Source organism: Frigoribacterium sp. CFBP 8751, assembly GCF_014841545.1.
In the GTDB taxonomy this organism is placed as follows: domain Bacteria; phylum Actinomycetota; class Actinomycetes; order Actinomycetales; family Microbacteriaceae; genus Frigoribacterium.
In genome coordinates this window covers 1-54,762 of the sequence record NZ_JACYUB010000001.1, presented here as the reverse complement: position 1 = coordinate 54,762, position 54,762 = coordinate 1, and the positions used below count along the sequence as shown (strand labels likewise).

The 54,762-nt window shown below is 73.2% G+C and carries 60 protein-coding genes and 1 tRNA gene (1 of these 61 only partly in view); 30 read left to right on the top strand and 31 right to left on the bottom strand.

Annotation, left to right across the window (positions count from 1 at the left end):
- Positions 1-331, bottom strand: the start of a protein-coding gene (locus tag IFT88_RS00305; RefSeq protein WP_192118255.1) for an SDR family NAD(P)-dependent oxidoreductase. 347 nt of this gene lie to the left of the window's left edge; only the first 331 of its 678 coding nucleotides appear in the window; its start codon is at positions 329-331; its stop codon lies beyond the left edge, outside the window.
- A 179-nt stretch (positions 332-510) separates the two neighbouring features.
- On the opposite strand from IFT88_RS00305, the gene IFT88_RS00300 reads away from it, so the two are divergent.
- Positions 511-972, top strand: a complete 462-nt coding sequence (locus IFT88_RS00300; RefSeq protein WP_056227834.1) for a DUF3817 domain-containing protein — start codon at positions 511-513, stop codon at positions 970-972.
- Between the two features lie 81 nt (positions 973-1,053).
- Entirely contained in the window at positions 1,054-1,899 is an 846-nt protein-coding gene (locus IFT88_RS00295) for a tryptophan-rich sensory protein (protein ID WP_192118254.1), read from the top strand.
- 163 nt (positions 1,900-2,062) lie between these two features.
- Here the strand turns inward: IFT88_RS00295 and IFT88_RS00290 are convergent, their stop codons facing one another.
- Positions 2,063-3,100 (bottom strand): aldo/keto reductase, encoded by a 1,038-nt coding sequence (locus IFT88_RS00290; protein WP_192118252.1) that lies wholly within the window; start codon positions 3,098-3,100, stop codon positions 2,063-2,065.
- 176 nt (positions 3,101-3,276) lie between these two features.
- Between IFT88_RS00290 and IFT88_RS17510 the strand changes: the two genes are divergently transcribed.
- Positions 3,277-4,401: a helix-turn-helix domain-containing protein gene (locus tag IFT88_RS17510; RefSeq protein WP_192118250.1), complete on the top strand. Its 1,125-nt coding sequence runs from the start codon at positions 3,277-3,279 to the stop codon at positions 4,399-4,401.
- A 298-nt stretch (positions 4,402-4,699) separates the two neighbouring features.
- Here IFT88_RS17510 and dcd read toward each other — a convergent pair whose 3' ends face one another.
- A complete protein-coding gene (gene dcd, locus IFT88_RS00280) occupies positions 4,700-5,287 on the bottom strand; it encodes a dCTP deaminase (protein WP_192118248.1) in 588 nt (195 codons plus the stop codon).
- A 49-nt stretch (positions 5,288-5,336) separates the two neighbouring features.
- Here dcd and IFT88_RS00275 point away from each other — a divergent pair, with 49 nt between their 5' ends.
- Positions 5,337-6,317 carry an NAD(P)H-quinone oxidoreductase gene (locus tag IFT88_RS00275; protein WP_192118246.1) on the top strand — a complete coding sequence of 327 codons (981 nt, stop codon included), beginning with the start codon at positions 5,337-5,339 and terminating at the stop codon, positions 6,315-6,317.
- A 53-nt stretch (positions 6,318-6,370) separates the two neighbouring features.
- On the opposite strand, the gene IFT88_RS00270 is transcribed toward IFT88_RS00275, so the two are convergent.
- From IFT88_RS00270 to IFT88_RS00250, 5 genes are read right to left on the bottom strand one after another with little or no spacing between them, the layout of a single operon-like run.
- Positions 6,371-6,976 (bottom strand): hypothetical protein, encoded by a 606-nt coding sequence (locus IFT88_RS00270; RefSeq protein WP_192118244.1) that lies wholly within the window; start codon positions 6,974-6,976, stop codon positions 6,371-6,373.
- A complete protein-coding gene (locus IFT88_RS00265; protein WP_192118242.1) occupies positions 6,973-7,563 on the bottom strand; it encodes a hypothetical protein in 591 nt (196 codons plus the stop codon). Before IFT88_RS00265 ends, IFT88_RS00270 begins: the two co-directional genes overlap by 4 nt.
- A complete protein-coding gene (locus IFT88_RS00260) occupies positions 7,560-7,967 on the bottom strand; it encodes a hypothetical protein (RefSeq protein WP_043593864.1) in 408 nt (135 codons plus the stop codon). The genes IFT88_RS00265 and IFT88_RS00260 overlap by 4 nt, the downstream gene beginning before the upstream one ends.
- The gene (locus tag IFT88_RS00255) at positions 7,964-8,155 is read right to left on the bottom strand and encodes a DUF2273 domain-containing protein (protein WP_043593866.1); all 192 of its coding nucleotides are present in this window, start codon (positions 8,153-8,155) and stop codon (positions 7,964-7,966) included. Before IFT88_RS00255 ends, IFT88_RS00260 begins: the two co-directional genes overlap by 4 nt.
- On the bottom strand, positions 8,152-8,631 hold the full coding sequence (locus IFT88_RS00250; RefSeq protein ID WP_192118239.1) for an Asp23/Gls24 family envelope stress response protein: 480 nt from the start codon (positions 8,629-8,631) through the stop codon (positions 8,152-8,154). Before IFT88_RS00250 ends, IFT88_RS00255 begins: the two co-directional genes overlap by 4 nt.
- A gap of 262 nt (positions 8,632-8,893) precedes the next feature.
- Here IFT88_RS00250 and IFT88_RS00245 point away from each other — a divergent pair, with 262 nt between their 5' ends.
- The 15 genes from IFT88_RS00245 to IFT88_RS00175 all read left to right on the top strand — a co-directional run bounded on the left by IFT88_RS00245 (position 8,894) and on the right by IFT88_RS00175 (position 18,742).
- The gene (locus IFT88_RS00245; protein ID WP_056044391.1) at positions 8,894-9,448 is read left to right on the top strand and encodes an RNA polymerase sigma factor; all 555 of its coding nucleotides are present in this window, start codon (positions 8,894-8,896) and stop codon (positions 9,446-9,448) included.
- A complete protein-coding gene (locus IFT88_RS00240) occupies positions 9,445-10,182 on the top strand; it encodes an Asp23/Gls24 family envelope stress response protein (protein WP_192118237.1) in 738 nt (245 codons plus the stop codon). Before IFT88_RS00245 ends, IFT88_RS00240 begins: the two co-directional genes overlap by 4 nt.
- On the top strand, positions 10,179-10,691 hold the full coding sequence (locus IFT88_RS00235; protein ID WP_192118235.1) for a hypothetical protein: 513 nt from the start codon (positions 10,179-10,181) through the stop codon (positions 10,689-10,691). The genes IFT88_RS00240 and IFT88_RS00235 overlap by 4 nt, the downstream gene beginning before the upstream one ends.
- Positions 10,692-10,789: 98 nt before the next feature.
- Positions 10,790-10,863 (top strand) — tRNA-Gly (locus IFT88_RS00230).
- Between the two features lie 37 nt (positions 10,864-10,900).
- The gene (locus IFT88_RS00225; RefSeq protein ID WP_192118233.1) at positions 10,901-11,275 is read left to right on the top strand and encodes a PH domain-containing protein; all 375 of its coding nucleotides are present in this window, start codon (positions 10,901-10,903) and stop codon (positions 11,273-11,275) included.
- A gap of 315 nt (positions 11,276-11,590) precedes the next feature.
- Positions 11,591-12,724: a DUF6177 family protein gene (locus tag IFT88_RS00220; protein ID WP_192118231.1), complete on the top strand. Its 1,134-nt coding sequence runs from the start codon at positions 11,591-11,593 to the stop codon at positions 12,722-12,724.
- Positions 12,714-13,121 carry a hypothetical protein gene (locus IFT88_RS00215; RefSeq protein ID WP_192118229.1) on the top strand — a complete coding sequence of 136 codons (408 nt, stop codon included), beginning with the start codon at positions 12,714-12,716 and terminating at the stop codon, positions 13,119-13,121. The genes IFT88_RS00220 and IFT88_RS00215 overlap by 11 nt, the downstream gene beginning before the upstream one ends.
- A complete protein-coding gene (locus tag IFT88_RS00210; protein WP_192118227.1) occupies positions 13,118-13,510 on the top strand; it encodes a DUF6507 family protein in 393 nt (130 codons plus the stop codon). The genes IFT88_RS00215 and IFT88_RS00210 overlap by 4 nt, the downstream gene beginning before the upstream one ends.
- A complete protein-coding gene (locus tag IFT88_RS00205) occupies positions 13,507-15,699 on the top strand; it encodes a TNT domain-containing protein (RefSeq protein WP_192118225.1) in 2,193 nt (730 codons plus the stop codon). The genes IFT88_RS00210 and IFT88_RS00205 overlap by 4 nt, the downstream gene beginning before the upstream one ends.
- Positions 15,696-15,995: a hypothetical protein gene (locus tag IFT88_RS00200; RefSeq protein ID WP_159828178.1), complete on the top strand. Its 300-nt coding sequence runs from the start codon at positions 15,696-15,698 to the stop codon at positions 15,993-15,995. The genes IFT88_RS00205 and IFT88_RS00200 overlap by 4 nt, the downstream gene beginning before the upstream one ends.
- Before the next feature lie 118 nt (positions 15,996-16,113).
- On the top strand, positions 16,114-16,449 hold the full coding sequence (locus IFT88_RS00195; RefSeq protein WP_159828175.1) for a hypothetical protein: 336 nt from the start codon (positions 16,114-16,116) through the stop codon (positions 16,447-16,449).
- 1 nt (position 16,450) lies between these two features.
- Positions 16,451-17,044 (top strand): hypothetical protein, encoded by a 594-nt coding sequence (locus IFT88_RS00190; protein WP_192118217.1) that lies wholly within the window; start codon positions 16,451-16,453, stop codon positions 17,042-17,044.
- Positions 17,041-17,352 (top strand): hypothetical protein, encoded by a 312-nt coding sequence (locus IFT88_RS00185; protein ID WP_192118215.1) that lies wholly within the window; start codon positions 17,041-17,043, stop codon positions 17,350-17,352. The genes IFT88_RS00190 and IFT88_RS00185 overlap by 4 nt, the downstream gene beginning before the upstream one ends.
- 126 nt (positions 17,353-17,478) lie before the next feature.
- Positions 17,479-17,934: an Hsp20/alpha crystallin family protein gene (locus IFT88_RS00180; RefSeq protein ID WP_192118213.1), complete on the top strand. Its 456-nt coding sequence runs from the start codon at positions 17,479-17,481 to the stop codon at positions 17,932-17,934.
- A 352-nt stretch (positions 17,935-18,286) separates the two neighbouring features.
- On the top strand, positions 18,287-18,742 hold the full coding sequence (locus IFT88_RS00175) for an SRPBCC family protein (protein WP_056044418.1): 456 nt from the start codon (positions 18,287-18,289) through the stop codon (positions 18,740-18,742).
- Between the two features lie 313 nt (positions 18,743-19,055).
- Here IFT88_RS00175 and glsA read toward each other — a convergent pair whose 3' ends face one another.
- Positions 19,056-19,994, bottom strand: a complete 939-nt coding sequence (gene glsA / locus IFT88_RS00170) for a glutaminase A (RefSeq protein ID WP_192118211.1) — start codon at positions 19,992-19,994, stop codon at positions 19,056-19,058.
- Positions 19,995-20,171: 177 nt separating this feature from the next.
- Between glsA and IFT88_RS00165 the strand changes: the two genes are divergently transcribed.
- A complete protein-coding gene (locus IFT88_RS00165; RefSeq protein WP_043593892.1) occupies positions 20,172-20,456 on the top strand; it encodes a hypothetical protein in 285 nt (94 codons plus the stop codon).
- Positions 20,457-20,522: 66 nt separating this feature from the next.
- Here IFT88_RS00165 and IFT88_RS00160 read toward each other — a convergent pair whose 3' ends face one another.
- The 8 genes from IFT88_RS00160 to IFT88_RS00125 form a co-directional block, all read right to left on the bottom strand.
- Positions 20,523-21,599 (bottom strand): DUF418 domain-containing protein, encoded by a 1,077-nt coding sequence (locus IFT88_RS00160; protein ID WP_192118209.1) that lies wholly within the window; start codon positions 21,597-21,599, stop codon positions 20,523-20,525.
- A 23-nt stretch (positions 21,600-21,622) separates the two neighbouring features.
- On the bottom strand, positions 21,623-21,940 hold the full coding sequence (locus IFT88_RS00155; protein WP_137847784.1) for a hypothetical protein: 318 nt from the start codon (positions 21,938-21,940) through the stop codon (positions 21,623-21,625).
- A gap of 70 nt (positions 21,941-22,010) precedes the next feature.
- Entirely contained in the window at positions 22,011-23,096 is a 1,086-nt protein-coding gene (locus IFT88_RS00150) for an ABC transporter ATP-binding protein (protein ID WP_043593897.1), read from the bottom strand.
- Entirely contained in the window at positions 23,093-23,944 is an 852-nt protein-coding gene (locus tag IFT88_RS16890; RefSeq protein ID WP_192118207.1) for an ABC transporter permease subunit, read from the bottom strand. The genes IFT88_RS00150 and IFT88_RS16890 overlap by 4 nt, the downstream gene beginning before the upstream one ends.
- Entirely contained in the window at positions 23,941-24,915 is a 975-nt protein-coding gene (locus tag IFT88_RS00140) for an ABC transporter permease (protein WP_192118205.1), read from the bottom strand. The genes IFT88_RS16890 and IFT88_RS00140 overlap by 4 nt, the downstream gene beginning before the upstream one ends.
- Positions 24,915-26,051 carry an ABC transporter substrate-binding protein gene (locus IFT88_RS00135; protein WP_192118203.1) on the bottom strand — a complete coding sequence of 379 codons (1,137 nt, stop codon included), beginning with the start codon at positions 26,049-26,051 and terminating at the stop codon, positions 24,915-24,917. Before IFT88_RS00135 ends, IFT88_RS00140 begins: the two co-directional genes overlap by 1 nt.
- Before the next feature lie 187 nt (positions 26,052-26,238).
- On the bottom strand, positions 26,239-27,195 hold the full coding sequence (bla, locus tag IFT88_RS00130) for a class A beta-lactamase (RefSeq protein WP_192118201.1): 957 nt from the start codon (positions 27,193-27,195) through the stop codon (positions 26,239-26,241).
- 71 nt (positions 27,196-27,266) lie between these two features.
- Entirely contained in the window at positions 27,267-27,746 is a 480-nt protein-coding gene (locus tag IFT88_RS00125; RefSeq protein WP_052505143.1) for a hypothetical protein, read from the bottom strand.
- 128 nt (positions 27,747-27,874) lie between these two features.
- Between IFT88_RS00125 and IFT88_RS00120 the strand changes: the two genes are divergently transcribed.
- The 3 genes from IFT88_RS00120 (at position 27,875) to IFT88_RS00110 (ending at position 32,045) form a co-directional block, all read left to right on the top strand.
- Complete coding sequence (locus IFT88_RS00120; protein WP_192118199.1) at positions 27,875-28,819, top strand: ABC transporter ATP-binding protein; 945 nt, start codon at positions 27,875-27,877, stop codon at positions 28,817-28,819.
- An 89-nt stretch (positions 28,820-28,908) separates the two neighbouring features.
- On the top strand, positions 28,909-29,883 hold the full coding sequence (locus IFT88_RS00115) for an iron-siderophore ABC transporter substrate-binding protein (protein WP_231567044.1): 975 nt from the start codon (positions 28,909-28,911) through the stop codon (positions 29,881-29,883).
- Positions 29,884-29,891: 8 nt separating this feature from the next.
- Complete coding sequence (locus IFT88_RS00110; protein WP_192118197.1) at positions 29,892-32,045, top strand: Fe(3+)-hydroxamate ABC transporter permease FhuB; 2,154 nt, start codon at positions 29,892-29,894, stop codon at positions 32,043-32,045.
- A gap of 126 nt (positions 32,046-32,171) precedes the next feature.
- Here IFT88_RS00110 and IFT88_RS00105 read toward each other — a convergent pair whose 3' ends face one another.
- The 4 genes from IFT88_RS00105 to IFT88_RS00090 form a co-directional block, all read right to left on the bottom strand.
- Positions 32,172-32,525, bottom strand: coding sequence for a DUF2809 domain-containing protein (locus tag IFT88_RS00105; RefSeq protein ID WP_052505144.1), 354 nt, complete (start codon positions 32,523-32,525; stop codon positions 32,172-32,174).
- Positions 32,526-32,635: 110 nt separating this feature from the next.
- Positions 32,636-33,937, bottom strand: coding sequence for a hypothetical protein (locus IFT88_RS00100; RefSeq protein WP_192118195.1), 1,302 nt, complete (start codon positions 33,935-33,937; stop codon positions 32,636-32,638).
- Between the two features lie 171 nt (positions 33,938-34,108).
- Positions 34,109-35,722 (bottom strand): GMC family oxidoreductase, encoded by a 1,614-nt coding sequence (locus IFT88_RS00095; RefSeq protein WP_192118193.1) that lies wholly within the window; start codon positions 35,720-35,722, stop codon positions 34,109-34,111.
- Positions 35,719-37,206, bottom strand: coding sequence for an alpha/beta fold hydrolase (locus IFT88_RS00090; protein WP_192118191.1), 1,488 nt, complete (start codon positions 37,204-37,206; stop codon positions 35,719-35,721). The genes IFT88_RS00095 and IFT88_RS00090 overlap by 4 nt, the downstream gene beginning before the upstream one ends.
- Before the next feature lie 240 nt (positions 37,207-37,446).
- On the opposite strand from IFT88_RS00090, the gene IFT88_RS00085 reads away from it, so the two are divergent.
- Positions 37,447-37,599, top strand: a complete 153-nt coding sequence (locus IFT88_RS00085) for a hypothetical protein (RefSeq protein ID WP_156155479.1) — start codon at positions 37,447-37,449, stop codon at positions 37,597-37,599.
- Positions 37,600-37,808: 209 nt separating this feature from the next.
- Here IFT88_RS00085 and IFT88_RS00080 read toward each other — a convergent pair whose 3' ends face one another.
- The 4 genes from IFT88_RS00080 to IFT88_RS00065 are packed head-to-tail and all read right to left on the bottom strand — an operon-like array spanning position 37,809 to position 41,715.
- The gene (locus IFT88_RS00080) at positions 37,809-38,642 is read right to left on the bottom strand and encodes an SDR family NAD(P)-dependent oxidoreductase (RefSeq protein ID WP_192118189.1); all 834 of its coding nucleotides are present in this window, start codon (positions 38,640-38,642) and stop codon (positions 37,809-37,811) included.
- Between the two features lie 42 nt (positions 38,643-38,684).
- Positions 38,685-39,560 carry an ABC transporter ATP-binding protein gene (locus IFT88_RS00075; RefSeq protein WP_043593905.1) on the bottom strand — a complete coding sequence of 292 codons (876 nt, stop codon included), beginning with the start codon at positions 39,558-39,560 and terminating at the stop codon, positions 38,685-38,687.
- Positions 39,557-40,657, bottom strand: coding sequence for a FecCD family ABC transporter permease (locus IFT88_RS00070; protein WP_192118187.1), 1,101 nt, complete (start codon positions 40,655-40,657; stop codon positions 39,557-39,559). Before IFT88_RS00070 ends, IFT88_RS00075 begins: the two co-directional genes overlap by 4 nt.
- Positions 40,654-41,715, bottom strand: coding sequence for a FecCD family ABC transporter permease (locus tag IFT88_RS00065; protein WP_137847801.1), 1,062 nt, complete (start codon positions 41,713-41,715; stop codon positions 40,654-40,656). The genes IFT88_RS00070 and IFT88_RS00065 overlap by 4 nt, the downstream gene beginning before the upstream one ends.
- Before the next feature lie 132 nt (positions 41,716-41,847).
- Here IFT88_RS00065 and IFT88_RS00060 point away from each other — a divergent pair, with 132 nt between their 5' ends.
- From IFT88_RS00060 to IFT88_RS00045, 4 genes are all read left to right on the top strand, one after another.
- Positions 41,848-42,843 carry an iron-siderophore ABC transporter substrate-binding protein gene (locus IFT88_RS00060; RefSeq protein WP_192118185.1) on the top strand — a complete coding sequence of 332 codons (996 nt, stop codon included), beginning with the start codon at positions 41,848-41,850 and terminating at the stop codon, positions 42,841-42,843.
- Positions 42,844-42,999: 156 nt separating this feature from the next.
- Complete coding sequence (locus IFT88_RS00055) at positions 43,000-43,359, top strand: hypothetical protein (protein WP_192118183.1); 360 nt, start codon at positions 43,000-43,002, stop codon at positions 43,357-43,359.
- A 96-nt stretch (positions 43,360-43,455) separates the two neighbouring features.
- The gene (locus IFT88_RS00050) at positions 43,456-44,808 is read left to right on the top strand and encodes an alpha-amylase family glycosyl hydrolase (protein WP_192118181.1); all 1,353 of its coding nucleotides are present in this window, start codon (positions 43,456-43,458) and stop codon (positions 44,806-44,808) included.
- A 108-nt stretch (positions 44,809-44,916) separates the two neighbouring features.
- A complete protein-coding gene (locus IFT88_RS00045; RefSeq protein ID WP_192118179.1) occupies positions 44,917-45,738 on the top strand; it encodes a hypothetical protein in 822 nt (273 codons plus the stop codon).
- Between the two features lie 239 nt (positions 45,739-45,977).
- Here IFT88_RS00045 and rlmC read toward each other — a convergent pair whose 3' ends face one another.
- Entirely contained in the window at positions 45,978-47,174 is a 1,197-nt protein-coding gene (rlmC, locus tag IFT88_RS00040) for a 23S rRNA (uracil(747)-C(5))-methyltransferase RlmC (RefSeq protein WP_192118177.1), read from the bottom strand.
- Between the two features lie 67 nt (positions 47,175-47,241).
- A complete protein-coding gene (locus IFT88_RS00035) occupies positions 47,242-47,967 on the bottom strand; it encodes a TSUP family transporter (RefSeq protein WP_192118175.1) in 726 nt (241 codons plus the stop codon).
- A gap of 160 nt (positions 47,968-48,127) precedes the next feature.
- Between IFT88_RS00035 and IFT88_RS00030 the strand changes: the two genes are divergently transcribed.
- A complete protein-coding gene (locus IFT88_RS00030; protein ID WP_056227736.1) occupies positions 48,128-48,439 on the top strand; it encodes a hypothetical protein in 312 nt (103 codons plus the stop codon).
- Positions 48,440-48,565: 126 nt separating this feature from the next.
- On the opposite strand, the gene IFT88_RS00025 is transcribed toward IFT88_RS00030, so the two are convergent.
- The 4 genes from IFT88_RS00025 to IFT88_RS00010 form a co-directional block, all read right to left on the bottom strand.
- The gene (locus tag IFT88_RS00025) at positions 48,566-49,264 is read right to left on the bottom strand and encodes a hypothetical protein (RefSeq protein ID WP_056227733.1); all 699 of its coding nucleotides are present in this window, start codon (positions 49,262-49,264) and stop codon (positions 48,566-48,568) included.
- Positions 49,265-49,455: 191 nt separating this feature from the next.
- Entirely contained in the window at positions 49,456-50,241 is a 786-nt protein-coding gene (locus IFT88_RS00020) for a response regulator (RefSeq protein WP_192118173.1), read from the bottom strand.
- Positions 50,238-51,647: a sensor histidine kinase gene (locus IFT88_RS17505; RefSeq protein WP_342212011.1), complete on the bottom strand. Its 1,410-nt coding sequence runs from the start codon at positions 51,645-51,647 to the stop codon at positions 50,238-50,240. Before IFT88_RS17505 ends, IFT88_RS00020 begins: the two co-directional genes overlap by 4 nt.
- 92 nt (positions 51,648-51,739) lie before the next feature.
- Positions 51,740-53,842 (bottom strand): serine hydrolase domain-containing protein, encoded by a 2,103-nt coding sequence (locus IFT88_RS00010; protein WP_192118170.1) that lies wholly within the window; start codon positions 53,840-53,842, stop codon positions 51,740-51,742.
- A gap of 135 nt (positions 53,843-53,977) precedes the next feature.
- Between IFT88_RS00010 and IFT88_RS00005 the strand changes: the two genes are divergently transcribed.
- Complete coding sequence (locus tag IFT88_RS00005; RefSeq protein WP_192118168.1) at positions 53,978-54,358, top strand: hypothetical protein; 381 nt, start codon at positions 53,978-53,980, stop codon at positions 54,356-54,358.
- Positions 54,359-54,762: the final 404 nt, after the last annotated feature.

Below are 54,762 nucleotides of genomic sequence, written 5' to 3'. Positions count from 1 at the left end.
AGAACTCGACCGGGCCGACGAGGTCGGCGGGCATGGTCTCGAGCACCGGGCGCATGAAGTCCTTCTGCGGCAGCGGGCTGTACTGCATCACCTGGATGGGCCCGAGCTGCTCGGTCGCCTGCTCGAGCGCGGCCGCGATGCTCGCCGGGTCGCGCACGTCGGCGGTGAAGCCCTGCGCGGTGACGCCGTCGGCCTCGAGCTCGGCCGCGAGGGCGTCGAGCCGGCCCTGGTGCCGCGAGATCAGCGCGACGCTGAAGCCCTCCGCGCCGAATCGTCGGGCCACGGCAGCGCCGAGCCCCTTGCCTGCTCCGATGATCGCGAGTGTCGTCATGCAGCCCATCCAACCGAGGAGGTGCGGGCCGGCACCCAGCCAGAGGGGTACGGAGGCCGCGTGGTCGCCTCGCCCCGCGCCTCCTCGTCCTCGTCGGTCGCCGCTCGGACGGCCACCGTCCAGCCGCGGGCTGCGACCATGGGGGTCGTACCCCGTCGGCCCCTCACCAGGAGCAGCTCGTGTCGCCTCGCACCCTCTTCCGTTCGTTCGCCGTCGCCGAGGTGGTGACCTGGTCGCTGCTGATCGTGGGCATGATCCTCAAGTACGCGGTGGGCGTCGGCGACTGGCCGGTCAGCGTGGCGGGGCCGATCCACGGCTTCGTGTTCCTCGCGTACCTCGTGGCAGGGGTCGTCGTCGCGGTGAACCAGCGCTGGTCGGGTGGTGTGACCCTGGCCGCCCTCGCCAGCGCCGTGGTGCCGTTCGCCTCCCTGCCCGTCGAGCGCTGGATCGACCGCCGCGGCCTCCTCGCCGGTGCCTGGCGCCGCACGGCGACCGACGACCCGCGCGACCGACGTCCCCTCGACCGCCTGTTGCGCTGGATGCTCGGGCACCTCGTCCTCGCCCTCGTGCTGCTGGTCGTCGCGGTGGTCGTCGTCTTCGTGGTGCTGCTGATCGCGGGGCCGCCCGTGCCGGTGGGCTGACCGCCCGCCCGCACCGCGCCTCCCTGACAATCCTCTTAGCAACTAAGAGATCGGGAGGCGGGCGCGACTAGCGTCCCCCTCATGACCACGGACACCAGCACCCGAGCCCCCGCCGACCCCGCGACGTCGCGTGACGTCGTCCGCCAGATCGTCGTGGTCGTCACCGCGGTCCTCGCGATCGTGCTGGCCGCTTACGGATCGGGCGCGTTCGGCGGCGTCTCGGTGTCCGACGCGGCCGGCGGTGCCCTCAGCGCGACCGCCACGACGGTCGCCCCGGCGACCACGGCCTTCAGCATCTGGAGCGTCATCTACCTCGGCCTCGTCGCGTACGCGATCTACCAGGCCCTCCCGGGCCAGCGCGCCGTCACCCGGCACCGTCGCCTGGGCTACTGGGTCGCGGCCTCGCTGTTGCTCAACGCGGCGTGGCTGTTCGCCGCCGTCCAGCTCGGCAGCGTCTGGCTGGGCGCCGTCGTGATCGTCGCGCTGCTCCTCGTGCTCGCGCGCATCTTCGTGATCCTGTTCCACACCGCGTCGAGCGGATGGGTCGACGCGGTCGTCACCGACGGCACGCTCGGCCTCTACCTCGGGTGGGTGAGCGTCGCGACCGTCGCCAACATCGCCGCCGGCCTGGTCGACGCGGGCTTCGACGGCTTCGGTTTCGCGGCCGGGTTCTGGTCGTCGGTGGTGCTCGGCGTGGCCGCTCTCGTCGGCGTCGTGCTGGCCTTCGCCGGCCGCGGCCGCATCGCTCCGGCCCTGTCGCTGTCGTGGGGACTCGCCTGGATCGCGGTCGGCCGCCTGACCGGCGAACCCGAGAACGTCGTCGCCGGGGTGGCCGCGATCGTCGCCGCCGCCGTCGTGCTGGTCGTCACGATCGCCGTGCGGGCCGCACGCGGCCGGGTCGGCGCCACCACCTCGCTGCACCGCTGAGCCCCCGTCCGCCAGGCTGACCTGCTCGGTCACGCGTGCCGCCGCACCGCACCGCGAGATGGTCACGACGCCAGGGGAAGACCTGGCGCCGTGACCATCTCCTGGCGTCGTGTGGGGTCTGCAGGAGGCGCGGTGCCCGCAGGAGGCGCACCGCACCTCCTGGTCAGCGGCCGCCGGTGATCTTGCGGTCGCGCTGGGCGACCCCTGCCGTGCCGTAGGGGTAGTCGTCGACCCGGGGTGCGCTCGCCGAGGTGAGGCGGGTGACCTCGTCGTCGGTGAGGGCCGCGGCCAGCGCCGACGAACCCAGGTTGTCGTCGAGCTGCTCGACCGTGCGGGCGCCGAGGATCACCGAGGTGACCGCGGGCTGACGCAGCAACCAGGCCAGCGCGACCTGCGAGGCCGAGGCGTCGTGCGCCGAGGCGATCGAGGTGACCGCGTCGAGGACGGTCCAGGTGCGCTCGTCCGCGTTGCGCGCCTCCCAGGCCTCCATGCCGCGTTTCGGGTCCTCGCCGAGGCGGGTGGCCCCGGTGGGCGCCTGGTCGCGGACGTACTTGCCGCTCAACCAGCCGCCGGCCAGCGGCGACCAGGGCAGCAGCCCGATGCCGGCGTCGAGCGAGGCCGGGACGACCTCGTGCTCGATGTCGCGGACGAGCAGGTTGTACTGCGGCTGCAGCGTGACGGGCGGGGCGAACCCGAGGGCCTCGGCGCGGCCGACGGCCTTCGTCACCTGCCACCCGAGGTAGTTCGAGAAGCCGTAGTAGCCGATCTTGCCCGCGCTGATCGCGTCGTCGAGGAACCGCAGCGTCTCGTCGATCGGGGTCAGGTGGTCCCAGGCGTGCATCTGGTAGAGGTCGACGTGCTCCACGCCGAGCCGGGTCAGCGAGGCGTCGAGGGCCTTCGCGAGGTGACGACGCGACAGGCCGACGTCGTTGGGCCCGTCGCCCATGGGGAAGCGTCCCTTGGTCGCGAGCACCACCTGGTCGGCGTCGGTGGGGTGGCTCGCCAGCCAGCGGCCGATGATGGTCTCGCTGGTGCCGGCGCTGTAGACGTCGGCGGTGTCGACGAGCGTGCCGCCTCCGGCCACGAAGGCGTCGAGGATGGCGTGCGAGGTCGGTTCGTCGGCTTCGGCGCCGAAGGTCATGGTGCCGAGTGTCAGCTCCGACACCGAGGCTCCACTGTTTCCGAGGGTTCTGTAGTCCATGACCCGACGCTACGCGGACTGCGACCGCACCCGACCGGGCGGTGCCCTGCCCCAGGATGCGGCGCGCGTCCAGTTCGTCTGTTGGATACTCTCGGGTAGGCCACTCGGCACCGACGTCGGGAGGACCACCCGGGACCAACCACCCCGGATCACCGTCCCACCCGAGGGGAACGACCGTGACGTCCACACCGCAGGCGGCCTCACCAGTCGCCGGATCAGCTGCACTCCGCACCACGCCCACGCACACCGCGCCCGCGCACACCGCGCCCACGCACACCGCGCCCACCCGCGCCACCACCGACTCGACCGTGGCGCCCCCCAGGGCGCTGCCCGTCGAGGCGTTCGTCGACCCGCGGGTCCGCAGCGTCTCGACCTCGGATCGTGAGGTCGCCCACGCGCTGATCCGCAAGAACTACAAGATCACGCGACTCGAAGGTGAAGGCCCCGAGCCGTTCACCTACAGTCGCGCCGTGTCCGGCGAGACGCGGTTCGCGCTGTGTCGCTTCGAGTACCGGCGTGGCCGGCTGCTGACCGAGAGCGAGCCCGCCGGGTTCCTCGTGGCCGGCGGAGTGATGGCGGGCCGGCTGTCGCTGCGCACCCGCGACCACGAGATCCGCGTCGACCCCGGTGCCCCCTTCGCCTTTCCCTCGCACGAGGCGAAGGTCATGGAGTCGTTCGACCTCGTGCTCGGTCAGGTGCTGCTCGACCGCGCTGCCGTCGAGCGTGAGCTGGGCGCGATGCGGCTCGCCGCCCCGGGGGGCCTCCGGTCGACGGCCACCGAGGCGGTGTCCGCGGCGATGGCCCGCTACTGGTCCGAACTCGTGGTCCACGTCCACGAGAACGTGATCCGCAACGACGCGGCGATGGCGAGCTCCCTGGTGCGGGGCTCGGCGTTCCGGTCGCTCGTCGCGGCCTACCTCGAGACGTTCGAGACGAACGTCGTCGGCGTGGGCGGCGACGACGGTGTCACGCCCCTCCCGTCGACCGTGCGTCGGGCTCGCGACTACATCGAGCAGCACGCGCACGACGACATCGGCGTCGTCGAGATCGCCGAGGCGGCTCGGGTGACCCCCCGCGCCCTGCAGCTGGCGTTCCGTCGCCACCTCGACTCGACGCCCATGGCCGAACTGCGGCGGGCGCGGTTGCGCGGCGCGCACGGGGACCTCGTCATGGCCGATCCGACCCTCGGCCACACGGTCGCGGGCGTGGCGCTCAACTGGGGTTTCGCCCACGCGGGCCGCTTCGCGGCCCAGTACACGGCCGAGTTCGGGCGGTCACCCCGCGACACCCTCGAGGGGTGACGGGTGACTTTTCGCCACCGCTTCGCAACCTGAGCTTTCATTTCGTTTTTCGGACAATGCCGGGTTTGCCCGAGGAGCGGAGAGCCGCAGAATGAAATGGCCTCGCGGTGAAAGGTTCAGGACCGCGAGTCACAGCGCACGAGATCGACGTCGGGTTTCTCTCGTGTCGCCGGGGTGCGGAGGGAGTCGGGTTCCTTCCGCACCCCCTTCCCATGTGTGGGGCGGGCGTCCGTCGGGGAAGCGACCCGCGCCTCCTGCGTTCTCGACGAGCGAGGCACGAGGCACGAGCCCGTGGCGGTCAGTCGCGCGCGGAGACGTCCGTGTGCACGAAGCCCCGGAACGACCGGCTGGCGGTCGGGCCGCGCTGGCCCTGGTAGCGCGAGCCGTACTCGGACGAACCGTAGGGGTGCTCGGCGGGCGAGCTGAGCTTGAAGAAGCAGAGCTGGCCGATCTTCATGCCGGGCCAGAGCTTGATCGGCAGGGTCGCGACGTTCGACAGCTCGAGCGTGACGTGTCCGCCGAAGCCGGGGTCGATGAAGCCGGCGGTCGAGTGCGTCAGCAGGCCGAGGCGCCCGAGCGAGCTCTTGCCCTCGAGACGGGCCGCGACGTCGTCGGGCAGGGTCACGAACTCGTAGGTGCTGCCCAGCACGAACTCGCCCGGGTGCAGGATGAACGGCTCGTTGGCCTTCGCCTCGACCAGGCGGGTCAGCTCGGGCTGTTCGTCGGCCGGGTCGATGAACGGGTACTTGTGGTTGTCGAAGAGACGGAAGAACCGGTCGAGCCGCACGTCGATGCTCGACGGCTGGATCAGCGTCGGGTCGTAGGGGTCGAGGCCGATTCGCCCGGCGTCGAGTTCGAGCTTGATGTCGCGGTCGGAGAGCAGCACGCGACAAGACTAGTCAGCGCGTGCCGGGCAGCGGGGGGAGGATGGACGCATGCGTGCCATCACCGTCCCCGTGCCCGGAGGGCCCTCCGCCCTCGTCGTCTCCGAGGTGGCCGAACCGGTGCCCGGCCCCCGCGAGGTCGTGATCGACGTCGCCGCCGCGGGCGTCAACCGCGCCGACGTCAACCAGCGTGAGGGGCACTACCCGTCGCCCGCCGGGGCGCCGTCCTGGCCCGGTCTCGAGGTCAGCGGCACCGTCGTCTCGATCGGCGAGCACGTCACGGCGGTGGCCGTCGGCGACTACGTCGTCGCCCTGCTGCCGGGCGGTGGCTACGCCGACCGCGTGCAGGTCGACGAGGGGCTCGTGCTGCCCCTGCCCCGAGGCGTCGACCTCGTCGAGGCGGCCGGCCTGCCCGAGGCCGTCGCCACCGTCTGGTCGAACGTGTTCATGAGCGCCGGGCTGAAGCCGGGTGAGACCCTGCTCGTGCACGGCGGCGCCAGCGGCGTCGGCTCGATCGCCATCCAGATGGCCGTGGCGCTCGGCTCGACCGTCTACGCCACCGCCGGGTCGGCCGACAAGACGTCGTTCTGCGAACAGCTCGGCGCCACCCGCGGCATCGACTACAAGACCGAGGACTTCGTCGCGGTCGTCGACGAGCTCACCGAGGGCCGCGGCGTCGACGTCGTGCTCGACCTGGTCGGCGGCGACTACATCGCCCGCGACGTCGAGGCGCTCGCCGTGAACGGCCGCGTCATGGTGATCGCGGTGCAGGGCGGTGCGTCGGCCACGATCGACCTGTCGCGCCTGATGGCGAAGCGCGGACGGGTCTGGGCGACCACGCTGCGCGCCCGCCCGCTCGACGAACGCCGCGCGATCATGGCCGAGGTGCGCGAGCACGTCTGGCCGCTGGTCGAGGCCGGCTCCGTGCGGCCGGTGCTCGACAGCGTCTACCCGCTCGAGTTCGTCGCCACGGCCCACAAGCGCATGGAGTCCGGCGGTCACAGCGGCAAGATCCTGCTCGCCGTCCGCTGACGCCCGGCCCGACCGAGGAGGCGCGGGTCGCCTGACCGAGGAGGCGCGGGTCGTCAGGACACGCGGCTGTCGGCTCCCTTGCGCACCACCGAGGCCCCGGTGATCTCGACGAGCACGGGGACGGTCTCGCCCAGCACGCGGTCGAGCCCGCGGGCGACGTCGGACGCCGCGGCGACCACGGGGGCCGGGGACGACCCCGCCGTCAGGCGCACGCGCACCTTGAGGGCCGGTCGGCCCGTGACCGTCCACGCCGAGACGCCGACCGCGGCCACGTCGCGTCGGTCGCGAAGTGCGTCGGTGATCGCGGTGTCGGCGAACGAGCTCGACACGGCGATCGAGCCGGCCGGGTCGTCGTGGACGACCACGCTGTCGGTGCGACCGTGCCCGTGGGTGAAGATCGCGACGACGAAGACGATCACCAGCAGCAGGCAGAGCAGGGCGAGGGCCAGCGGCAGCCAGCTGCCGCCCGTCCCGCCGGTCGGGTCGATCGGCGTCGTCGCCACGGCGTCGTCGACGGCCGACGACGCGGGCGACAGCAGGTCGCGCAGCACGCCGCCGCCGGGCAGGGCGACGATCGCGAGGAACACGCCGACGGCCAGGGTGACGAGCCCGACGACGAACAGGAAGAGGCGGTTCGCGAACCGGTTGCTGGAGGTCATGCGCCGAGCCGTCCCTGATCGGTGGTGCGGACCCGGGCCGACAGGGCCGGGCGGTAGGCGACGGACTCGAGCTCGGCACGGGAAGCGGCTTCGACCGCGCCGTCGTCGACCGCGAGGCCCGAGGAGGGCGTGAGGTCGATCTGCGCCCGGCGCCTCGAGACCCAGGCCGAGACCTGCTGCTCGGACAGACGACCCGACGTCCGGGCGGTCCGGGCGAGGGACGACGCGATGACGCGGTCGTCGACCACGACCGCCACGCGGTCGTCGTCGATGGTGTGGCGTCCGCGACGGCCGGCCGTCACGGCGAGGCCGATCAGGACGAGACCCACGATCGCCGCGACGACACCCGCGCCGAGCACGAGGCCCGAGGTGCCGCCGCCGTCGACGGACGAGGTCAGCATCGCGAGGACGTCGACCGGGGAGAAGAGCAGAGCCGGTCGCCCGAGCGCGGCGTAGACGGCCTCGACGCCGACGTACCCGACGGCGAGTGTCAGCAGCACGAGCACGACGATGGTGCTGCCCGAGCGGGAGGAGTGCAGCTCGCGCCGTAGGACGCGGCGGTACAGGCCGGGGTCGATCCCGCTCACGAGGTGTGCCCCGTCCGCTCGAGACGGCTGCCGCTCACCGTCACGTCGACGCGGGACACGGTCCGCCCCGCGAGGTCGGCGACCCGGCGGGTCAGGGTGGACTGCAGGTCCCGCACGACGGCGACGACCCCGCCCTCGGGCATCGTCATGGCCTCGGAGAGCATGGGCACCCGCACCGGCGTCGAGACGCGCAGGGCGAGGCGCCCGGCATCGTCCGCCGCCTCGACGCGGACGTCGGCCCGACGGACGCGCAGGGTCTCGGCGACGACGGCCGTGGCCACCTTCTGCAACACCTTGCCGGGGATGCTGACGTGCCCGGCGACGACGGGGTCCGTGCGGCGGACGTCGTCGGAGACGGCCGGCGTGCGCTCGACGGCGGAGGAGGCGGTGGTGGCGGCGGTCATGACGACGAACGCCGTCCGCGCAGGGCGTCGAGCAGGCCCTTGACGTCGGTCTTGCCCGAGATCACGCGTCCGACGAGCGCCCCGACCGCGATGAAGACCGCGACGAGGACGAGACCCCAGAAGCCGAAGGCCAGGGCCGAGACGGCGAGCACGGCGCCGACGGCCATGCCCGTGGTGGTGGCGGTCACGAGACGCGGCTCTCGCGGGTGGAGTCGGCGTCGGCGTCGTCACCGGGGATGTGGACGTCGTCGATCGCGACGTTCACCTCGGCGACTTCCATGCCCACGAGCTGCTCGATCGTCCGGGCCACGGCCGCGCGCACCTGCTCGGCGACCGTGTGCATCGGAGCCGGGTACTCGACGACGATCGTGACGTCGGCGGCGACCTGGGTCTCGCCCACCTCGACGCGCACGCCCTGACCGAGGTCGGTCGTGCCGATGACGTCTCGCAGGGCGCCGAACGCGCGAGCGGTGCCGCCACCGAGGGCGAAGACGCCGGGCACCTCGCGGGCGGCGATGCCGGCGACCTTGGCGACGACGCCGTCGGCCACGACCGTCCGGCCCGGCGTGGTGGTCGTGCTCGGGACGGTGCTGCCCGGGACCGTGCTGCTCGGGACGGTCCTGCCCGGGACCGTGCTGCGGGGGGCCTTGTCGGCGGGTGCCATGGGTGACTCCTTCTCGTCGTTCGAGGTGTTCGATGCGGGCCGTGTCGATGCCACCCTTCGGTCCTACCCGATGGGGGGTGCCGAGGGCGGACACCGACGCGCCGGAGAACCGGTACCGGTTCAGGTGGTTCCGGTGTATCCAGGGATGAGACGCGTTGCGGGGCCCGAACGTCACGGAACGCGTCGGTACTCATCCACGGGTCGTGACCCGCGCCTCCTCGTCCCGAGGGCCCGGGCGAACGCAGCAGCAGAGGAGGCGGACATGGCGGCGGACCTGACCGAGGCCACCGACGCCGTGCTCGCCTCGCGCGCCGCCGAGGGCGACGAGCGGGCCTTCGAGGTGCTGCTCCGACGCCATCTGGGGCTGATGACGGCGTACGCCACCCGACTGACCGGCTCACGAGCCGACGCGACCGACGCGGTGCAGGAGGCGTCCATCACGATCTGGCGCGAACTGCCGACCCTGCAGACGCCCGCCGCGGTCAAGGGCTGGATGATGCGCATCGTGTCGCGCAAGGCCTTCGACCTGATCCGGTCGCGCCGCCTCACCGACGACGTCGACGACCTCGAGCTGCCGGCGGCGACGCCCACGACCGATCCGGAACGCCGGGCGTCGTCGAACGACGCCATGGAGGCGCTGCGTGCGGCGCTCGCGCGGCTCCCGGCCAGCCAACGGCAGGTGTGGGCGCTGCGCGAGGTCGGTGGTGAGTCGTACACCGAGATCGCCGAACGGACCGGCACCACCGTGACCGCGGTCCGGGGGCAACTGGCCCGGGCCCGAGAGACCCTGACCCGCGAGATGGAGGCCTGGCGATGAGTGACCGTCCTCACGGCACCGACCACGCCCACGAAGACCCGACCCCGCCCGACGTGCCCGTCGACCTCGGCGAGGCCGTCGACCCGGGTGAATCCGTCGACCGGGGCGGGGCCATCGACCCGGGTGCGCCTGTCGATGCCGACCCGGCGCCCGACGAGGTCGTCGACGCTGCCGACGACGGGGTCTCGCCCGAGCGACTCGTCGACTACCTCGACGCCGGTCGGCAGCCCTACGACCCCGAGATCGAGGAGTCGCCCGAGGCCCGGGCCCAGCTCGCCGCCCTCGAACGCCTGCGGGCGATGGGGGCCCGACTGCTCGAGTCCGACGCCGAGGCGAGTCCCGCACCGGACCCGAGCTGGATCTCGGGCGTGATGGACCGCGTGCGCCTCGAGTCGCGGGCCGGACGGCAGATCCCACTCGCCTCGATCGACGAGCGTTCCACCCTGCACATCACCGAGGGCGCGGTGCGGGCACTCATCCGCGAGGCCGGCGACGGGGTCGACGGCGCCATGGTCATCTCGTGCACGATCCACGGCGACGTCAGCGTGCCCGGGGCGCTCGTCCGGGTCGAGGTCGTCGTCAGCGGCCTGTTCGGCGAACCCCTGCCCGCGCTCGCCGAGGCGGTCAAGTCGGCCGTGTCGTCGAGCCTGTCCCGTCAGACCGAACTGACCCTCGAGAGCGTGGACGTCGTCGTCGACGACGTCCACCTGCAGAGCGAAGGAGGCGCGGCATGAGCGACGAGGACGGCCTGCGGGCCCCGATCAGCCCGGCCGACCTGTCCCTGCTCGCCGCCGAGCTCGGCGAGATCGCGGCGTCGGTCGACGGCGTCGTGCACGTCCGGGCCCGGCCCGGATTCGGCAGCGTCGTCCGCTCGGCCCTGCAGGGGTTGAGCGCCGTCGTCGGTGGCGGAGGGGTCGTGGGTTCGACCGTCCAGAGCGACGCCTCGATCGCCGGAGCCACGTCGACCGCTCCCGGCGTCCCCGCCTCCGAGATCCCCGAGGCCGAGCGCGCCGACCCGGCCTCCGCCGAGGCCGCCGCCCCCGGCCGACCCGTGCCCCTCGTCGGAATCGCCGTGGCCGACCTCGAGACCCGCATCACCCTCGACATCGCGGTCGACGAGAGCGGCTCCGGCCCGCTCGTGGCCCGTGCGGTCGCCCAGGCGCTGCTCGACCGGGTGAGCGGGGAGCCCGTTCCGCCGGCATCGGTCGACCTGCGCATCGTCTCGGTCGCGACCGGGGCCTGAGCGCGCCTCCTGCCGGGGGGGCCGCACGCTCGGCAGGGCACAGGGAGCACGGGAGGCGCGGGCCGCTATAGTGGTCTGACGCGCCTCTGAGGCGCCGCGCGAGTGTAGTTCAATGGTAGAACTTCAGCTTCCCAAGCTGATAGCGCGGGTTCGATTCCCGTCACTCGCTCCAACTGTGCCTTCAGCACCTACTTCGGTAGGGTCGCCGCATGATTGACTTTTCCTCAAGCTCAGTTTTCAAATTGAGCCACATCGATCCCGCCGAGATCCAGCCGCAGATCGCGGGGCTGCTGCTCGAGGGCGAGGTCTTGCTCGTCGCGGCCAAGACAGTCCGAGATTTCGTCGTCTTCACGGACAAACGCATCATCGCGGTCAATGTCCAGGGCATCACGGGCAAGAAGCGGGACTTCAGCTCTCTTCCTTACTCGAAGGTGCAGGCCTTCTCTGTCGAGACAGCAGGAACTCTGGACCTCGACGCCGAACTCGAGTTGTGGTTCAGCGGTCTGGGCAAGGTCCGATTCGAATTCCGGGGGTCGTTCGACGTCACCTACCTCGGACGCCTCATCGCAAGCAAGATCCTCTGACGACGCGCTGGCCCCGACGCGATGGACGAAGGGGGCCAGGTCCGTCCACACATTGCGGCGCTCGAGAGCCGTGCGATGACGACGGGACTCCGTACGAGGAGATCTCCTTGGTGATTCCGCGTTCGCGCACAAACCAATGTTCAGCGCCCGCAGGGTGTGCGAAGGCTCGACGAAGTCACTCTGGGGGTGGCCGGGGAATCGCCCTAGGTGAGATGCGCGTTGGTCATCGGGGTACGCGCCCGTGGGGCGTTCGGCCGACGGCGGCCGGGAGCGCCGCCCGCGTACGATCGACGTCGACGCTACCGGGGGGAAGCCATGACCGACGATGCCACGACGACCGTCTCGTTGCTGCACCCGATGCTCGACACGCACGGGCCCGGCTGGGTCGAGTCGCGGTCGAGCAAGCCCGTCGTCGGGGTGTCCAGCGGCCTCTCGGCCCTGTTCGTCGACTGTGCCGGGCCGGGCACCCGCGTCGCCCTCGTCACCGATCCCGCATCGCGGCTCACGTACTCGCTGTTCCACCTGCTCGACGTGCTCGGCGGGGTCTGGCTGACCCGCGCCTCCGACGGTTCGCTGCGTCGGGCGGTCACGCTCGAGCCGGTGCGCTCACCGGCCCACGGCCTCGGGGTGACCGAGGACGGCTACCCGCTGCCGCAGGACGAGGCGCCGTCGTCGGTCCGGCTCGACGAGGGACGCACCGTCGACCCCGACGCCGTCCCGTGGACGCAGCTCGCCGTCGTCACCCACCACCGGGCGCGGGCCGAGGCCCGACTCGGCGGGACGCTCGAACGACTCGTCGAGGCGCTCGCGCCTGGAACGCGCACCCTGTGGGGGACGACCGAGCCGGCCACCACGGTCTGGGACCGGGACTTCTTCACGGCCGCCGCGCGCAGCCGCATGCCCTCCGAGACGCGGTTCCACGTGGCCGGCGGTGACGCCTCCGGGCCGAGGTACCGGGGCTGGGTGCGCATCGCGCGCAGCGACGACGGGGTGATCGAGGAGACCCGGATCGTCGTGACCGGAGCCGTCGCACCGGGCGTCGTCGCGGACGCGCTCGCCGACGTGGCCGGTCGACAGCAGGTCCTGCTCGCCACGGCGTGGTCAATGTCCGGTCGGGCCGACGGGACGGTGTCCGCCCACGACCGGGTGGCGCCGCAGCCGCTCGCCGCCGTCGTCGGGGCGCGGAGCGTCCGGGGCATGCAGCTGGACGTCGAGGGTCTCGTCCGCCGGGTGGGTGGACGGGTGCTCGGGTCGTCGCGGACGCCGTCGGTGCTCGTGTCGTTCCACGAGGGGCCGGCCGGTGACGCCGAGGTCGGTGCTGGTGCCGGTGCTGTCGACGGTGCCGCCGCCGCTGCCCGCTGGCACCGTTTCGCCGACGCGGTCGAGGTCGTCGGTGCCGACGACATCCTCGCTGCGATGACCCCGCCGGGGGTGCGCCGTGCCTCGTGAGTACACCGTGGTGACGCCCGAGCCCGTGACCGCCGTCGACGGTGCCCGTGCGGCCGCCGAGATCGACCCCTACCTCGGTCTGGGCAAGCTCTGGAACGGCGGCGGGCTGCAGATCGCGACCGACGACGGGCTCGTGCTGGCGATCGTGCGCAGCACCTACGTCGAGGACCCGGCCGACGCCTCCGTCCTGCTCGGGGTCGACGTCGAGGCGGGCAGCTGGCTGACCGAGGCGTATGCGCCGGGGACCGACCCGGTGTCGGACGCGGTGGTCCAGGCGCTCGTCCGCAACACCGGGGGGCGCGTCGTGGTCGAGGCGGTTCCGGGTGGGCCGAGGCCCGCGACGGCTGCGCCCGTGACGGCTGCGCCCGCGACGACCGACGAAGGGGCACGCTCTTGAGTTCGTGGTCGATCTCGCCCAGCGGGGTGCAGTCGGTCCTGGCCGACGTCCAGGTCTCGGCCGGTGACCTCGGCACCGCGGCCGGAGGCCTGGAGACCGGTCACGAAGAGCTGAGCGGCGGTGTCGGCGACCTCCTCGTGGGCGTGGCCAACGCGGTGCTGGGGCTGATCGAGTCCGAGGCGACGACCCTCACGTCGGTCGTGAACCGCATCGAGTCGTGCGGCACCGGTGCCGCCGAGGCGACCATCGCCTACGTCGCGGGCGACGAGGAGATGGCGGCGAACGCTCAATCCGCCGCCGTGACGGCGGCCGCCGAGGCACCCGCGCTGGCGAGCGAGCAGAGCGCCGCCGGCATCCCGCCCGTCTCGACCCCGGGGGTGCCCCGATGAGCCCCTCGCTGATCGTCCCCGGTGCGATCCCCGGCGTCACCATCGACCCGGCGGCGATCTCGACGTCCGCCGCCACCTTCCGCAGCACGGCGACCTCCATCGCCGAGAAGGGTGCGGGCGTCGTCACCTCCTGGTCCGGGCTGTCGGGCGTCTACGCGGCGCCCGAGGCCGAGCAGTTGTTCGTCGCCATGGACCCGGTCGGCACGAGCACGCAGACCCTCGGCGACACGTTCGGCCAGGTCGCGACGTTGCTCGACGACCTCGCCACGGCCGTCGCCGCGCCCGTCGCCCGGCTCAGGGAGCTCGTCACCGAGGCCGAGGCCTTCACCGCCGAGGTGTCCGGCGGCGTCACCTACAGCACCGAGAGCTACAACTCGTACATCTCGAGCGGGCCCGACGAGACCACGGTCGAGTGGTACGACCACATCCCCTCGCGCAACCGCAACGACGAGTTGCTCGGCGAGGTGAACGCCGAGGTCGCCAAGATCGACGCGGCCCGAGCCGAATGCGAGAACGGCATCAACGCGTTGCGCACCGACCCGATGTGCTTCCCCGAGCAGGTCGCGATCACGGCCGAGCAGCTCGACTCGATGAAGGACCTGCCTTACGGCGCGCCGGGCGACCCGCACAAGACCTGTTCCGAATCGATGGGCACGGGGCTCGGCATGTTCATCGCCGAGGCGGCCTACGGCGCCGGTGCCCTGGTGGGTTGGGACATCCAGGGCGGCACGGGCGTCACCAAGGAGTTCGGCCTCAAGGCCTGGGGCGGCCTGCTCCAGGGGCTCGGGGCCATCGCGATCACGAGTCCGGCGACGATCGCGCTGGCGTACGCACCTCCCGGCACGGTGCCGGCGGCCGCCCAGCCGGCCGTCGACTGGTACCGCACCACGATCGAGGGCGTCACGCAGGGCATCGTGGGCACGCCCGAGATGTACGACGAGGACCCGGTCGCGGCCGGCACCTACGCCACCCTCGGCGTGGCCTCGTTCTTCGTCCCGGTCGGAGGCGCAGCCGTCGGCGGGACGAAGGCGGCGACGGGCCTCGCACGGCTCGGCGGCGCTGCGGAACGAGCTGCGCTCCGTGCCCCCGAGGGATCCCTGTCGCGGATCGGCCTGACGCACGCGGGTCACGCCCTGAACGCCATGTCGGAGACCACGCGTCTGTTGACCGGAGGGCACGGCTCGGCCGGTCGTGGGCCGGACGCCGCGCCCTCGCGCTTCGACGAGCAGGTCGCCCGGCTCGACGACGTCGTCGGCGTCCGCGCCGACGGCCTCGCGCCGCCGCCCACCCGCGTCGACGGCCCCGACACGACGCCCGGGCCGGTCCGTGGTGACGACGCGTCCGCCCCTCCCGTCCGCGAGGACGCGTCGGCCCCGCCGGTCCGCGAGGACGCAGGAGGCGCGGGTCACGCCGACGACGCCCCCGCGGCCGACCAGCCCGGTCACGCCGACGGCGATGCCGGAACGGGTGGCTCGGGCGGCGGCCACGGCGACGGCCCTGCTCAGCCAGCCCCGGTCAAGGACGCCCCGACGGGTCCGATCACCGACGTCACGGGGACGAGGGACCTCACCCCGATCATCGACGCTAGCTCGATGACCCGTAACCAGTTGGCCGACTACCTGGACGTGAAGGACCCCAAGGCGGGTGCGGTGTTCCGGGACGAAGGCAAGTGGCCGGAAGACCAGCGGATTCCCGCTGATGCCAGCTTCCTCGGCGAGGACGGTCTCGTCGACTGGGAGGACATTCCCTACAAGGGCTTCGCGCTGAACGATAGCGGCGCGTCCATCATCGACGAGAACCCACACCTTCCGGCGGGCACTCTCCTGGATCGAGCGGGGTCACCGGATGGTGTCTTCGTTTCACCCGTTCCTCATGACGGGGTGCCCTACACGCATGAGCAGCGGGCCACACCTTGGGTGCGGGACGAGGGACTCGAACACGTCTACCGAACGACGGGGGACCTCGGGGACATCAGAGGCGCGTACGACCGTAGTTCTGCCCTCCGCAAAGAAATCTTCGATCGATCGATGATCAAGCACAAGATGACCTGGGATCGGATGCATGCTCGGCAGGGGCCTATTGCTCGTGCGTTCGGCTTGCCAGGCGGCGGAGAGCAGATTCTCCTACCCATGAGCGTCCAAGACTTGATGGACATTGGTCTCATCGAGGAAATCGGAAAGGCAACATGAGCGCGACTGATGTGAACGGACTCCGAGCAGAAGTGGAAGCGGCCGGTTTCGGTCATCTGAATTTTCTGATCGGTGACACGTCGTTACACCTCCCGGGCGCGCAGGTGATCGGGCAGATCGACGGGGTGTGGGTGACGTTCTTGCGCGACGAACGTGGTCTCGTCGAAGAGCTGACACTCGTCGAGCATCCGGATGAGCGCTCTGCCGTCACAGAGTTCATGTTCCAGTTACAGAACCTCGCCCGGTTGGAGGAACTGCGGGCCCTCCTCGATGCAGGCTTGGACCCCGATGACTGATTGCCGACCGCGAGGGTGTCGTGCCGACGCTTGACGAGACCCTGGCCGTCCTCAGGGATGAAGCCCTCCTTCGTTACGACCACGTCATCGACGGCGACTACACGGGGAGGAGCAACTCATGACGACGCTCCAAGAAACGGTCGCCACGATCGAGGCCGAGGGGCTCGACAGGTTCGCCTACGTGATCGGTGATGATCACGCCGGCTCGGCGGACGCCCTGGTCCTGACCCGACGGGACGGCGTCTGGACGTCCTTCTCGACCAATGAACGTGCCGGTGTCGAGGAGACCAGCGTTCGCACGTACGAGGAACTCTCCGACGCTCTGGACGACTTCCTGCGTCTCATGAGGCTGAGGGCCGACGAGGACGCACTCATGTCGCGCATCAGGGAGAAGAACAGGCTCGCCCACGAGACGTGGCAGGCGTCACGAGACGACCGACCGGGGAAGGCCTGACATGGCGACGATCGAATCGGTGCGCGTCGTCATGGCGGCAGAGGGACTCGATGACCTGGCGCACGTCCTCGTCGGTGACCACGCGAACAGGACGGACTGCCTCGTCGTCACCCGACGCGACGATGCCTGGGTGACCTTTTCCACCGACGAGCGTGCTGCGGTCGTCGACGAGAGCATGCGCACCTACCCGAGCGAGTCCGAGGCCCTGGAGGACTTCCTCGTCCTGCTCCGGCTGAAGAAGCTCCTCCGCGACCTGCAACGGGAGCGCGACCTCGAGCGCGTTGAGGGGGCGGCGATGAGCCTCGCGTCGTTGCCTGCGCAGATGGAGGCGGAGGACGTGAACCGCATTCGTGTCGCTCTCGGTGACGATTACCTCAGGCGCCCGGACTGTCTCGCCGTGGCGCGACGTGACGGCGTGTGGAGCACTTTCTACGTCGACGAACTAGCTGCCGTGGATGAACGGAGCCTGCACACGTTCCCCGACGAGGTCTCGGCCGTGGCCGACTTCCTCGACCGTCTGAGGTCCCAGCATCGCAAGCTCGAGATCCAGGACGAACTCCGTGACCGACGCCGACGAGCAGGAGAACCGTCATGACGATGGTCGCGCGCACCCTGGCCGCCCTCCGAACCCAGGTCGACGCCGGTGGACTCGGCCACCTGAACGCCGTAATCGGGGACGCGACGACGGGGAAGCCCTTCGCGCTCGTCCTCGCTCGACGGGACGAGGTGTGGAGCACCTACTTCCTCGACGAGCGAGGCCTCGTCGAGGAGCAGAGCATCCGCACCTACGACGACGTCGAGGCAGCCGCAGCCGACTTCCTCCGGTTGCTGGGCAACCTGGCCCGCATCGAAGAGATCGGCGCCGAGCTGGCCGCCCGACGGCAGGCACAGCGTCCTCAGTGATCTCTCGGCAGCGTTCAAGCTTGGTTTGAGGTACGAAACGCTGATCAGAGGTACATTCGTGTCGTCAACGAGCCGGGGCCACGGGGTCCCGGGTCACACCGATCAACCGAAAGGGGACTCTTCATCATGGCCATGTCTTTCGATCCTTTCACCGAGCTCGACCGTCTCACCGGCGCTCTCACGGGCCTGCGGCAGGGGCCCAGGGTCATGCCGGTCGACCTCTACCGCGACGGCGACCGCTACGTGCTCAACGCCGACATGCCGGGCATCGACCCGGGGTCGGTCGACGTCGATGTCGACGGTCAGCTGCTGACCATCCGGGCCAACCGCACGCCCGACACCCGTGACGGCGTCAAGTGGCTCGCGCAGGAGCGGCCGCACGGCTCGTACCTCCGCCAGTTCAGCGTGGGCGAGGGCATCGACTCGAGCCGCATCACGGCCCACTACGACAACGGCGTGCTGTCGCTGGTCATCCCGGTCAGCGAGAGGGCGAAGCCGCGCAAGATCGAGGTCGTCTCGGGCCAGGCGCACGAGACCGTCGACGCGATCGACGCCTCACCCGCCCACGACACGGCGAGCTGACCCTCAGGCGGTCTGGCCGTCGACCCCGGCCACGCCGTCGGCCCCACCACCCCGTCACGATCCGTCGTGGCGGGGTGGTCCCGTTCCGGCGACGCCGGCGCTCGACCGCTCCGCCGGCGCTCGACCGCTCCGCCGGCGCCCGACCGCTCCGCCGTCGGTCGCGGGCGCGCACGTACTCGGCCGCGGGCGCACGAGTACTGTGCGGTGCCCAGGTCGGCCGTGTCACCCGGCACCTGACCGTTGCCTCCGCACGTGGGCGAAGCCGACCCGCGCCTCCTACCGTTCACGGCAGGGCACGACGCCGACACGGTGCCGCCCGACAATTCTGAACACCGTCAGCAAGGAGTGCACCATGGCACAGGCCATCGAGACCATCGACGTCAACGTCCCCGTCAGCGTCGCCTACAACCAGTGGACCCAGTTCGAGTCGTTCCCGAAGTTCCTCGACGAGGTCGAGTCCATCACCCAGACCACCCCCACCCTCACGGTGTGGAAGGTCAAGGTCGGACCGGTCGAGAAGACCTTCGAGGCCGAGATCACCGAGCAGCACCCCGACGAGCGCGTCGCCTGGAACAGCACGGGCGGCGAGGTCGACCACGCCGGCGTCATCACGTTCCACAAGCTGAGCGACGACGTGACGCGCCTCACGGTGCAGATCGACTGGACCCCCGAGGGCTTCCTCGAGAAGGTCGGCAACACTCTCGGCGCCGACAACCACGCCATCAAGAAGGACCTCAAGAACTTCAAGGAGTTCATCGAGCGCGAGGGCAACGTCGACGGCGCCTGGCGCGGCGACGTCCAGGCCTGAGTCCGGGCTCGCCTCGCCTCTCCGGGGTGAGCAAATCGCGACAACTCGCCGGTTCTCCGGGTACGACGCCACGATGTGGCGGCGTGTCGGACGGCAGTTGTCGCGATTTGCACGTCCGGGGGCGTGCGAGCGGTCGGGTTCGGACCGGCAGGAGGCGCGGCTCGGCACAGCAGGAGGCGCGGCTCGGCACAGCAGGAGGCGCGGCCAGGCAGCGCAGGAGGCGCGGACCGGCAGGAGGCGCGGCTCGGCACAGCAGGAGGCGCGGCTCGGCCGCGCAGGAGGCGCGCGCCGGCAGGGCGGCCCGTCGCGCCGCTCAGCCGCCGAAGCCGAACGAGTGCAGGCCGTGCTCCTCGCTCAGCCGGCGGCTCAGCTCGGCACCGCGGACGCTCGTCCCCTGTTCGTCGATCGGCGGACTGAACACCGCCGCCCCGAGCCGGTTCGGCGCCGACAGGACGATCGCCCCCGACACGCTCGACTTCGCCGGCACCCCGACGCCGCGCATCCAGCGGCCCGACCCGTCGTAGACCCCGCAGGTCGCCATGACCGACACCACGTCGCGGGCGACGCGGGTGTCGACGACCTGCTCGCCCGTCACCGGGTTGCGGCCGCCGAACGCCAACGTCGCCCCCATCACGGCGAGGGCCTCGGTGTCGACCAGCACCGAGCAGGCCCGGGCGTAGAGCGCGACCGCGTCGTCGGCCGTGTGCTCGAGGCTGCCTTCGGACCGCATCAGGTGCGCCAGCGCGTGGTTGCGGTCGCCGTGCAACTGCTCGGACTCGCTGACCTCGCGGTCGTAGTCGAGCTCGCGCCCTGCGAAGGCCCCGAGGCCCGCCAGGATGCGCGCCGTGCGCTCGTCGCAGGTGTCGCCGTCGACCAGGGCGGCCGTGAGCAGGGCTCCGGCGTTGACCATCGGGTTCGGCGGCCGCCCGGTGCCGCCCTCGAGCTTGATCGCGTCGAACGCCTCGCCGGTCGGCTCGATGCCGACCGCGTCGAGCGCCGCTCCGCCGGTGTCGGCGAGGGCCAGGGCGAAGAGGAACGGCTTCACCGCCGACTGGATCGAGAACGCGTGGCCCGAGTCGCCGGACGCGACCACCTCGCCGGTGGGCCGCACCACGGCGACCCCGAAGAGCTCGGGGTCGGCCTCGGCGAGCTGGGGGATGCTGTCGTCCACCGCGCCTCCTCGGGTCGAGAGGACGGAGGCGCGAAGGGCCTCGAGGGACGCGGCGTCGGACGACGGGATGGGGGACGGCATCGTTCCACCCTGACAGGCCGAGGCCCGTGCGTCCGGGCGTGCAGGAAGCGTCCCGGGCCCGGGTCGGGGTACAAGGATCACGCCGGGCCGTCGGAGTCAACCCCTCCCGCTGTCAGGTCGCGTGTCTACCGTGCACCTCGTCGGACCGCATCGGCGCGGGCCGCGAGAGAGGCGACCATGCTGAACGACGGTGGGGGACGCCGGTCGGGCACGGCCTGGCCGGGGCGGGGCCCGCTCGCCAGTGCCCTCGACCTGAGGCTCGACGTGATCGGCCGCGGCCGCTGGCGCATCGTCGACGTGCGCCGGTCGGAGCGCGGAGCCCTCGTGGTCATCGGATCGGTCGCCCAGACCGAGGCGGGTTACGAGCTCACCCTCGCCGCGAACCCCGGTCGCCGCCTCTGGTGCACCGACCTCTCGAGCGCCCTCGACACCGTCGTGCGGGCATCGTGGAGCCGCCGCTGACCCGAGGAGGCGCGGGTCGCCTCCGTCAGGACCGCCGCCGACCCGAGGAGGCGCAGGTCGCGTCGCTCAGGACGCCCGGCGCACCAGCGCGGCCGGCCGCCACCAGGTGACGCTCCGCCAGGCCCACTCGACCGGTCCGTACGCGAACCGGGCGAGCCAGAGGCGGCTGAGCACGGACTGCAGGGCGATGAGCCCGACGCTGATCGCCACCCCCGGCACGACGCTCGTCATGTGCCCGAAGTCGACCACGAGGGCGAGGACTGCCACGACGATCGCCGCGACGACGTAGTTGGTCAGCGCCATGCGGCCCAGCGGCTCGAACACGGCGGCGACGACGCGGCGGGCGGGGGTGCGCCAGAGCAGGGCGAGGGCGGTGGCGTAGGCGACGGCCATGACCAGCCCGGCGATGCCGCCCGGCGTCGAGAAGCGCGGGTCGCCCGGGGTCGTGGCCTGCCAGAGCAGGGCCGGCACCGTGAGCACCGCGGCCGCGGCGAAGACCAGGGCGACGCCGCGCCCGGCCGACTCGAGCACGCGGGGCAGGCCGCACGCCGCGGCGCCCGCACCGAGCAGCATGAGGCCGGGGGTCGAGACGAGCCCGCCACCGGTCAGGGCGTAGGCGGCGACGGTCAGCGCGGCACCGAGGGCCAGGGTCGCCCAGCGCGGGGCGAAGACGACGATCGGCAGCACGACGAGGCCCACGACGCCGTACTCGAGCAGCACGTTGCCGGGGTAGACGAGCATGAGCAGCCCGCCGATCGCGACGAGCCCGACCAGGCGGCGCACCATGACGAGCGCGGGTCGGGGCGAGCGCGACCGGGCGCCGGCGAGCACGAACCACAGGCTCATGCCGAAGAGGAACACGAAGATCGGCACGAACCGGGTCTGCACCGTGAGGTACAGCAGGTCGCGCGCCGGGTCGTCGACCGGGCCGGCGTTCTCGATCGCCAGGTCGATGCCGAGGCGGGTGATGTCGAGCGTGTTGACCAGCAGGATGCCGAACAGTGCGAACCCGCGCAGCGAGTCGACGAACCTCCAGCGGGTGCCGGGGGTGGGTGGGGAGTCGACGGCGGGCGCAGCGGAGGTCATGTGCCCAGCCAAGCCGACCCGCGCCTCCTGGTCGTCCCCCGCGGTGATGGTGCGCATCCACCTGAAGTATCAGATGTGGGTCAGGTGAGCTTCCACTCGGCGCGGTACTCGTCGCAGGTGAGCCGGTCGAGGTCCGCCTCGATGTCGACCTTCGACTCGTCGGCTCCGGTGAGGCCCTGCGGAGGCAGACGGTGGATCTCGCGACCGGTCGAGCGCTCGCGCACGACGACGTCGAAGCCCGGCCACTCGCCCTCGAACGAGCCGACGAAGAACGCGACGACGACCGAGACGAGCCACCGTCCGGCGACGAGCAGCCGGGGCCGCCGGGTCGTGACGATCTCGGCGTGCCACACCGAGGAGGCGCGGGGCGCGTCGTCAGGGCCGGTCACCGGGGGCATGCCCCGAGGCTAGCGGCGGGCTCGGCCGTGCCGCCTCCGTCGCCCGGCTGACCCGGTGCGGTGGGGTGCGTCAGGAGGCACGGGTCGTCACGGCCACGCGGGCGGGCGTGAACGAGACGCGCACCGGCACCCCCGGCTCGCGTCGTTCGTCGGCCCGGTGGTCGAGCACCAGCAGGGTCTCGCGGTCCACGCGCACGCGGGTGCGGCACACGGCGCCCAGGAACGACACCGACTCGACGACGCCCGCGAGTCCGCCCTGCTCGACGAACGACACGTCCTCGGGGCGCACGTAGGCCCAGACCGGTCCCTCGTCCGGCGTGCCCACGACCGGCACCTCGGGGCAGCCGGCCAGGCGGACGAGCGTGCCGATGACCTCGCCGGACACCCGGTTGCTCGTCCCGACGAACTCGGCGACGAACGCCGTCGCGGGGGCCGAGTAGAGCTCTTCCGGGGTGCCCACCTGCTCGATCGACCCGGCGCGCATGACGGCGACGCGGTCGGCGACGGCGAGGGCCTCCTCCTGGTCGTGGGTGACGAACAGCGTGGTGATGGACAGTTCGCGCTGGATGCGCCGGATCTCGTCCCGCAGCTGCACCCGCACCTTGGCGTCGAGGGCGCTGAGCGGCTCGTCGAGCAACAGCACGCGGGGCCGCGTGACCAGCGCCCGGGCCAGCGCGACGCGCTGCTGCTGGCCGCCCGAGAGCTGGTGGGCGTAGCGCTCGCCGAGGTCGCCGAGCCCGACGAGGTCGAGCATCTCGCCCGCCCGGGTGGCGCGGGCGGCCTTGTCGACCCGACGCATGCGCAGCCCGAACTCGACGTTCTGCCGCACGGTCAGGTGCGGGAACAGCGAGTACGCCTGGAACACCATGCCGACGTCGCGGCGGTGCGTGGGGACGCCGACCACGTCGCGGCCGTCGATCGTGATGCGTCCGCTCGTGACGTCCTCGAGCCCGGCGAGGCTGCGCAGTGCGGTGGTCTTGCCGCAGCCCGACGGGCCCAGCACGGCGACGAGCTCGCCGGGCTGCAGCTCGAGGTCGAGCCCGGTCAGGGCCCGGTGTCCGGCGAACTGCTTCGTGACGTCGTGGAACGCCACGGCGGCACCCGCACCGACGCCGGTCGGACTCGTGAGGGAGGGGCGGGGGAGCGTGGCGGTCACGAGAGGGCCTTTCGGGTGGGGATCGGGCGGGCGGCCCCGAGGGCTCCGACCCGGCCGATCACGAGCAGCAGCACGAAGGCGAACGCCAGCGAGATCAGGGCGAGGATCACGGCGGCGTAGGGGTCGGAACGGGACACCTGCACCAGGGCGGTCTGCAGGTTCACGCGGTTGAGCAGCGAGGCGATGGTGAACTCGCCGAGCACCACGGCCACGGTGATGAACGCCGCCGCGAGCAGTCCCCGGCGCAGGCTCGGCACGACGACGAGGGCCATCGAGCGCGGCCAACTCGAGCCGAGCGTGCGCGCGGCCTCGGTCAGCGTGCGGAGGTCGGTGGCCGCCAGGTCGGACTGCACCGCGCGGTAGGCGTAGGGCAGCACCGTGACGCCGTAGGCGAGCGCCAACGTCCACGCGCCCGAGCCGGCCACCCGCGAGACGACCGAGTAGACCGGCGCGAGGCCGACCACCAGCACGATCGCCGGCACCGTGATCGGCACGAGGCAGACGAACTCGAGGGGCCGCACGAGGCGCGGGTAGCGCAGGTGCACGAGCACCATCGCCGGCACCAGCAGGACGAGCACGAGCAGCGCCGAGACGACGGCGAGCAGCAGCGAGTTCGTGACTCCTTCGACGAGGTTGCGGTACATCCGCTCGTTCTCGGGGTCGACGATCGCCAGCCAGTGGTCCAGGTCGTGGCCCGTGCCGTCGGCGCTGCGCAGCGAGAACGCGACCATCGCCGCGATCGGCACCGCGAAGAGGGCCCCCACGACGACCAGGGCGGTGCGGCGCGCGACCGTGCCCGCGCCTCCTGCCGTCGTCGACCGCGGAGCGCCCGTCGTCCGGGCGCTCATCGCTGCCACCGCTCGGTGCGGCGCTGCAGCAGCGAGTAGCCGGTCATCAGCACGGCCATCACGACGACCATGCCGAGCGCGAGCGCGCCGGCGACGTTCTCGCGGCCGAGCACGGTCTCGCTGATCAGGGCGGCGCGGATCTGCAACGGCACGATCTGCGCGCCCTGGCTGATGAGGGCGGCGGCGGTCGCGTACGACGAGAAGGCGTTGGCGAAGAGCAACAGCAGGCTGCCGACGAACGCCGGGGCCAGCACCGGGACGACCACGCGGACGAGGTGCTGCCACCGGGTGCCGCCGAGGGTGGCGACGGCCTCGCTCCACTGCGGGCGGAGGCCGCTGACGGCGGGCATGAAGGTGATCACCATCAGGGGCACCTGGAAGTACAGATAGGGCAGCAGCAGCCCGGGCACCTGGTAGAACCAGACCCCGTCGGCGTAGAGGTCGACGCCGGCGACGTCGATCAGCAGCCGCGTGACGACGCCCTGGATGCCGATCGTCGCGATGAACGCGAACGCCAGCATGACGCCGCCGAACTGGGCGAGCACGCTCGACGCGGCGTCGATCGCGCTGCGGACGGCTCCGTCGGGGCGCAGCGAGGTGAGGCCCCAGCAGACGACGGCTCCGACGACGGCCCCGGCCACGGCGGTGACGGCCGAGACGCCCGCCGAGCTGGCGAAGGCCCGGACGATCAGCGGGTCGCCGAGCGCGGAGAGGTTGTCGAGGGTGAGGGCGCCGTCGCCGTCGACGAAGCCCGTTCCGAGTGCGAGCAGGCACGGCACGATCAGGAAGAGGAGCACCCAGACGGCGAACGGGGTCAGCCCCCACCACGCCGCCGGACGGCGCCGACCCCGCGAGGGGCCGACGCCGTCGGAGGACGAGGAGGCGCGGGGCGACAGGCCGCCACGGTCCCCCTCGTGCGCCGACCGCGCGTCGGCGGTCGTGTCCGCCGCGCGGGTCGACGTCGTCACCATCAGCCGATCGCCGTGGCCCAGGTGTCGGCCAGGACCTTCGAGGCGGCCTCGGTCTGCTCGGCCGTGAACTGCACGGTGTCGGCGGGCTGCTCGCCGACCTTCTCGAGGGCGTCCTGGTCGACGGTGCCGGCCTCGGTCATCGCCGCGAGGCGCACGGGGTAGGCGCCGGCCGCGAGGTAGAGGTTCTGCGCGTCGTCGCTCATGACGTACTCCTGCCACAGGCGGGCCGCGGCGGGGTGCGGTGCGTCGACGTTGATCGCCTGGTTGTAGTAGCTGCCGAGGGCGGTGCCGGGCAGCACGGCCGTCTTCCAGTCGCGTCCGCCGGCGTCGGCCGCGGCGGCCAGGTTGTTGTAGCTCCAGTCGAAGACGACCGGGGTCTCACCCGAGGCGATGGTCGCCGGGGTCGGGTCGGTGGGCAGGAAGTTGCCGGCGTCGGCGAGCTTCGAGAACCAGTCGACGCCCGTGCTGACGTCGTCGGCGCTGCCGCCGGACTGCAGCGCGGCCCACTCGACGGCCGCGGCGGCGGCACCGGCCTGGGTCGGGTCGCCGTTGATCGCGACCTTGCCCTCGAAGTCCGAGCCGAGCAGGTCGTCGAGGCTCTCGGGGGCGGGCACGGCGTCGGCGTCGTAGCCGACCGACATCAGGCCGGTGTAGTCGTACACCCACTTGCCGTCGGCGTCCTTGTGGTCGTCGGCGATGTCGTCCCAGGTCGACACCTCGTACGGCGCGAACTGGTCGAGGTTGGCGAGCGTCACGGCCGAGCCGAGGTCGAACACGTCGGGGGCGGTGTCCTGCCCCTTCAGGTTCTGGGCGGCGGTGATCTCCTCGGCGCTCGAGACGTCGGGGCTGTCCGAGTTGACGGTGATGTCGTACTTCTCCTCGAACCCGTCGATGATCTTCCCGTAGTTCGCCCAGGTGTCGGGGAGGGCGATCACGTTGAGCTCGCCCTCGGCCTGTGCGGCGCCGACCAGGGCGTCCATGCCGCCGAAGTCCTCGGCGCTGGTGGCGGTGGCGGCGTCGGTGCCGTTCGCCGCGCCTCCCGCGCTGTCGGCGTCGGCGCTCGCCGAGCAGCCGGTCAGGGCGAGGGCGGCGATGCCGAGGGTGGCGGCCGAGACGAGCAGGCGCTTGTCGATCATGCGGTGTGGGTCCTTCGGGTGCGGGGCCGGGGCTCGCCGGGGACGGCGACGGGGGACCGGGCGGCCCGCTGGGCACGCTAAGGAGGCGCGGCGACGTCCCGGGGGAGGCCGCGTGAACGCGGGGCGAACAGGTGGTGGCGGGGTGTGCGGCCGACGGGGGCGAGGAGGAGGGGCGGGGCCGGCCGGGTCAGCGGGCGGCGGCGACGGCGGTGAGGGCGATGCGGGCGGCTTCGGCGACGAGGGCGTCGTCGTACCTCGCGGCGGGGTCGTTGCGCGTGGTGAGCACCGAGATCACCACGGGGTCGCCCGACGGGGGGACCACGATCGCGACGTCGTTGCGGATGCCGCCCGCGCCTCCGGACTTGTCGGCGACCTGCCAGCCGTCGGGGGCGCCGGCGCGGATCAGGGTGTCGCCGGTCGCGTTGCCCGACATCCACTCGAGCAGGGTGGCGCGGTCGTCGGCGGCGAGCCAGTCGCCGTCCGTGATGCGGGCGAGGGTGGCGGTGAAGGCGGCGGGCGTGCTCGTGTCGGCCGTGCTGCCCGGGGTGAGCCGGTTGAGCTCGGGCTCGCTGTGCACGACGTCGGTCACGTCGTCGCCCTGCGCGGCAAGGGCGGCGTCGAGTCCGGTCGGGCCGCCGAGCTCGGCGAGGACCAGGTTCAGCGCCGTGTTGTCGCTCTGCCGGACGGCCGCCTCGGCGAGCTGCCGCAGCGGGAGGCCGTCGGCGACGTGCGTGCTGGTCAGCGGCGAGTACCCCGCGGCGTCGACCTCGGCCTGGGTCCAGGTGACGACGCGGTCGAGTTCGGCGTCGTCGGTCGAGTCGAGCAGGGCCGCCGCGGCGAACGCCTTGAGGCTGGACGCATACCCGAAGCGTTCGTCGGCGCGGTGGTCGAGGGTCGCGCCCGAGCCGGTGTCGAGCACGCTCAGACCGATCCGGGCGTCGTACCGCGTCTCGAGGTCGGCCAGTGCGGCCTCGACCTCGGGGGTCGCGAGGTCGGGTGCCGCGATCGGGCTGGGCAGGGGGACCGGCGTGGCGGTCGGGCTCGGGGCGGGTGCCGACGCCCCGGGCGTCGAGCAGGCGGCCAGGCCGAGACCCAGCCCGAGGGCGGCGATCGCGAGGGAGGCCGAGAAGGCGCGGGAGGGCATGCGGCTCGTTTCGTCGTCGGGCGGAGGAGCGGTCACCACGATAGGCGAGACCACCATCGACCCCGCGGGCGTCACGACACGACGGGGTGTCCCTCCACACCGTCCGAGCGGTGGTGCATCCAGTGACGGTGCAGCCGGAGCAGGGCCCTGGTCGGCTCGACCGACACCAGCGGCGCGAACGGCCCCGAGACCCAGAACGCCGTCAGGGGAGTGGCGCGCCAGGGCAGGCGAGGGCTCGTCCAGGCGATCCAGGGCAGGGTGCCCACCGATTCCGGCCCGGGCATCCGGCGGATGGCGTCGAGCGGGATGCGTCGGTTGCGGAAGAGTCCTCGGACCACGAACGCTCCTGGCTCGCACAGGACGCCGAGCGAGAGCGCACGCACCACGAGGACCGCACCCCCGACGACGCCGCCTGAAATGATGCCGACCACGATGCCGATGTCCGCTGGGCCCTCGTATCCCCCCGGGCCCGCGACGATCCCGAGGGCGGCGACGAGGGCTCCGAGGAGGGTGCTGCTGTAGCGGATGAAACGCGAGGCGGGGACGAGCACCGCTGAATACTGTCCGATCGACCGTCTCCTCCGGAAGCCCCGCTCCGGGGGGACCGGGACGCGCGGGTCGGCTCGACGTCGAGAGGTCGGGTTGCGGCATCGGGGTGAGGTTAGGCTAACCTAAACACGTGACCACCGACCTGCCCCTCGCGGCCACCGCACCCTCCTCGGCCGCCCTCCGCGCCGACGACGTCTCGGTCGCCTACGACGGCGTCGACGTCGTCCGCGGGGCTCGCCTCGAGCTGCGCCCCGGCTGCGTCACCGCCCTCGTCGGCCCGAACGGCAGCGGCAAGTCGACCCTGCTGCGCACCCTCGCCCGGCTGCAGAAGCCGCGCACGGGCTCGCTCACCCTCGCCGCGCCTCCTGCGGGGGTCGAGTGGTCCGAGAACGTCGTTCGAGCCTCGGGCAAGGACGATTCGCGACCACTCGACCGCACGAGCGCGAGCGACGAGACGGTCGACGGGTTCGAGCTGTCGCTGCGGCAGTTCGCGCGGCGCGTCGCGCTGCTGACGCAGGGGCGTCCGACCCCCGGCGGCCTCAGCGTGCGCGACGTCGTCGAGTTCGGCCGCTACCCGCACCGCGGCCGCTGGGGGCGTTCCGACCCCGACGGCCCCGCCGCCGTCGACCGGGCGCTCGAGCTCACCGGCGTGGCCGACCTCGCCGACCGCGGCGTGGACCAGCTCTCGGGCGGCCAGCTGCAGCGCGTCTGGCTCGCCAGCTGCCTCGCGCAGGACACGGGCGTGCTGTTGCTCGACGAGCCCACCACCTACCTCGACCTGCGCTACCAGGTCGAACTGCTCGACCTGGTGCGCGACCTGGCCGACTCGGGCCGCATCGCGGTCGGGGTCGTCCTGCACGACCTCGACCAGGCCGCCGCGCTCGCCGACCGCATCGTCGTGCTGAGCGAGGGCCGCATCGTCGCCGAGGGCGACCCCGGGGACGTGCTGACACCGCGCCTCCTGACCGACGTCTGGGGCATCCGCATCGACGTCGACACCGACCCCACCACCGGCCACCTGCGCACCCGCGCGATCGGCCGACACCACACCCGGGCCGAGACGCCCGTCCGATGAGAGAGACACCACCCGTGACCCAGCGCCTTCTGACGACGCCCCGCCACACCCCGACCTCCGGCGGCGTCGCCCGCCGCCCCGTCCGCCGACTGCTGACCGTCACCGCCGTCGCGGCCGCCGCGGCCCTGACCCTCGCCGGCTGCGGCACCACCGAGTCGGCCGACGCCGGCTCGACCTCGGGCAGCGGCGAGCAGATCACCCTGACCGACGGCACGGGGGCCGAGATCACCCTCGACGGCCCGGCGACCAAGGTCGTCGGCACCGAGTGGAACGTCGTCGAGGACCTCGTCGCCCTCGGCGTCGAACCCGTGGGCGTCGCCGACGTGAAGGGCTACAGCGAGTGGGACTCGGCCGTGCCGCTCACCAACGAGCCGACCGACATCGGCACCCGCGGCGAGCCGAGCCTCGACACCGTCGCGTCGCTCGCACCCGACCTGATCGTCGCGACCGACGGCCTGAGCGCCGACGCCGTCGAACAGCTGAAGGAGATCGCTCCCGTGCTGCAGGTCACCTCGGCCGACGCCTCGCGCCAGATCGAGCACAGCATGGACAACCTCGACCTCATCGCCAAGGCGACCGGCACCGAGGACAAGGCGACCGAGGTGAAGAAGGAGTTCACCGACGCCGTCGAGGCGGGCAAGCAGGCCCTCGCCGACGCCGGTCTCGCGGGTCAGCCCTTCGCCTTCGCCGACGGCTACGTCGACGCCGGCCAGGTCAGCATCCGCCCCTACGCCAAGGGTTCGCTCGTCGCCGACGTCACCGAAGAGTTGGGCCTGACGAACGCCTGGACCGTCGAGGGCGACGAGGCGTACGGCCTCGCCACGACCGACGTCGAGGGCCTCACGCAGCTGCCCGCCGACGTGCAGTTCCTCTACATCGACAACACGGCAGCCGGTGCCGACGACCCGTTCGCGGTGTCGCTCGCCTCGAACGCCGTCTGGACGTCGCTGCCGTTCGTGCAGTCCGGTGACGTGCACCGCCTCGACGACGGCATCTGGATGTTCGGTGGCCCCGCCGCGATGACCGCCTACGTCGACTCGCTGGTGTCGACCCTGACGAAGTAACCGGCACCGTGAGCACGACCGTCACCCCCACCGACCCCGCGCCGCCCCGGCTCGGCGAGCCCGCCGCCGGGCCCGACGAGCGGGCGCTCCGCGCGGCACGAGCCCAGGAGGCGCGGCTCGCCGCCCCCCGTCGGCTCACGCTCGGGTCGGTGGGCGTGACGGTCGGGCTGGTCGCCGTCGTCGTGGTGCTCGCCCTCGTGGACGTCACGCAGGGCACCGCCGACGTCGGCGCTCGACAGGTCTGGCAGGCGCTGACCGGCACCGCGACGGCCGGTGACGCGTCCGTGGTGGTGGCCTCGCGCCTCCCGCGGATGGTCGCCGGCCTGCTGGTCGGCGTAGCCCTCGGCGCCGCCGGGGCGGCCCTGCAACAGATGAGCCGCAACGTGCTCGCCTCGCCCGACACCCTCGCCGTGAACGCCGGCGCCTACGTCGCGCTCGCGATCGCCGCCGTCACGGGCCTGAGCCTGCCCCTGCTCGCCTCGTCCGGCGTCGCGTTCGTCGGCGGGCTGCTCGCCGCGGGGCTCGTGCTCGCGGTGTCCGGGCTGGGCGCCGGCACCGTGCGGCTCGTGCTCGCCGGCAGCGCCCTCGCCCTCGGCCTCGCCTCGGTGACGAGCGCCCTCCTGCTGCTCTTCCCGCAGCAGACCGCCGGCCTCTACGCCTGGGGCCAGGGCAGCATCTCGCAGAACGGCTTCGACGGCGTCGTCCAGCTCGCCCCGGTGATCGTCATCGGCCTGCTGGTGCTCGTCGCGATGAACCTCCGCGTGGACGCCCTCGCGCTCGGGGACGACGCCGCCCGCAGCGTCGGCGTCGACGTCCGCACCACCCGCGTGGTGACCGTCCTCGCCGCCGTGCTGCTCTCGGCCGCCGCCGTCACCCTCGCGGGGCCGATCGGCTTCGTCGGCCTCTGCGCCCCCGCCCTCGTCCGGCTGCTGCGTCGTGCCGTGCCCGCCGTCCGCCGCTTCCTCGTCTTCCTGCCCCTCACGGCCCTGGCCGGCGCCGCCCTCGTGCTCGGCGCCGACGTGCTGCTGCGCGCCCTGGTCGGGGCCGAGACCTCGGTCCAGGTGCCGACCGGCGTCGTGACCTCGCTGCTCGGGGCCGTCGTCCTCGTCGTGCTGGCCTTCCGTGCCCGCGACCACGGCGGCGTCACCCCGACCGACCGGCACCCCGTGGTCTCCCGTCTGCGGTTCGTGGTCGTCGTCGTGGTCGTGCTCGCCGCCCTCGTCGCCGTCGTCCTCGGTTCGGTGCTGCTCGGTGACGCCAAGCTGTTGCTCGGCGACGTCGCCAACTGGGTCGCCGGTCGATCCGGCCGCGTCGTCACCTACGTGCTCGACACCCGCGTCCCCCGGGTCGTGGCCGCCCTCGCCGCGGGGGCGGCGCTGGCGCTCGCCGGCACCCTCGTGCAGGCCGTGACGCGCAACCCGCTCGCCGAGCCGGGCATCCTCGGCGTGACGGGCGGAGCCGGCCTCGGGGCCGTGCTGCTCGTCACCACCGTGCCGCTCGCGACCGGCTGGGGCATCGCCGGCGCGGCGTTCGCCGGAGCCGTCGTGGCGGCCGTGGTCGTGTTCGGCCTCGCCTCCCGGGGTGGCTTCCCGCAGAACCGGCTCGTGTTGATCGGCATCGGCGTCTCGACGGCGACGGCGGCGGCGATCAGCCTGCTGATCGTCCTGACCGACCCGTTCAACGGTGCGAAGGCACTGACCTGGTTGTCGGGCTCGACCTACGGACGCCGGCTGGACGACGCGCTGCCGGTGTCGCTGGTGCTCGTGGCCGCCCTCGTCGTGGTCGTGCTGCTGCGCCGCCGCCTCGACCTGCTCGGGGTGGACGACGACACCCCGCGCCTCCTCGGGGTCTCGCTCTCGCGGTCGCGCCTGGTCTTCCTGTCGCTCGCCGTGCTGCTCACGGCGACGGCCGTGGCCGCGGTGGGCGTGGTCGGATTCGTCGGGCTCGTCGCCCCGCACGCCGCCCGGTCGCTGGTCGGACGGCGGCACGCGCGGGTGCTGCCCGTGGCCGTGCTGCTCGGCGCGGTGCTGGTCTGCGCCGCCGACGTGCTCGGCCGCACCCTGATCGCCCCGGCACAGCTCGGCGCCGGCCTGCTGACCGCCGTCATCGGCACGCCGTACTTCGTCTGGCTGCTCTGGCGCGGGCGGGCCTCGGCGAGCTGACGCCCCGGCGCCGGCGCCGGCCCTGGCCCCGGCTCTCGCGCCGGTCGAGTGGGCAGAAGACGTCCTTCGCGCCTCGACGACGGACGTTTCCTGCCCACTCGACCCGCGCCTCCCGGGGTCCGGGCGTCAGGAGGCGCGGTGCAGCACCCGGAGCAGCACCAGCCCCGCGACGCCCCCGGCCAGGTACCCGAGCAGGTCGGTCGGCGTGAACGTCGAGCCGAGCACCCACGCCGCGGGTGGGACCGCGGCCGAGGCGGCGGCGGGCAGCCCGGTCAGCTGGAGCAGCTCGACCCCGACCGACGCCACGGTGGCGGCCCCGGTCGTGACGAGGGCGGGCAGGCGCGGGGCGACGAGCGCGAGCAGCAGGGCGAGCAGCACCGTGTAGAGCGCCGAGCCGAGCAGGTCGCCCGCCAGCCCGGGCACGGCCAGCTTCGCGACGACGCCGAGGGCGACGGTCGCCGCCGCCGCGACCGCCGTCACCGCCCGCAGTCGTCGAGCATCCCCCGAGCGTCGGGCCCGCGGGTCGAGTGGTCGCGAACCGTCCTCCGGCACAGCGGGAGGGACGTTTCTCGACCACTCGGCGGGCGGGGTCACGGGAGGCACCCGGTCTGGACGCCGAACGACAAGCCGTCGGCCGTGCCGCGGATGCTCGCCGACTCGATGCCGTCGGGACGGCCCGGAGGCGCGGACCAGTAGTCCCGGCCCATGGCGCGACCGGCCTGGTGGAACCCGTCGGCCGACCAGCCGTCGACGACGGCGTCGAACGGGCCCTGCGCGTCGTCGTGGACGGTGAACACCGGCACGAGCACCGAGCCGACCACCCGGGTGCCGTACTCGGTCTCGCACAGTTCGCGCCTGGTCTCGACCTCGGCCGGCACTCCCGTCGCCGCCACGGACGCCTCGACGTAGGCGCGCACGGCGGCCTCCTGCTCGGGCAGTTCGGCGAGCGGGCCCTCGTTGACGAACGGGCTCTCACCGATGTCGCCCGGCTGGGGCTCCGGACCGTCGTCGGGCTCGGGTGCGCCGATCGGCAGGCCGATCCAGCCGGTCTCCGGGGTGGTCGCCCGAGGCTTCCGCACCCAGAACTCGGTCCGGCGGGCGACCCCGGCGTCGGCCTGCTCGTCGGCCGCACCCCGCAGGACGGCGAGCACCGTGTCGGGCTCGTAGGTCGAGACGTCGAGCGACGGTCGACTGCTCGCGGTGACGTCACCGGGGATGAAGGCCAGTCCGGTGACGCCGTCGAGCGCGAGCACCGCGTCGATCGTCGCGAGCATCGTCGGTGCCGGCGAGGTGGGGCCCAGGGCCACCGACGAAGGGACGGACGTCGTGGTCGTCGCCTGGTCGAGGTGGAGGGCGAAGGTCGGGCCGGCCGTGCCGAGGTGCGGCTGGACCGCCGCCGCAGCGTCCGCGAACGAGTTCCCGGGCGCGACGACCGCCGAGTAGGCGTAGCGGGTGGTGTCGACGGAGGCCAGGGTGCTCTCGCCGCGCAGGTCGCCCGCCAGTCCGACCTGGACCTCCGACGTCGGATCGACGGTGACCGGGGCGAGGCCCGGACCGCCGGGGACGTCGAGGTCGATGTCGAGGGTGGTGCCCGTGACGCCGTCGCCCACCACGCCGTCGACGAGGGTGGCGACCGCCAGGTCGGGGCCGTCCGCGGTGACCTCGACGTAGGCGTCCCAGGTGAAGGGGTCGTCCTTCGCGTCACGCTGCTGCAGGCGGGTCTCGACCGAGGCGACACCGTCGACGGCTGCGATCCGATCGGCGAGCTCGGCCAGGGACTCCTCGGACCCCTCGGGCGGTGGTTCGGCGAAGAAGCACGACGTGAGGCCCCACGCGACGACGACGGTCGCCACCGATGCCGCGATCGCCCGGTGCAGCGTGGGAGAGGCCATGTCTCGAGCCTACGAACGGGCGAGCCGGGTCGCGTCCGTCTCGGGGACCACGCCGCGCGCCGGGAGGACGACCCCGACCAGCCGATCGACGGCGCCAGGGGGTGTTCCTCGCCGACGCGACCCGCGCCTCCTGGGCTCGGGGCTCAGGAGGCGCGGGTCGGGTCGGGCGGCTCAGGCCGCGTCGACCACGCGCGAGACGTCCGCGCCGACGCGCTCGCCGGCGACGACGCCCGTCAGCCCGGCGCTCGCCAGGAAGCGGTCGGCGGTGCGCAGGCCGAGGGCCATGATCGTCAGTGCGGGGTTGGCGACGACGGCGCTCGGGAAGACCGAGTTGTCGGCGATCCAGAGGTTGGGCACGTCGAAGCTGCGTCCGTCGGGGTCGACCACGGCCGTCGTCGGATCGGTGCCCATGCGGCAGGTGCCGATCGTGTGCGCCGTGCGGGCCAGCACGCGGATGTCACGGCCCCCGGCTGCCTCGACGATCGCGGTCATCGTCTCGACGGCGTGGTCGTCGATCGCCTTCTCGTTCTCGCCCGGCGTGAAGGTGACGACGACCTTGGGCATGCCGAACTCGTCGACCTCGTCGGACAGCGTCAGGCGGTTCTGCTCGCTCGGCAGGCACTCGGCGTTGATGCCGACGCCGGCCATGAAGCGGTAGTCGTCGAGCGCCTTCACGAGTTCGGGGCCCCAGAGGCCGGCGCCGCGCGCCAGGGTCGTGGCCAGCGTCAACGGCATCGCGCCGAGGCTCTGGATCAGGTAGCCGCCGACGAAGTCGACGCCCTCGGGCCGCATGGTGTCTTCGGTGATGATCGACGACGGGTACCCGCGGTAGCCGCGCATCTCGGTGTCGAAGGTGCCCCAGACCTGGGTGGCCCCGTGGGCCATGAAGTTGCGGCCGACCTGGTCGCTGCTGTTGGCGATGCCGGCGTGCAAGAGCAGGCGCGGGGTCTCGACGCCGCCCGCGCAGAGGAAGAGCGCGGCGGTGCGCTGGCGGTGCTCGACCCCGTCGCGGACGTAGACCACGGCCGACACCTCACCGGCGTCGTCGAGCTCGATGCCTGTGACCATCGACTCGGGGCGGATCTCGGCCCCGTTCGCGACGGCCATCGGCAGGTAGCTGGTGTCCATGCTGACCTTGGCGCCGCTGCGGCAGCCCTGGTGGCAGCTGCCGCAACCGACGCAGGCCGGGCGGGTGCCGACGTGCTCCTGGCGCCAGTCACGGCTGACCAGGGCGGCGGGGGCATCCGTGGCCCGGATGCCGAGGGCCTCGCAGCCGCGGATCATCATGTCGCTCGACGCGTTGCGGGCGGGCGGCGGCATCAGGTACGAACGCGACGGGTCCCACGGGTAGTCGGCCGGCCCGGAGACGCCGACGAAGTGCTCGACCTCTTCGATGTACCCGATCAGCTCGGCGTGGTCGACCGGCCAGTCCTCGCCCTTGCCGGTCAGCGACTTCAGCTTGAGATCGCGCTCGTCCGGGCGGGGCGTGAACGCACCCCAGTGCAGGGTCGACCCACCGACGCCCTTGCCGCTGTTGTTCTGGCCGAAGGCGGTCGGGGTCTCGCCGCCGCTGAGGCGCTCGTCCATCCAGTTGATCTTGACGGCCTCGATCTCGTCCTGCGTGTACTCGTCGGGCTCGAAGTTCGGGCCGGCTTCGAGGGCGACGACCGTGAGCCCCTGCAGGGCGAGCTTGGCGAGGATCGGGGCGCCGCCGGCGCCGGTGCCGATCACGACCGCGTCGACGACCTCGGACTCGTCGTACGTGCGTTGTCCGTCGAGCTTCATCGGGTGACCTCCATGGCTGGTTCCCAGCCCTCTCGTTGGCCGGCACCGAGCCGGCTGAATCCTTGCAGGGCGCGACCGGCACGGCCGTTCGCGAAACCGTCGAAGCCGATGCGTTCCATCGTCGCGGGGTGGGCGAGCCAGAGCTTGACCAGGTCGACGCGGCAGTCCTCGAACCACGCGGTGAGCTGCTCGACCGAGAACGGATGCGCCTCGTCGGCGCTGGGCTGCCCCGTCCCCCCGGGGGTGCCGCCGGTCAGGCCGGCGTCGTCCTGGTCGCCGCCGTGGTGCGAGTCACCGCCACCGCTGTCGCCGACGGTGCCGAGGGCGTCGTCGGGATCGCCCGCGACGATCGCGGCGAGCCGCTCGTCCTGCTGCTCGTCCGTCAGCTCGGTGAAGTCGGCGAGGGCGTCGAGGCCCAGCGCGTAGGCCTCGGGGTCGCTCGGCAGGTCGGCGTTGCGCCAGCCGTCGCCGTAGCCGGCGGCGAGCTGGGCGTCGACCCGTGCGGCGAGGTCGATCGCGTGCGTGGGGTCGTCCTGCGGCACGACGCGGGAGGCCACGGCACGCAACGTGGTCAGCTGCGCCTCGGTCAGCACCTGCGGGGCGTATCGCCGGTCGTCGGCGACGGCGCGCCGGGCGAGGATGCCGCGGGTGTTCGAGGCGGTGCGGCTCGACGCGATGACGCGGGCGAAGTCGTCCGACATGACCGGAGCCCGCCCCGCGTCGTCGCGCCAGAAGTCGAGGACGGCCGCAGCGACCTCGGTCGGGCGCTCGAGCGGCAACAGGTGGCCGGCGCCGTCGAGGGTGAGGTGCGTGGCGCGCGGGTAGACGGCACCGTTGAGGCGGCGCTGGGCGTCCTCGCCCAGCGGCCCGTCGGCGCCACCGGCGACGATCAGGGCGGGCAGGTCGAGGGTGCCGACCTCGGCCGACCAGTCCTCGCGGCTGCCGCGGTCGAACCAGGCGGTCCACGCCTCGGGGGAGGTGCGGTGCAGGTCGGCGAGGGCCTGGTCGTCGAGCACGGCGGGCAACGGGGCACCCACGTTGTCGTCGACGAAGGAGCGGGTCGTGTCGGCGTCGAGCGGGCCGTCGGCGGCCGCGGCGATCATCTGATCGCGGTTCGACTCGCTCATCGGTTCGGGTGACGGCGGGGACGCCGCGAGCAGCACGACCCCGGCGAGACCGAAGAGGCCGCCCTGCCCGGTGAGCGTGCGAGCGGCGACGATCGAGGCGATCTTGCCGCCCATGCTGTGGCCGACGAGCAGCCAGCGGGTGGCGCCGTGGCGCCGGATCTGCCGGGTGACCTGACGGACCATGTCGTCGACGGTCACGCCGTCGACCGTGGTGGCGTCGCCGAAGCCGGGCAGGTCGAGGGCGACCACCTCGAAGTCGTCGCCGAGCGCGTCTGTGACGGGACCGTACTCGAGCCGGCTCATGCCGAGCGCGTGCAGGCAGAACAGGGTGGGGCGTGTGGTGGTGTCGCTGGTCACTCGGGCTCCTCGGAGAAGACGTGGTGCCGGGCGACGTCCCCCGTCGTCTCGGCGAGGTCGACGCTACGTCCCGCCACCGTCATCGGGCCCAATGAGGGCGTACGGACCGCGCCGGTGGTACGACTGATTGCCCACGGCGGGCGATCGTGACGCTGGGAGGCGTACCCCGAGGAGGCGCGGGCGGCGGATGCTCAGCAGTCGCGCCTTGTGCGCGTCCCGCCCGCCCGGGAGGATGGGCGGATGGAAACCGTCATCATCGCCCTCATGGTCATCGGGTCGATCGTCGTCATCTTCGGCATCGTCTTCTTCCTGGTCGCGGCGGTGCTGCCCTCCCGTGCCCCGCGTGCCGACCGTCGTGGTCGCGGCGGACGCCCCGCCGCCCGCACCCGCTAGCCCGGGCAGGCGAACGCAGCCCGGGCTCCGAGACCACGGCCCCCGGCACGGTCTGCCGGGGGCCGATCTGCAGGCCCGCCGCGAGGACACGCTCGACGACGAAGCGTCCGTTCCGCACCTTCGGCCCGGGGTCGCACCACCGATGTGGTGTCGAACCGCCGATGTGCGTGATTCGACAGCACATCGGTGGTGCGACATCGCTGCCGGCCCTACGGGACGATCGCGTCGACGTAGCCGCCGTCGACCCGCAGTGCCCCGCCCGTCGTCGCCGAGGCGAGGCGCGAGCTGAGGTAGACCACCATGTTGGCGATCTCCTCCGGCTCGATCAGTCGCTGGATGAGCGACTGAGGCCGGTGCTTCAGCATGAACTCGTGCTGGGCCTCCTCCCAGGGCAGGTCGTCGCCGACCAGCTCGCGCACGAACTCCTCGACGCCGCCCGTGTGCGTCGGCCCGGCGACGACGCTGTTGACCGTCACGCCCGAACCCGCCGCCGCCTTCGCGAACCCCCGCGACACCCCCAGCAGCGCCGTCTTCGACACCCCGTAGTGGATCATCTCGACCGGCGTCACGATCGCCGAGTCGCTCGCGATGTACTGCACGCGACCCCAGCCGCGCTGCATCATGCCGGGCAGGTATGCCCGCGTCAGCCGCACGGCCGACAGCACGTTCGTCTCGAAGTAGCGCCGCCACTCGTCGTCGTCGATGCTCAGGGCGTCGGCCGAGCCGAAGACGCCGAGGTTGTTCACCAGCACGTCGACCTCGGGGAAGGCCGCGACCGCCGCCTGGGCGCCCGCCTCGGTGGCCAGGTCGGCCGCGAGCGTGACGACCCGCGCCTCCTGGGTCTCGTCGTCGAGGGCCGCGAAGTCGGCGTCGCTCGCCAACGATTCGAGGAGGCGCGCCCGGGCCGCGTCCGTGGTCTCGGTCGAGCGTCCGTTCACGATGACGCGGGCCCCGGCTGCTGCCAGCCCCCGGGCGATCGCGAAGCCGATGCCCTGGGTCGATCCGGTGACGAGTGCGGTGGTGCCGTCGAGTTCGATCTTCATGGGTCCATCCTGCTCGCCGGCACCCCGGGTGCTCACCCGGCCTCAGCGGCGGCGCGGCACGACCATCGGCGACCCGGTCACGGGGTCCGGCACGACGACGCAGGGCAGGTCGAACACGTCGGTCACCAGCTGCTCGGTCAGCACCTCGGCCGGGGTGCCCGTCGCCACGACGTCGCCGTCGGCCATCACGATCAGGTCGGTCGCGTACCGCGCGGCCTGGTTGAGGTCGTGCAGCACCGCGACCACGGTCGTGCCCTGCCCGTGCAGCCGGGCGAAGAGGTCGAGCAGGTCGTACTGGTGCGCGATGTCGAGGTAGGTCGTCGGCTCGTCGAGCAGCAGCACCGGGGTCTGCTGCGCGAGCGCCATCGCGACCCACACGCGCTGGCGTTGACCGCCCGACAGCTCGTCGACGGGCACGTCGACCAGCTCGGTCAGGTCGGTCTCGACCAGGGCGGCGTCCACGGCCTCGCGGTCGTTCGCGGTCCACTGCCGGAAGAGCCCTTGGTGCGGGTAGCGGCCACGCGAGACGAGTTCGGCGACCGTGATGCCGTCGGGCGCGGTCGAGGTCTGGGGCAGCAACCCGACGATGCGCGCCACCTCTTTCGCCGGCACGCCCGCGAGCTCGCGTCCGTCGAGCAGGACCGACCCCGACCGGGGCTTCAGGAGGCGCGCGAAGGCCCTCAGCAAGGTCGACTTCCCGCAGGCGTTCGGCCCGACGATGACCGTGAACGAGCCGTCGCGCACGTCGGCGTCGACGGCCTCGCTCACCGTCCGGCGGTCGTAGGCGAGGTGTGCTCCGCGGGCGACGAGGCGGGAGGCGCGGGCCCCGTCGGAGGCGCGGGCGGCGTCGGGCGCACCGGTCGTGTCGGGCGCACCGGTCGCGTCGGGTGCGGGCGGGCGGGTGGCGTCGGCGTTCACGCGGACCTCCGGGATTCCGAGACGAGCAGCGTGATCAGGTAGACCCCGCCGATCACGAGGGTGACGAGGCCGACCGGCACCGGGTTGGCGGCCACGTGCTGGGCGACCAGGTCGGCGACGAGCAGCAGCACCCCGCCGACGAGCCCGCCCGCGACGAGCGGCACCCCGGCCGACCGCACCAGGCGGCGGGCCAGCTGCGGCGCGGCCAGGGCCACGAACGCGATCGGCCCGGTGCTGGCGGTGACCACGGCGGTCAGCGCGACGCCGACCACGACGAGCGCCAGGCGGGACCGTTCGGCGCCGAGGCCGTGCGACCGGGCGGCGTCGTCGCCGAGTTCGAGCTGGCGCAGCGGCCGTGACAACCCCATGACGAGCGGGGTCAGCACGACGAGCAGCACGAGCGCCGGGACGAGCTGCTTCCAGCCGACGAGCGCGAGCGAGCCGGCCCCCCAGAACGACGCGGTCAGCGCGACCTCGGTCTGGGCGCGCAGCAGCAACCAGCTGTTGACCGAGTGCAGCAGGGCGGTGACGCCGATGCCCACGATGATCAGCCGCAGCCCGTGCACACCGCGGCGGTAGGCGAGCAGGTAGACCACCAACGCGGTCACGAGCCCGCCGATCAGGGCTCCGGCCGCCGTGCCGATCGTCGAGGCCGCACCCGACACGATGACGACGATCGCCCCGGTGTAGGCGCCGGTCGAGAAGCCGATCACGTCGGGCGAGCCCAGCGGGTTGCGGGTCAGCGACTGGAAGATCGTGCCCGAGACGCCGAGGGCGGCGCCGAAGACGAGGGCAGCGAGGACGCGCGGCAGCCGCCAGTTCAGCACGATGGTCGAGGCGAACCCGTCGCCGCCGAACAGGGCCCGCACGACCTCGGGTGGGCTGAGCGGGTAGTCGCCGATGCCGAGGGCGACGATCGCGACGACGACGGCCACCACGACCAGCGTCAGCGTCGCCGTGCGTCGCCGCCCGCCGGTCGAGCGCCGCGAGCGCAGGAGGCGCGGGCCGACACCCGGGGAGGCCGGCGTCGGCCGCGGACCCGACGGCGTGCCCGTGCCCCGGGTCGGGCGCGTGCCCGGCCCGTCCGCCCGCCTCATGCGCCGCCCACCCGTCGGCGTCGGGCGATCGCGATGAGCACGGGGGCGCCGACGGCCGCAGTGACGAGCCCCGCGGCCAGCTCACCCGGGGGAGCGACCACGCGGCCGAGGACGTCCGCGAGCAGCAGCAGCACCGGCCCGAGCACGGCCGAGAGGGCGGTGATCCACGGCTGGCTGGGCCCGACGACGCCGCGGGCGGCGTGCGCGACCATGAGCCCCACGAACGCGATGGGCCCGACCACCGCGGTCGCGCCTCCGGCCAGCAGGGTGACGACGACCAACGAGACGACGCGCACGGCCGGCACCGAGACGCCGACCGACGCGGCGTGCTCGTCGCCGAGCGCGACGGCGTCGAGCGGGCGCGAGGCGATCAGGGCGACGACGACCCCGGCCGCGACGAAGGGCAGCACGGTGAGCACGGGTTCCCAGCCGCGGTCGGCGAGCGAGCCGACCTCCCACGCGCGGACGGCGTCGAAGCGACGGGGGTCGGCCAGCACGATCGACGAGGTGATGCCCGCGAGCACCGACCCGAGCGCGAGGCCGGCGAGGGTCAGGCGGGCGGGACCACCGCCTCCGCGTCCGGCGCCGCCGATCAGGGCGACGGCGACCGTCGCGACACCGGCGCCGACGAACGAGAACCAGACCCAGCCGCTCGCCGAGGTCACCCCGGCGAAGCCCACCGCGAGGGCGACGGCGAAGGCGCTGCCCGAGGTGACGCCGAGGATGCCCGGGTCAGCCAGCGGGTTGCGCGTCACGGCCTGCACGACGGCCCCGGCGACCCCGAGCCCGGCGCCGGCCACGATCGCGGCGACCGTGCGCGGCAGGCGGAGGTCGAGCACGGCGGTGGCGTCGGCGGTGTCGCGGCTCGCGGCCCCGGTGAGGATGCGCAGCACGTCGTCGAAGGCGACCGGCCGCGCGCCGACGGCGAGTCCCAGCACGACGGCGAGGGCCAACAGGGCCAGGGCGGCCACGAGGGCGAGGAGGCGCGTGCGGGTTCGCCGGGAGCCTCGCGTCGGTCGCGGGGCACGGCCGACCGTGAGCGCTCGGGGCATCGCCATGATGATTAGCTTAGGCTACCCTCACTTGGAGTCCGGCCGGGCGGCGCACGTCGCCGCCCGGACCCGACCCCCGCACCCCACCTTCCGCCCGACACCACGTCACAGCACCGACGTCACAGCCCTGAGGAACACATGCGCAAGAAACTCTCGATCGCCGCCGCCGTCGCGGTCGCCACCCTCGCCCTGGCCGGCTGCTCGGCCGACACTGACTCCGACGACGCCACCGGCGGTGCCTCGGGCGGGTCGGGCGCGTTCCCCGTCTCGATCGACACGAAGTTCGGCGAGGTCACCGTCGAGAAGAAGCCGACGCGCGTCGTCGCACTCGGCTGGGGCGACGCCGAGGCGGCCCTCGCGCTGGGCGTTCAGCCCGTCGGGGCGTCGGACTGGCTGGCCTTCGGTGACGACGCCGACGGCGTCGGCCCGTGGGCACAGGGTCTCTACGACCAGGCCCCCGAGATCATCGGCACCCTCGAGCCCTCCTACGAGGCCATCGCGGCCCTCGAGCCCGACGTCATCCTCGACACGAAGAGCTCGGGCGACCAGGAGCGCTACGACCGTCTGTCGAGCATCGCCCCGACCGTGGGCGTGCCCGAGGGAGGCGACAGCTACCTGACCGACTTCGAGGACCAGATGGAGCTCGTCTCGAAGGCACTCGGTGAAGAGGCCGAGGGCGAACGACTCGTCGACGAGAACGAGAAGGCCGTCGAGGCCGTCGCCGACGCCCACCCCGAGTGGAAGGGCAAGACGATCACCGCCGCCACGAAGACCAGCGAGGGCTGGGGCGCCTACGTCGAGGACAGCGAGCGGGTCGAGCAGCTCGAGGCGCTCGGCTTCGAGCAGAACCCCGCGATCTCGGCGCTGAAGCCGAACGCCGGCGGCTTCTCGGTGTCGATCTCGAGCGAGCAGCTCGACCAGATCGACGCCGACGTCATCGTGGCGTTCCCGATCTACATCGACACGACCGAGATCACCGACGACCCGCAGTGGAAGGCCCTGTCGGCCGTGCAGGACGGCCACGCGGTCGTCATCGACGGAGACGTCGCCGCCGCGTACTCGCTCGGCTCGGCGCTCTCGCGCCAGTACGCGCTCGACCAGCTGGTGCCGCTGCTCGAGGGCGCCTCGAAGTAGTCGCCGCGCCCGCGGTCGGCATCGCGGCGAGCAGGACGGGCGGGTTCGTCCGATGCGGGCGTCGTCGGACGCCCGCATCGCACGGACCCGCCCGTTCCTGCGTGTTCCGCGGCGCCCGGGTGTGCCGGATCGCTGCAGAGGGTGAAAGATGTTCTGGTGACCCACGAGCTGCACGACCTGATGACCCCCGAGAAGAACGTCCAACGCATCATGTGGACCGGCACGATCTGGTTCGTCGCCGCGGTCGGCAGCGTGGCGGTGGCCCTGGGGCTGCTGCTCGCGACCGGCTGGCGTCCCGCCCTCCTCTCGGCCGGGCTGGCGACGTTGTTCTGGGTCGGTGCCGCGCTCGTCGCCCTGAGCGTCGGGCTCATCGGTTGGTCGGGCTGCCCGATCCTCGAGGTCGACGTCCCCACGGCGGACCGCAACAAGACCCGCACCATGCAGGCCGGCACGATGCTCTTCATCGTCGGCGGTGCCGCCGCGCTGCTCGCCGTCCTGCTCGGCCCCTCGAGCTGACGCCGGAGCCCGGCGGGTCGACGCCGCCGCCCGGCGGGCCGACGCCCTCGGCCTCCGGGGGACACCTCACGACCGCCCGTCACTAGGGTGGCGCGAATGAGCGAACACGAGCCCTCGACGACGGCCACCGCCCTGCCGGGCCCCGACTGGACCGAGCACGTCGTGTGGTGGCACGTGTACCCCCTGGGATTCGTCGGGGCGGACACGACGGGAGCGGACCGCTCGCCGGCACCGCGCCTCCTCGATCTCGTGCCGTGGCTCGACCACCTACTGGCGCTCGGCGCCAACGGGCTCGCCCTCGGGCCGGTCTTCGCGTCGTCGACCCACGGCTACGACACCGTCGACTGGTTCACGATCGACCCGCGCCTCGGCACCGAGGCCGACCTCGTCACCCTGATCGAGGCCGCCCACGCGAAGGGCGTCAAGGTCATGCTCGACGGCGTCTTCAACCACGTCGGCCCCGAGTTCCCCGCGCTGGTCGAGGCCCGTCGCGACCCCGACTCGAGCGCGGCCTCCCTGTTCCGGCGCGAGGCCGACGGCAGCCTGGGCACCTTCGAGGGGCACGGCGGGCTCATCGCCCTCGACCACTCGTCGCCCGAGGTCGCCCGCACCGTCAAGGACGTCCTGACGTACTGGGCCGACCGCGGGGCCGACGCCTGGCGCCTCGACGCCGCCTACTCGGTGCCCTCGGAGTTCTGGGCGACCGTGCTGCCGCCGCTGCGTGAACGGCATCCCGACGTGTACGTCGTCGGAGAGGTGCTGCACGGGGACTACGCGGCGGCCGTCCGTGACGGAGGCCTCGACTCGGTCACCCAGTACGAGCTGTGGCAGGGCGTCTGGCACGCCCTGGCCGAGGTCAACCTGTTCGAGCTCGAGTGGGCGCTGCAGCGTCACGACGGGTTCCTCGACGACTTCGTGCCGCTGACCTTCGTCGGCAACCACGACGTCACGCGCATCGCCAGCCAGATCGACGACGAGCGCCACCACGACCACGCGATCGTCCTGCTCTTCACCCTCGGCGGCACGCCCTCGGTCTACTACGGGGACGAGTTCGGCCTGCGGGCCGTCAAGGAGGCGCGGGTCGGCGGCGACGACGCGGTGCGTCCCGCGTTCCCCTCGACGCCTGCCGAGGCTCCGGGTGCCGGCGTCCCGGACGCCCTCCCCGAGGTCCTCGCCCTGCACCAGGAACTGATCGGCGTGCGACGTCGGCACCCGTGGCTGCACACCGCCCGCAGCCGCACCGTGTCGGTCGCGAACGAGTCGCTCGTGCTCGAGGTCACGGGCGTCGGGGCGGGCGAGGCGCTCGTCGTCGCGCTGAACCTCGGCGACGACGAGCTGCGCGTGGCCGACCCCGCGCCGGGTGGGTGGTTGGCCGGTCGGGACGCGGGCCTCGACGGCGACGTGCTGTCGGTGGGGCCGCACGGCTGGGCGGTCGTCGCCCGCGCCTGACCCGGCGCGCGCCTGAACCGGCCCGCGCCTCCGCGGTCCCTCCGATGCCCGTGGGCATCCCCTGGGAGTCGCGACGAACCCGGCCGGGCCGTCGCTACCGTGCCACGCATGGCTAAGACACGAGAGCTACTCATGACCTCGACCCTCGCCGTCGGTGCGCTGGTCGCCGCCACCGGATGCACGTCCGACCCCGCCGTGACGGCTCCGACCGCCGCGGCCACGGGCGCGCCGAGCGCCCCGGCGGCGACCGCGACCCCGGCCGGTTCCGAACAGGACTCGGCCGAGCAGGCGATCGTCGTGCGCTACCTCGAGGCGATCTCGGGCGGAGACACGGCGGCGGCCTGGGCCCTGCTGACCCCCGAGGCGCAGCAGTTCTACGGCGCCGAGCGGACCTTCGCCGAGTACTCGCCGGTGGACGGCACGGTGACGCCCGACGAGGCGTCGGCCCTGGTCGACGCCGACCTGACCGTGGCCGAGGGGCCCGAGGGCGCCTTCACGCTGGTGAGCGCCACGACCGACGACCTCGCCGACGCCTGGATCGTGCGCGAGACGGCCGACGGCCTGCGCGTCGACGACGCCGGCGTGCCGCCGACCGGCGACTCGCTCTACGAATGGGACAACCCGGCCGCCGGCGCCGAGGACCAGACCGCAGGAGGCGCGGTGTACGACACCACGGCCCCCGCGTCGATCTCGTTCGCCAGCCCGCAGAGCCAGGACCAGACCGAGCCGAGCGTCGTCGGCTACCCCGACACGCTCTGGGTCTTCCTCGACGGGCAGCAGCTGCCGTCGATCCAGGCCGTGTCGGCCGGCTCGGGCAAGCGCTTCACGACCGAGATCGGCGAGTCCGGCGGGGCCGGCCGCGGCCTCACCGTCGTGTGGCAGACGGGTGCCGACTCGCTCGGCTGGCGCAGCAGCACCGTCGTGCTCTGAGGTCGCCGAGGCTCGTGGTCCGAGGTCGTGCCCCGGGGCTCGGGGCTCGTACCTCAGGGCTCGTGACGACTGGCCGCACGTCGTCCTCGTCGCCCCATGAACCCGGTTTCGAACGATGAACCCGGAAGCTCGTGGGTTCATCGTTCGAAACCGGGTGCACGGGCGTGCGGCGGCCGCGCCGCCGCGGGCCACGGACGGTCACGCGGCGGGCAGTCACGCGGCGGGCAGCCGTGCCCGCCTCAGCGGCGGCGCAGCAGCGCCATCGCCTCGAGGTGCGGCGTCTGCGGGAACATGTCGAACACGCGCGTGGCGACCACGTCGAACGACGGCATCGCGTCGAGGTCGCTCGCCAGGGTGACGGGGTTGCAGCTCGAGTAGACGACGTGCTCGACGTCCGACCCCTCGAGCCAGCCGGCCAGCGTGGCGCCGATGCCGCGTCTCGGCGGGTTGACGATGACCAGCTCGGGAGGCGCGGTGCCGGCCCCTGCGGACCCCGGCTCCGCCGACGCGGATGCGGCCGCGGTCGTCGCGAACCGGGTCGCGTCGTCCGCCGCGAAGCGTACGTGCTCGAGGCCTGCACGACGGGCGCTGCCCCGGGCGCTGGCCACCGCCTCCTCGCTGGTCTCGATGCCGACGACCTCGCGGTGAGCGTGCCGACTCGTGCGGCCGGCGCCCGGGCGCGCGACGTGCAGGGCGAAGCCTCCGACGCCGCAGTAGAGGTCCCACACCGTGGCCGGGTCGATCGCGTCGACCCACTCGGCGGCCTGCGCGTAGAGCCCGGCCGCGATCGCGGTGTTCGTCTGGAAGAAGCTCTGCGGACGCAGCTCGAGGTCGACCTCGCCCAGCTGCATGGTGAGCGTCTCGCGGTCGGTCAGCACGATCTCGTCGGTGCCCTCGAGCACGGCCTTGTGCTCGGGCAGCAGGTTGACCGACACGACCGCGACCCGGGGCAGGGCCTCGAGCAGCCAGGGCAGCTCGGCCCGCAGCCGCGGCAGGGCCTGCTCGCTGCGCAGCACGAAGCGCACCATCAACTCGCCGGAGGGCGACTCGGTCACGTGCACGTACTTCGCCTCGCCGCGGCGCTTCGGCACGTCGTACGGCAGGAGGCGCGCCCGGGTCACGAACGCCGCCAGCGTCGGCAGCGCCTCCTGGATGCCCGCCGTGTGCAGCCCGCAGCCACGCAGGTCGACACCCTGCCCACGGCCGTCGAGGATGCCGAGCGTCGGCTCGTCGATCGTGCCGCCGACGACCATCTTCGCCTTGTTGCGGAACCCCGACTCGGGGCCGGTCAGCGTCGGCAGCCAGGCGGCGGGGGCGTGGCGCTCGCCGAGGAGGTCGCGGACGCGCACCTCTTTCTCGGCGACCTGCACCGGGTAGGGGCGGTCGAGGAGCGTGCACGAACGGCACAGCCCCGCGTCGAAGTAGTCGCACTGCATGGCGGGCCGAGTCTAGGCGAGGGGGAGGGCGTGGCGACCCGCGCCTCCTCGGCCGGGTGCGGCCGGGTCAGAGCTGGGTGATGCCGCGCACGAGGGCGAGGGCGCTGCCGACGGCCGCGAGCGTCAGGACGAGGATGCGGCCGACCCGGGCCGGCACGACCTTGCTGAGGTGGTGCCCGACGAACGCGCCGACGAACAGCAGGCCGAGCGCTCCCGCCCACACGGGGACCGGCTCGGTGGGGATGCCCTTCGTCAGCACCGAGGTCAGGTTGACCGCCAGCAGGAACACCTGGCCGGTGCCGACGAAGACCTCGCGGGGCCACCGGTCGCTCGTCGCGTGCACCGTCAGCGCCGGGCCGCCGACGCCGGCGGTCACGTTCATGAAGCCGCCGAGCGCGCCCGCGGCCACGGCGCCGACCCGGCCGGGCAGGAGGCGCGCGCGGCTCGAGAACGCCATCACCAGCACACCGACCAGGGCCAGGGTGCCCACCGCGACGGTCAGCGGGCCGGTCGGGGCGGTCTGCACGACCCACGCACCGATCGGGATCGTCGCGAGCGCGGGCAGGACGAGGAGGGCCGCCGTCCGCCACCGCACCGTCCGCCAGGTGCTCGCCAGCACGACCAGCGCGAGCACGGCGGCGAGGGCGTTGCCGACCGAGACGCCGGCCTCGGGGCCGAGGACCACGACGAGCAGGGGTGCGGCCGTGAGCGCGAAGCCGATGCCCGCCATGCGTTGCGTCAGGGCGCCGACCACGATGGCCGCGGCGGCGAGGGCGAGCGTCAGCGGGGTCACGCCGTCACGCTACCGGGCGTGGGTGCGGGGCGGGCGGGGCAGGGCAGCGCCGCTGTGGGCAACCGGCGGGTACTACGCCAGGAGATGGGCACGGCGCCAGGACTAGTCGTGGTGCGGTGTCCATCTCGTGGTGCGGTGGGGGCGTCAGTAGGGTGGCGGCATGACCGACTCGTCGAAGACCGTCCAGTTGCGCCGCTACGAGCTCGTCGAGGGGGTGCTCGACGACTTCGTCGCCTGGTTCGCCTCGACGTTGATCCCCGCCCGGCTGTCCGAGGGCTTCGAGATCGAGTTCGCCTACGCCGACCGTGACGCGAACCAGTTCGTCTGGGCCGTCAGCGCCCCGGGGGACGCCGCGCGCTTCGCCGAGGTCGAGGCCGCCTACCTGCAGTCCGAGGCGCGCGCCGCGGCGTTCGCCGGCCAGCCCGTGCGGGTGGCGACGCAGCACGTCACGCTCGTGGAGCCCGTCGCCTGACCGCCCCGCCCCTGCGACACCGCCGAGGGGACAGGACACCGCCGAACGCCGCGGTGTCCTGTCCACTCGGCGATGCCTCGTCAGCACGGCCGACGTCGGCGCGGTGACGGCTCCGGGCAGGCCCGACTAGAGGGCGTCGACGAACATCTGGGTCGCGAGCGGCACGTTCGTGGCGTTCGACGACGGGTCCCAGCCGACGACCGCGACGGCGTCGCCGCCGACGCGGGCGGTCAGGCCGACCAGGGTGAAGCTGCCGCCGCCGACGGTGCCCGTGACGCGCCAGCCGAGCGACTCGTCGGTGCCCGTGAGGGTCGGCTCGGTGGTCTCGACCGTGGTCTGCACGGGCTGGCCCTGCATCGTGAAGAGGGCGGTGCCGTCCGCGCAGCGCGTCAGGGCGTCGGATGCCTCGGCGACCAGGGCCGAAGCCGCGTCGTCGTCACCCGTGCTCGCGACGACGGTGGTCATCGAGCGGTCGTTGCTCGTGCCGAACTCGAGCGCGCCGTCGGGGGCGGCGTCGTCCCAGCCGACGCCGAACGGGGCGAGGCAGCTCGGGTCGCTCGCGGTCAGCCCCGGGTAGACCGAGTCGAGCAGCTGGTCGGTCGTGTCGAACTCGTCGGGCACGAACTGGATGCCCGTGAAGACGGACGCCAGTTCGGCGTCCGAGAGGGCGGCCGACGAGGCGTCGGCGGTCGCCGTGGCCGACGGACTCGCCGCGGTGGTGGCGCTCGGCGTCGTGGTCGGCTCGTCGCCGGCACCCCCTGAGCACCCGGTCAACAGCAACACGAGAGTGGCGGCCCCGATGGGCAGCGTGGTCCTGATCGACATGTCGTCCCCTCCGTCCGGGCACCCCCGTGGTCCCGCGACGCCCCGAGGCTACCAGCGGGTCGTGATGCTGCTCGGGCCCGCGCGTCGCACCGCGGACCCGACGTCGCACCGTCGAGATCGGCGGTGCGACGTCCGGTTCGTGGTGCGACCCGGGCCGATGACGGGAGGCCGATCGGCCTCGGACCCCGGGCTCAGGGCAGCAGGCCCGAGCGGTAGGCCCAGACGACGGTCTGCAGGCGGTCCCGGGTGCCGAGCTTGGTCGTGATGCGGGTGAGGTGTGACTTGACCGTGCTCGTCTCGACCACCAGGCGCTCGCCGATTTCGTCGTTCGACAGCCCTTCGCCGAGCAGGCGGACGAGCTCGCGCTCGCGCTCCGTCAGGACGTCGGGCGACGGCTCGACCGCCGACGTCCGCCGGCGCCGCGTGAACTCGGCGATCACCCGCCGCGTGGTGGCGCCGTCGATCGCGGCGCGACCCGAGGCCAGGGCCCGGACGGCACCGACGAACTCGTCGGGCTCGACGTCCTTGAGCACGAACCCGCTCGCGCCCGCCTCGAGGGCACCGAACACGTACTCGTCCAGGTCGAAGGTCGTGGCGACGAGGACCGCGGGGGTGCTCGCCGACCCGACCCGCGCCTCCTGCCCGTCGACGGCATCGCCGCCGAGGGGCGGGTCGCCGCCGAGGGCCGAACCGCCGCCGAGGGGCGCTGACGAGCCGAGGCCGCCGGCAGCGGCCGTTCCCGCGCCACCGGGCCCGACCCGGGCGTCGACGATCGCCCGCGTGGCCTCGATGCCGTCGCCGCCGGGCATGCGCACGTCCATGACGACGACGTCGGGGCGGGTGCGTCGCACGACCTCGACCGCCTCGCGCCCGCCGGACGCCTCGCCGACGACCTCGATGCCGCCCGCCGTCTCGAGCACGACCCGGAAGCCGGTGCGCACGATCGCCTGGTCGTCGACCAGCACGACCCGGATCACTCCGCACCCCCGCCGGCGAGCCCCACACCGGGCCCGGGCGTCGCCGCGGGCGTCGCAGCGGGTGCCGACGGCCCGGCCGTCGAGGCGTCCGCCTCGACCGGCAGCTCGAGCCGCACCCGCCACTGCCCCTCGGCGGTCACCCCGGTGTCGAGCCGTCCGCCGACCAGGTCGGCCCGCTCGCGCATGCCGACCAACCCGAAGCCGCCGCCCCCCGACGTGGCGCGAGAGAGGGGCAGGTCGTTCTCGACGACGATCACGAGGGACTCGGCCGTCGCGCGGAGACGCAGCTCGACCGTCGCCCCCGGCGCGTGCCGACGGGCGTTGACGAGCGCCTCCTGCACCGTGCGGTAGGCCGTCACGTCGGCGAGCGGGGCCAGCGACGGCAGCGTCCCGTCGACGTGCGAGTCGACGACGGCCCCGGAGGCGCGGGCCTGGTCGACGAGGTCGCCCACGTCGCCGAGACCGGGAACGGGCACGGTGCCGCTCGGTCCGTCGCCGGTCTCGCGGAGGATGCCCACGATCGACCGGAGCGCGTCGAGGGTCTCGCGGCCCTGGGCGCGGACGCTGCGCAGGGACTCCTTGGCGCGCTCGGGGTCGCCGTCGACGAGGCGTTCGGCGGCACCCGCCTGCACGACGAGCCCGGTGAGGTGGTGGGCGGCGACGTCGTGCAGTTCACGGGCCATGCGGGTGCGCTCGGCGGCGACCGCGGCCCGGGTGAGCGTCGCCTGGTGCTCGACGCCCTCGGCCGCGCGGGCCCGGGCGTCACGGTCGTGGGCGCGGCGCAGGGCCACCCATGAGCCGACGGCGGCGCTCACGCCGTTGATCAGCACGGCACTGGCCACGAGGGCGAGCGCCTCGACGACGACGCCGACCTCGCCGAGCCCCGCGGGGGCACCGAGCTGGTCCTTCACGAGGGCCGAGGCCCCGACGGCGGCCCCGACGGCCTCGATGCCGACGGCGGCGAGCACCGCTCCGACGACGGCCCGGGTGGGCCGCAGGGTGGCGACCGTGTACGCCGTGACGACGGGGGCGGCCGTCCACAGGGCGAGGCCCGTCGGCAGCACCGCGAGCAGGGCGGCCTGCAGGACGGCGACCGCGAGCAGGGCCGTGACGGGTCGGACGCGTCGGAGCGCCAGGGGCACGTGCTGGACGAGCGCCAGCACGATCACGGCGACGATCTGGGCCGTCGGGATGCTGCGGTTCGCGCCGTAGAACTCGCCCGCCGCGAGCAGCGTCGCGAGGAAGGCGATCGTGACGAGCGCCCAGACGCCGGCGAGCACGACGTCGCGGCCGAGCACCGTGTGCACGCCGAGCCGGTCGAGGACCCGGCGCACCGTGTCGACCCCGGGGCCGGCCCGGTCGGCGGCCGGCGCCGCGGCGGGCGGGGTGTCAGGGCTCGTGGTCACGGTCCGAGCATGCCAGGTGCCACGGGCCTCCCGGCCCCGGACCGACGACTGCTGTGCACCGTCGGCCCGGGTGTCGCGCTGGGGGCGGGGCATCAGAAGCTCACGCTCGGGGCGATGAGGCGGAAGCCGAAGGCGAATCCGGCGAGGACGACGAGCGACACGAGGACGAGCACGCGTCCGGTCACGACGGCCCAGCCGCGACGCTCGCGCACGGCCTGCCAGGCGACCAGGGCGGCCGGCACGATCGCGACGACGCCGAGCAGCTGCAGCCCCTGCAGCACGCGCAGGGTCACGGCCGACACCTCGGCGAACGACATGGCCTGGACCGCGACGACCGCCCAACCGACGAGGGCCAGCAGCGTCGACGCCTGTCCCAGACGGGACAGCAGCAGGGTGCGGTCGCGGCGACGCGGGGTGGTCGCGACCGCCCCGGTCGACGGGCCGGCCCGGAGGTCCCGACGGCGGCGTCCCACACCGGCGAGGGCGGTGGCAGGCCAGACGATCATCGAGGCGAGCAGCACCACGACGGCCAGGACCACGCCCGGCAGCACGGCCGACGCCGCCTGCCAGGGCTGCGCCCGCAGCATGGTGAAGGAGGCGCCCCACGAGATCGCCTCGACCGTCGAGTCCCCGTCGGTGTCGGCGGTCCGCGTCGCGAGCAGGGCGTCTCCGCCGACCTCGCGCCACAGGTCGGTCCCGACCTTCTCGTAGACGCCGGTGGTCACGCCGAGGGGTTTCGGGCTGACGGCGACCGTGCCGTCCGAACGGGGGACGATCGTGGTCTGACCGCTCAGCGCGAGCAGGGCGCCGGGGTTGGTGACGGGGGAGCGCGACGAGAGGTACGTGCCGGCCAGGTCGGCGGCCACGGGGCCGTCGGTCGAGTCGGTCGAGTCGGTCGAGTCGGACGCGTCGGTCGAGTCCGCGGCCGCCGCGTCACGCAGGTACCGGTCGGCGAACCCCTGCAGCACCGTGGTGCGCAGGTCGAGGGAGGCCGTGGCCGATCGTCCGCTGCCGTTCATGCTGAGGAAGATGCCGGTGTCGTGCTCGGGGAACATCCGCATCGCCGAGTGGAACACCTGCGTGTCGCCGTCGTGGCCGAAGGCGGCCAGGCCGGGCGTGCTGTCGTCGAAGAACGCGAGGTCCATGCGCTGGCCGGCGACGAGCGTGCCGAGGTCGTCCGCGTCGAGGGCGGGGCGGTGCATCTCGGCTAGCGTGTCGGGCTGCAACAGCGCCTGGTCGTCGGGCAGGTCGCCGAGCTGGGCGAGCATGAACCGGGCCATGTCGGTCGCGGTGGCCGACATCGCACCGGCCGGTGCCGCGTTGACGACCTCGGTGGCGACGGCGGGCTTCGAGTCGTCGGGGTAACCGTGCGCCAGGCGGGCGTCCAGGTCGGCGGGCAGCGGCTGGGCGAACGACGACGAGGTCATGCCGGCCCGGTCGAAGACGTCCTTCTGCAGCAGGTCGGCGAACGGGACCCCGCTGACGCGCTCGGCGACGTAACCGGCCAGGGTGGCTCCGTAGTTGGAGTACGCCGGGGTCGTGCCGGGCACGAAGACCTGGGCCGGGGGAGCCTCGCTGACGGCCTCGCGCAGCGTCTTCTCGCTGCCGGGCGTGCCGATCAGTCCCGCGATGACCTCCTCGAAGCCGGCCGTGTGGGTGAGCAGGTGCCGCAGGGTGACGGCGCCCTTCGGGGTGTCGAGGTCGAAGTCGAGGTACTGCTGCACGTCGGTGTCGAGGTCGAGGTCGCCCTGCTCGACGAGCTGCATGACGGCGGTGGCCGAGACGACCTTCGAGACCGAGCCGACGCGGAACAGCGTGCGCTCGGGGTCGACGGCCTCGGCGGGCGTCTCGCCGGTGCCGGTGTCGGCCATGCCGTAGCCGCGGGCGGTCAGCAGCTTCCCGTCGGCGACGACCGAGACGGTCGCCCCCGGGATGCCGGTGGTCTGCAGCGCCGAGCCGACGGCGCCGTCGAGCCACGTGTCGACGTCGTCCTGCGTGAGCGAGTGACCGCCGGGCTGGTGCTGCGGCGGTGCAGGAGGCGCGGGCTCGGCGGTCGCGCCCGTCGCCCCGGACGCGCACCCGGCGAGGGTGACGCCCAGGGCGACGACGGCCGCGGCGGCGAGGGACTTTCGGACGAGGAGGCGCGGGTGGCGCCGCCGGGACGGAGGGGCTTCTCGGGTCGGTGTCGTGATCATGCCTCTACGCTCGCGGCTGCGCCGCCGCGACACCGGGTGCAGGAGTCGGGACCTCGCGTACGACTTTCGTCGTACGCCGGTGCCTCCCCCGCCCGGACCAGCCGGGCGTCGGTGGTCCCGCCTACGGTCACCGACATGGGCGTGCAGACGAAGTTCGAGAACGCGCGGGCGGCGCTGCGCAAGCCGCCGGCCGAGCACCCGTGCGCGATCCCCCCGATCCCGGGCGGGCAGGGGCTGTGGCTGATCCGGCAGGGCGAGGCGCCGGCGCTCGGCTTCGTGCGCCAGCGGCCGGTCACGGGCGGCTTCGCGTTCGACGTCTACGCCCACTGCCGCGACGAGGGCGGGCGTCGCCCGTGGCTCCACACGGCGTCGTCGTTGAACTCGGCCGTCGCGTGGACGCTGCAGCACGACGCCGACGTCCGCGCGCTCATCGCCCGCAGCACCGCCGAGCCCGACCCGTGGCCGCCCCCCGCGCCTCCTGAGCCTGCCGCCGGTCGCCGCCGCCGCACCCCCTGAGCGCGAGCCCGACTGCACGCGAAAAACCCGGTTTCGAAGGATGAACCCAGAAGAAACGGGGTGCATCGTTCGAAACCGGGTTCACGGCTGGTCGGGACGCGGGGCGCGGGGCGCGGGGCGCGGGGCGCGGGGCGCGGGGCGCAGAGCGCGCGGCGGCGGGACACGGAAAAACCCCGCCCCGTGCGTGAGCACGAGGCGGGGTCCACCGGGATCGCCGACCCCGTCGAGCAGGGCGGGGCCGGTGCGTCGTCACGGAGACGACCCGGGTTCCGGGCCGCACCTCGCGAGGCGGGGTGCGGCCCTGGGGCCGGGCCGGCGGGTAGCCGGCCGGACGGGTGTTACTCCGTGGCGGCGGTGATCTTCGCGACGCCGACGAGCATCTCGTCCTGGACGGCGTCGGTCTT

Coding starts and splice junctions, on each gene's coding strand:
- IFT88_RS00270 (WP_192118244.1), bottom strand. CDS start 6,976: ATGACCTCCAGCAACCGGTTCGCGAACCGCCTCTTCCTGTTCGTCGTC.
- IFT88_RS00100 (WP_192118195.1), bottom strand. CDS start 33,937: ATGGCCTCTCCCACGCTGCACCGGGCGATCGCGGCATCGGTGGCGACC.
- IFT88_RS00205 (WP_192118225.1), top strand. CDS start 13,507: ATGAGCCCCTCGCTGATCGTCCCCGGTGCGATCCCCGGCGTCACCATC.
- IFT88_RS00295 (WP_192118254.1), top strand. CDS start 1,054: ATGACCACGGACACCAGCACCCGAGCCCCCGCCGACCCCGCGACGTCG.
- IFT88_RS00180 (WP_192118213.1), top strand. CDS start 17,479: ATGGCCATGTCTTTCGATCCTTTCACCGAGCTCGACCGTCTCACCGGC.
- IFT88_RS00245 (WP_056044391.1), top strand. CDS start 8,894: ATGGCGGCGGACCTGACCGAGGCCACCGACGCCGTGCTCGCCTCGCGC.
- IFT88_RS00275 (WP_192118246.1), top strand. CDS start 5,337: ATGCGTGCCATCACCGTCCCCGTGCCCGGAGGGCCCTCCGCCCTCGTC.
- IFT88_RS00005 (WP_192118168.1), top strand. CDS start 53,978: ATGGGCGTGCAGACGAAGTTCGAGAACGCGCGGGCGGCGCTGCGCAAG.
- IFT88_RS00080 (WP_192118189.1), bottom strand. CDS start 38,642: ATGAAGATCGAACTCGACGGCACCACCGCACTCGTCACCGGATCGACC.
- IFT88_RS00290 (WP_192118252.1), bottom strand. CDS start 3,100: ATGGACTACAGAACCCTCGGAAACAGTGGAGCCTCGGTGTCGGAGCTG.
- IFT88_RS00050 (WP_192118181.1), top strand. CDS start 43,456: ATGAGCGAACACGAGCCCTCGACGACGGCCACCGCCCTGCCGGGCCCC.
- IFT88_RS00030 (WP_056227736.1), top strand. CDS start 48,128: ATGACCGACTCGTCGAAGACCGTCCAGTTGCGCCGCTACGAGCTCGTC.
- IFT88_RS00085 (WP_156155479.1), top strand. CDS start 37,447: ATGGAAACCGTCATCATCGCCCTCATGGTCATCGGGTCGATCGTCGTC.
- IFT88_RS00175 (WP_056044418.1), top strand. CDS start 18,287: ATGGCACAGGCCATCGAGACCATCGACGTCAACGTCCCCGTCAGCGTC.
- IFT88_RS00140 (WP_192118205.1), bottom strand. CDS start 24,915: ATGGTGACGACGTCGACCCGCGCGGCGGACACGACCGCCGACGCGCGG.
- IFT88_RS00240 (WP_192118237.1), top strand. CDS start 9,445: ATGAGTGACCGTCCTCACGGCACCGACCACGCCCACGAAGACCCGACC.
- IFT88_RS00250 (WP_192118239.1), bottom strand. CDS start 8,631: ATGGCACCCGCCGACAAGGCCCCCCGCAGCACGGTCCCGGGCAGGACC.
- IFT88_RS00045 (WP_192118179.1), top strand. CDS start 44,917: ATGGCTAAGACACGAGAGCTACTCATGACCTCGACCCTCGCCGTCGGT.
- IFT88_RS00220 (WP_192118231.1), top strand. CDS start 11,591: ATGACCGACGATGCCACGACGACCGTCTCGTTGCTGCACCCGATGCTC.
- IFT88_RS00260 (WP_043593864.1), bottom strand. CDS start 7,967: ATGACCGCCGCCACCACCGCCTCCTCCGCCGTCGAGCGCACGCCGGCC.
- IFT88_RS16890 (WP_192118207.1), bottom strand. CDS start 23,944: ATGAGCGCCCGGACGACGGGCGCTCCGCGGTCGACGACGGCAGGAGGC.
- IFT88_RS00010 (WP_192118170.1), bottom strand. CDS start 53,842: ATGATCACGACACCGACCCGAGAAGCCCCTCCGTCCCGGCGGCGCCAC.
- rlmC (WP_192118177.1), bottom strand. CDS start 47,174: ATGCAGTGCGACTACTTCGACGCGGGGCTGTGCCGTTCGTGCACGCTC.
- IFT88_RS00225 (WP_192118233.1), top strand. CDS start 10,901: ATGATTGACTTTTCCTCAAGCTCAGTTTTCAAATTGAGCCACATCGAT.
- IFT88_RS00135 (WP_192118203.1), bottom strand. CDS start 26,051: ATGATCGACAAGCGCCTGCTCGTCTCGGCCGCCACCCTCGGCATCGCC.
- IFT88_RS00155 (WP_137847784.1), bottom strand. CDS start 21,940: ATGCCCCCGGTGACCGGCCCTGACGACGCGCCCCGCGCCTCCTCGGTG.
- IFT88_RS00060 (WP_192118185.1), top strand. CDS start 41,848: ATGCGCAAGAAACTCTCGATCGCCGCCGCCGTCGCGGTCGCCACCCTC.
- IFT88_RS00235 (WP_192118235.1), top strand. CDS start 10,179: ATGAGCGACGAGGACGGCCTGCGGGCCCCGATCAGCCCGGCCGACCTG.
- IFT88_RS00200 (WP_159828178.1), top strand. CDS start 15,696: ATGAGCGCGACTGATGTGAACGGACTCCGAGCAGAAGTGGAAGCGGCC.
- IFT88_RS00160 (WP_192118209.1), bottom strand. CDS start 21,599: ATGCGCACCATCACCGCGGGGGACGACCAGGAGGCGCGGGTCGGCTTG.
- IFT88_RS00185 (WP_192118215.1), top strand. CDS start 17,041: ATGACGATGGTCGCGCGCACCCTGGCCGCCCTCCGAACCCAGGTCGAC.
- IFT88_RS00065 (WP_137847801.1), bottom strand. CDS start 41,715: ATGGCGATGCCCCGAGCGCTCACGGTCGGCCGTGCCCCGCGACCGACG.
- IFT88_RS00025 (WP_056227733.1), bottom strand. CDS start 49,264: ATGTCGATCAGGACCACGCTGCCCATCGGGGCCGCCACTCTCGTGTTG.
- IFT88_RS00070 (WP_192118187.1), bottom strand. CDS start 40,657: ATGAGGCGGGCGGACGGGCCGGGCACGCGCCCGACCCGGGGCACGGGC.
- IFT88_RS00195 (WP_159828175.1), top strand. CDS start 16,114: ATGACGACGCTCCAAGAAACGGTCGCCACGATCGAGGCCGAGGGGCTC.
- glsA (WP_192118211.1), bottom strand. CDS start 19,994: ATGCCGTCCCCCATCCCGTCGTCCGACGCCGCGTCCCTCGAGGCCCTT.
- bla (WP_192118201.1), bottom strand. CDS start 27,195: ATGCCCTCCCGCGCCTTCTCGGCCTCCCTCGCGATCGCCGCCCTCGGG.
- IFT88_RS00190 (WP_192118217.1), top strand. CDS start 16,451: ATGGCGACGATCGAATCGGTGCGCGTCGTCATGGCGGCAGAGGGACTC.
- IFT88_RS00165 (WP_043593892.1), top strand. CDS start 20,172: ATGCTGAACGACGGTGGGGGACGCCGGTCGGGCACGGCCTGGCCGGGG.
- IFT88_RS00095 (WP_192118193.1), bottom strand. CDS start 35,722: ATGAAGCTCGACGGACAACGCACGTACGACGAGTCCGAGGTCGTCGAC.